We start from the raw sequence: 55,417 nt of genomic DNA, 5'->3' as shown, positions 1-55,417 counted from the left end.
ATAGACAGCAATCATGAACGCCCCCACGCGCCCGTCCGCACCGCGCCGCGTCCAGTCCGGCAGCCCTCTCCTGGCCCGTCTGGGGCGGCTGGCGGCCCTCGGCTCTGTCCTGCTGCTGGGCGTGACCGGCGCGCAGACGGCGTCGTCCCCGGCGCAGCTGGTTTTTAATCAGGTCAACGCCCTGCTGGTCAACAACTACGGCGGCCTGTCCACGGTGGACCGCGCGGCGCTGACCGCCGAGTACCAGAAGCGGCTGGACGCGGTGTGCGGCCCGGCCCCCACCACCTGTGCCGAGAGCAAGGCGTACCCGGTGATTCAGGCCGAGGTCACCGCGCTGGGGGACGAGCACACCTTTTTCCAGACCCCCGAGGATTTCAAGGAGTTCGTGGCCAGCGCCAGCGGCGGCAACCGGCTGCAATTCGGGGTCAAGATGGCCCGGCTGGACGGCGAGAACCGTGTGGTGACCGAAGTCGTCCCCGGCAGTGCCGCCGAGGCGGGAGGCCTGCGGCGCGGCGACCTGCTGCTGACCCTCAACGGCGCTCCCTACACCTTCGAGGGCCTCCGGAAGGCCAAGGAGGGCGGGCGGCCCACGGTGCTGGGGCTGACCCGGCAGGGCACCGCCCTGACCGTGACCCTGACCTCCAGCGAGAGCAGCACGCGTGACCTGCCGCGCATCAGCTACGTGCCGGCCAGCCTCCCGGCGGGGGCGGCGGCCACGGCCACCACGGCGGGGGGTGAGGTGGCCGTGCTGCGAATTCCCACCTTCCTGTCGGGCGGCGGGGTGGCGCAGGCGGTGCACGATCTGGTGGGGCAGGCCCAGCGGCGCGGCGCGGCGGGCCTGATCGTGGACCTGCGCGGCAACGGGGGCGGTAGCCTGTTCGAGTGCGACAGCGGCGTGAGCGCCTTTGTGCCCAGCCTGACCCGCGTGGCCCGCAGCGTCAGCGGCAACGCCCGCACCCTGGTCCAAAGTGGCACGCGCCTGGAAGACGGCCGCATTGCTGGGAGCGTCCGCAATCCAAAACTGTGGACCGGGCCGCTGGCGGTGCTGGTCGACGGCGGCAGTGCCTCGTGCAGTGAATTCTTTGCCTACGAGATCCAGTACGCCGGGCGCGGCCCGGTGATCGGGGAAACCACCGCCGGGGTGGGCAACACCGCCACCCGCGTATTCGAGGTGGGCGAGGGCGCGCTGCAACTGACCGTCCTGAATTACGCCAAGGCTGACGGCACGCCGTACCCCACCCGCATCACCCCTGATCAGGCGTTTGTCCAGGGCGAGGAACAGATCCGCGCCCTCACCCAGGGCCGCGACGACCTGCTTGAAGGCGGCGTCAGGGCGCTGGCCGTGGCCCCGGTGCTGACCGTGGATCCCATGCGCGCCCAGCCCTGACGAGACCTCTCCAGAGCATCTGTCCGAATGGAAGCGCCAGAAAAAGAGACTTCTGACGCTTCCATTCTCTGCTCCGCAGCTTTACAAGTCTCAAATCCCCCATCCAATTCGCTCACGCCGTTCAGGTAGAACTGAACCGCTCATTGGACAAATGCTCCGGGACTGCCAACACTGCGGCCACCCCCCGATCAGGCGGTGGCCGCAGTGTTTGAACGACATCTCAAGTTCCAAACCGGGGGCACTCAACCCCACGCACCCCTGATGGGTCAGACCACGGTGGTTTGCGGCTCCTCCTGCTCCTGTGCCGCCAACCGCAGCCCCTCGGCCCGGTCCATCTGTTCCCAGGGAAATTCCGGGCGCCCAAAGTGGCCGTAGGCGGCGGTCTGGGCGTAGATCGGGCGCTGCAGGCCCAGTTGCGCGATGATCGACTGCGGACGGGCGTCGAAGTGGGCGTCAATCAGCTCGGCCAGCCGCTCGTCGCTCAGGGTACCGGTGCCGTAGGTGTCCACCCGCAGGCTGACCGGATGGGCGCGGCCAATGGCGTAGGCCACCTCCACCAGCGCGCGGCGGGCCAGCCCGGCGGCCACCAGATTCTTGGCGATGTAGCGGGCGTAGTACGCCGCCGAACGGTCCACCTTCGTGGGGTCCTTGCCCGAGAACGCCCCGCCGCCGTGCGGCACCGCCCCGCCGTAGGTGTCCACGATGATCTTGCGCCCGGTCAGGCCAGTGTCGCCATGTGGCCCGCCGATCACAAAGCGTCCACTTGGATTGATGAAGTACTTGGTGTCGGCGTTCAGCAGTTCCGCCGGAATCACCGCCCGGATCACGTGCTCGAGCATGTCGGCCCGGATCTGCGCCTGGGTGGCGTCCTCGTCGTGCTGGGTGCTGATCACCACGGTGTCCACGGCCACCGCGCCGCCCTCATGCGGCTCGCCGTCGCGCACCACCGTCACCTGCGCCTTGGCGTCGGGGCGCAGATACGTCAGCGTGCCGTCCTTGCGCAGCTGGGCGATGCGGCGCGTCAGCGCGTGCGCCAGCGAGATCGGCAGCGGCATCAGCTCCGGCGTCTCGTCGGTGGCGTAGCCGAACATCAGCCCCTGATCGCCCGCGCCGATGCGGCTGTGGGCGTTGGCGGGGTCCGCCTGCTGCTCGGGGGTCATCTCGCGCCACTCTTCAGAGGTATCGACGCCCGCGCCGATTTCCGGCGACTGCTCGTGAATGGAGACCAGCACCGCGCTGTACTCGGCATCAAAGCCGTAGTTGGCGCGGGTGTAGCCCACGGTCTTGACCGCCTCGCGCACGGTTTTCTGGATGTCGACGTGGGCGGTCTCGGCGCGGACCTCGCCGGCCACCACGGCCATGCCGGTGGTAAGCAGCGTTTCCACCGCCACCCGGCTGCCCGGCTCCTGGCGCAGAAACTCGTCCAGAATGCTGTCCGAGATGAAATCCGCAAGCTTGTCCGGGTGACCTTCCGAAACCGATTCTGAGGTGTAGAACTTTTGCATAGCTGGCTCCTGTACGTGCCGGGAAGGCGTCTCACAGAACGGCCTGGAGAGGGATGGCGCTGTGTGCCCGGACCACGGCCGCGCCCCATGCCCGGCGCGCAGCCCATGCAGGGTAACGCACAGGGAGGGGGGCAAAAAAGGAAGCTCCGACCCCATTCGGCCCCGGCCCTGCCACGGGACCGCCTGACATCGCCCTGACCTGACCCGTCAGAATGGAGGCAATGAGCCACGTCGTTGTGATCGAGGACGAGCAAACCGTGCGGGATGTGCTGCGCTTTCACCTGGAGCGTGCCGGGCTGCGGGTCACGGCGCTTGATTCCACGGCGGGCGGCCTGGACGCCCTGGCCGGTGCCGACGCGCTGGTGCTGGACTGGATGCTGCCCGGCGAGAGCGGGCTGGGCTTCCTGCGCCGCCTGCGGGCCGACGCGGACCTGCGCCGCCTGCCGGTGCTGATGCTCACCGCCCGCGCCGCTGAGGCCGAGCGGGTCGAGGGCCTGGAAACCGGGGCGGACGACTACCTGACCAAGCCGTTCAGTGCCGCCGAACTGGTGGCCCGCGTGCGCGCCCTGCTGCGGCGCAGCCAGCCGGACACCGCTCAGACACTCACCAACGGGCCGCTGACGGTGGATCTGGGCGGCGCGGAGGCCAGCCATGCGGGGCAGCGCCTCAACCTGACCCGCCGGGAGTTTGATCTGCTGGCCTTTCTGACCCAGAACATCGGACGCGTGTACTCGCGCACCGAGCTGCTGGACCGGGTCTGGGGCGCGGATTTCCTGGGCGGCGAGCGCACGGTGGACCAGCACGTCACGCAGTTGCGCTCGCACCTGGGCGAGACGGTGGGCCAGCCCGCCTTTCTGGAAACGGTGCGCGGCAAGGGTTACCGCATGCGGCCCTGGAGCGCGGCGAAATGACGCCTGGAGACCGTGGTGGCCTGGTCCCTGACTTTTGGATGGACACGCTGCTGCAGGCGGTGCTACTGAGCGAACAGGGGCGGATCACCCGGATCAATGCAGCGGCGTCACGACTGTGGGGTGTGACCCAGGCGCGGGCCGCGGGCCGCCCCGTGCTGGAAGTGGTGCGGCGGCACACCCTGGAGGCCCTGACCGAGCGCGGCGGCGAGCTGGAGCTGGAGGTGGGCGGACGCACCCTGCGATGCGCGGCCACCCGTGACGGCGCGGCGGCGGCCCTGATCGTCGAGGACATCACCGAACACCGCCGCCGCGAGGCGGAACTGCGCGAGGCCACCGCCGTTCTCTCGCACGAGTTCCGCACGCCGGTCACGGCCCTCAGGGGCGTGCTGGAGGCACTGGAATACGACATGCCGCGCGAGCTGTCGCAGAATTTCGTGCGCCAGGGCCTTCAGGAAACCGGACGGCTGGCCCGGCTGGTGGAGGACCTGGCCGTGGGGTTCCGGCCCACCCGCGCCCGCACCCTGCCGCTGGCCGAGGCCTTTGCGCGGGCCGAGCGGCTGCTGGACAGTGAACTGATCGCGCGCGGCGCCCGCCTGAGCTTCGGCCCGGACCATCTGGTACGGGCCGACCCCGACAAATTGCTGCAGGTGCTGCTCAACCTGATCGAGAATGCCCTGAAATACGGCCCGCCGGGCCAGGAGATTGAGGTTCAAACCGCCGCCCGCGGCACCTGGGCCGAGGTCTGCGTGCTGGACCACGGCCCGCCCATTCCCGACACCGACAGCCTGTTTCAGGCCCACACGCGCGGCGCGGGGGCCACGGGGCAGGGCAGCGGCATGGGCCTGTACATCGTCCGCAGCGTCGTGCACGGCTGGGGCGGCCAGGCGTGGGCAGCGCGCATTGACGGGCGCAACGCCTTTTGCTTCACGCTACCGGGGGTCGGGGGAATGGGATAGAACGGTGACCGACACGCTGCCGCCCGCCCGGCCCCTGCCAGGAGCCGCCGCCCCGCCCCACCCGAGCGCCCAGAACCACCCCAGGAGTCTCCATGCGCGAAGTGCTTGAAACCGAACTGAGGAGCGTCCTGAACGACGCGCTGAACATGCTGGGCACCGTCGAGCAGATGCTGCCGGTGGCTGCCGACGTGCTGCTGCGCGAGCAGACCGAGCGCCTGGACGAGGTGCGGGCCCTGGACCGCGAGGTCGACGCCCAGGAGGCCCGGATTGAGGCCGAGTGCCTGCGGATCATTGCGCTGCACCAGCCGGTGGCCCGTGACCTGCGGCTGGTGGCGCTGATTCTCAAGAGCCTCTCGGACATCGAGCGCATGGGCGACTACGTGGTGCACGTCGCCGAGGACGGCGCGGAACTGGCGCAGGCCCCGGCCCTCAAGAAGTACGTGAATCTGGCGCGCATGCTCGACCGTCTGGGCGAGATGAGCCAGAACCTGCGCACCGCCATTGCGGACCGCGACGTGGGCCGTGCCGAGACCACCATCACCATGGACGACGAGGTCGACGACCTGTACGAGCAGATTCAGCGCGAGCTGGTCACCTACATGCTTGAAGACCCGCGCAACATCAGCAAGGCGCTGATGCTGATGCGGGTGGGGCGCAGTCTGGAACGCGTCGGCGACCACATGGAAAACGTCGCCGAGCGCGTGCGCTACTGGGTCACGGGCGTGCGCGAGGCGTGAGCGCAAGTGGGATTCAGCTGCGGGTGACGCGGCAACTGCCGCCGTACACCGTGCTGAGCTTGGCAAACAGGCCGTCGATCTCCTCCCGCGTGCCGGCCAGCGCGATGCCCGCGTAGGTGTCCTGGGTTTCGCTGTAGGACTGGCGAACGTAACACAACACCAGCCGCCTGGAATCCGAGACGTCCCAGACCTCAAAATTTGTGCCCCGTTCCACCTCGAACAGGTTGATATAGCCGTTGTCACCGTCGTAATACCAGCCGTCGCCACGGCGGTACTTCGGCGCGGCGGCCGTCAGGGTGATTGTGCTCCGGAACGTGTTCCTGTTCTGATCCAGGCCGCTGATGGTCCAGACCTGTCCAGGCTTGAAGGCGTAGCGCGGGGCCGGGGCGCCGGCAGTTCCGGTGCTGGTGCTACGAGACCCCGGCTCGGTCGCGGCGGGCGCGCAGGACGCCAGAGAGGTGGCAATCAGCAGGGCAACGGGGATCAACATGGGGTTCAGGCGGGCTGTTTTCACAAGCACAGAGTGTAGGCGGCGGCCACAGCCGGGCGAGGAAGATTTGCGTACTCTCCAAGCGGGAGCGCCGGGCTGACCGGAGCGCCCTCCCCGCCTACTTCCCGAACCGCCGGTCCCGGCCCTGAAAGTCGCGCAGCGCCCGCAGAAAATCCACCCGGCGGAAGCCCGGCCAGTACACGTCGCAGAAGTAATACTCGGAATACACGCTCTGCCACAGCATGAAACCCGACAGCCGGATCTCGCCGCTGGTGCGGATGATGAAATCGGGGTCCGGGGTGTCGGCGGTGTACAGGTGCGCGCTGATGTGGTCCGGGGCCAGTTCGGCGGTGGCCTGCTCCAGCGTGACCCCGGCGGCGGCCTGCGCCGACAGGTGCAGTTTCACCGCGTCCACGATCTCCTCACGCCCGCCGTAGCCCACGGCGATGTTCAGGCGCATGCCGTCGTAGTGGGCGGTTCTGGATTCCAGCTCACGCAGGGCGTCCAGCACATGTCCCGGAAAGTTGCTGTGCTGCCCGATGGCCCGCACCCGCACCCGGTTGGCGTGGATGCGGGGGTCGGTGGACAGGTTCAGCGCCTCACGTTCCAGCAGGCTCAGGATGTGCGCGATTTCCTCGGGGTCACGGCTGCTGTTGTCAGTGGACAGCACCCAGATGGTCACGGCGGGAATGCCCAGTTCCAGACACCACTGCAAAACCTCGTGGGCCTTGTCCGCCCCGAAGGAATGCCCCATCTCGCGGCCCATGCCGCCGGCCCGCGCGTAGCGGCGGTTGCCGTCCAGAATCAGGCCCAGATGGCGCGGCAGCTTGCCGCCCGCCCCCACCTCGCGGGCCAGCCGCTGCTCGTAGCCCCACAGCAGCGCGCCGCGCGCCGCACTTCGCGTTTTCTGGAGGGTGCGGGCGGCGGCGGCGGCGGCGAGCTTGGACTTCATAAACGCCGCAGTGTAGCGCGTCGTCCGGCAGCGGGAGTCCCTCAAACAGATGAGCCCTCCGGCGGCGGCGCGGCAAACAGCCCCTCCTGCCGCGCCCGCAGCAGTTCCAGCGCCTTGTGATCCAGCCGGGACAGCGCCGCGCCCGCCACCCGCTGCTGGGGCAAAGGGGCGGCGGCGGCGTAGACGTGCAGGGTGATCTGGCGGTGGGTCATGCTGTGCGATACCTGGCCCAGCAGCTCGCCGGGACGCGCACCCAGGCGGGCACACAGCGTTGCCAGCGCTGCCTGTAGGGTCTCGTCCTGACCGATCTCACGCATAGGCAGGCCCATCAGGCCGCCCAGCAGGGTACCCTCCCGCCGCTCCAGCACCGCCTCCTGCCCATCGCCGATCAGGACGGCCACCGCCTGCACCCCACGCACCGCCGTCCTGACCTTGGGGGCAGGGAAAGCCGTGGGCGTGCCGCCCGCCCGCGCCGCGCAGTGGGCCGCCAGCGGACACTCCGGACAGCGCGGCGCCCTGGGGGTGCAGACGGTGGCCCCCAGGTCCATCACCGCCTCGTTCCACGCGCCGGGGCGCTGCGGCGCCAGCAGGGCGTCGGCCCGCGCCTGAATCCACGCATCGGTGGGGCGGGCCTCGCCGTACAGCCGGGCCAGCACGCGGCGCACATTGCCGTCGTTGACGGCACGGGCCTCGCCGCACGCCAGACTCGACACAGCGGCGGCAGTGTACGGCCCCACCCCCGGCAGCGCCAGCCAGCCGCCGTAAGTGGTGGGGAAGCCCTGCTGGGCCACCAGTGTCGCCGCCCGGTGCAGGTTGCGGGCGCGGGCGTAGTAGCCGCAGCCCTCCCAGGCCTTCAGCACGTCCTCAAGGGGGGCGTCGGCCAGCGCCTGCACGGTGGGAAAGGCCGTCAGGAACCGGGCGTAATAATGCAGGCCACGCGCCACCTGGGTCTGTTGCAGCAGGATCTCGGCCACCCACACGCGGTAGGGATCACGCTGGCCCTCCGGCCCCAGCCGCCACGGCAGCGCCCGGCCCGAGGCGTCAAACCACGCCAGCAGCGCTGCGCGGAGGTCGGGAACAGAGGCCGGAACAGCAGTCACCGCGCCAGTGTAGGGGCGCGGTGACGGGTCAACAGTGGGGGCTGACAGGCTGCCGGCTCAGGCGCGGACGCCCTCGCGCCGGGCCGCGCCGGACGCCGCCGGGGTGCGAATGCGGCGGCGCACGCCCTCGGAGTACTGGGCCAGATCGGCCAGAATATCGGCCACATCGGTTCGCAGCAGGAATTGACCGCCCGACAGCGGGGTCAGGGCCAGGAAGGGGGCGCGGGTCAGGGTTTCCAGAATGCTGCCCAGTTCGGCGTAGTTGACGCCGCTGCCCAGCTTCTCGGCCAGACGCGGCACGCTGACCACGCTATGGGCCGGCTGCTGCGCCAGGGTCAGCAGCACGAAGCTGAAGATGCCGCGCTGCCCCAGATGCGCGCTGACCAGTTCGGCGACGCTGGCGGCGGATTCCAGGTCCACATGCCCGGCCTTCCAGTAGCCGCGCAGGTCCACCGGGGACAGCGGGGCCAGCCGGGCGTGCTCGATCAGGGCCGCCAGGGCCTCGTGGGTCAGTCGGGCCACCCCCTGCGGGGTTTCTCCCTCGCTGCACAGCATGACGCGGTAACCGGTTTCCTCCTTCCAGGCGGGCGCAGACCGGGCGTGCTCGTCCAGGGCCACCAGCACCGCGTAGCCGTGCGCGCCCAGGTCAGCCCTCAGGCGCAGGACGCCGCCGCCCAGATCATCCAGCCGGTAGCCGGTCAGGTGGGCCAGCTCGGCCAGCTCGGCGTCCGCACCGCCCATCACGGCGCCGCCCACCACGACATCGCTGACCACAGGCGCAGACGCCGGACGCACCGCCGTCTCACTTGCCACGAGGGCCGCCCCGGACGCCGAACGGCTGCCCGCCCCGGCCGGTTCGGCACTGGCGCGTGAAGGTGTGGTGGGCTCGGCAGGTGGGGCACTGGGCGTGGCCGCCGCACCCCATCCGGCCCTGGCCCGCTCGACGGGCTTCTCAGTCTGGGGCCGCTCGGTTCTGTCCGCTCTGTCCGCGCCGCGCACCTCGGTCACCCGGACGTCCTGGGCGCCGCTGTCGGCCACGCTCGGCTCGGGGGCCTGCACCGGACGTGGCTGTGCCTCACGTGGCTGTGCCTCGGCGGGCTGCTGGGCTGGCGCCACCTCCTGCATCCGCACCTCGCGGACGTGGGCGGTGGAGGACACCACCACGCGCCGCGTCTCGGGGGGCCGGTCCTGTTCGCGTCTGGGCAGGGGCGGCGGAGCATGCGGCTTGACAATGGCCTCTACCTGGTAGCGCGCCGGGGCCAGAGTGGTCATCACCAGCACATCGTTCACGCCCAGGTGCTGCGCGTGGTACAGCCCGCCCAGGCCCCACACCCGCGCCCGTTCGGTGTCCACCTGCACGCTGTGTTCCTCTCCCTTGTCGTCGACAAAGGTGGCCGGCCCACTCTGGGGAAAGGTGGACTGGAGGTACTTAAGAATGCTCAGGCTGCCTTCTTGCAGGCAGGGACGGGTCACGATGTAACGCATTGATTTCATGCGGGAAACCTCCATTTTGGAACGCACGCACCTGACCGGACAGGCCAACGGCGCGTGATGCTGCGGTCTGAATTGTTTCTAAAGTAGCAGAACACGGCGTCCTAGTGGGCTCAGGCCTCTCCCGTCTCCCCTGATGCTGGCCACAGCATGAAGGCCTGTGGGCTCCCCGCCACGGATGCGTCTCATGATTGGCCCTATTCTGACCCACATGACCTCACGGACCCCTGCCGCCCGCCCGGCCTCTGACACGGCGCCCAGCCCGCAGTCGAGCACCCACGACCTGGTTACGCGCTACTACGCCGCCTTCAACGCTGCGGACCCGGCAGGCATGCTGGAACTGCTGAGCGACGACGTGCAGCATGACATCAACCAGGGCGGCACCGAGCTGGGCAAGGACGCCTTCGGTGCGTTTCTGGCTCACATGGACACCCACTACCGTGAGCAGGCCCGTGATCTGACCGTGATGGCCAGTGTGGACGGCCTGCGCGCCGCCGCCGAATTCGTGATTCACGGCGAGTACCTGCACACTGACACTGGCCTGCCCCCTGCCAGGGGCCAGACGTACCGCCTGCCGGTGGGGGCCTTTTTCGAGGTTCACGGCGGCAAGATTGCCCGCGTGACCAACTACTACAACCTTCAGGACTGGACCCGGCAGGTGGGGGGCTGAACGTCTCGGTCACGGCCCTGAGCGGCCCGGAAGCGCGGCCCTTCGTCACGGATCTGGCGCGGCTCAGAATCGGCGTGTTTCGCGCCTTCCCCTACCTGTACGACGGTACGGTGCCCTACGAGGAAGCGTACCTGCGGACCTATCTGGACACCGAGGACGCCGTGGTCCTCCTGGCCCGCGACGGAGACGCCGTGGTGGGGGCCAGCACCGCCGTACCCCTTATCCACGAGACCTCGGCCGTTCAGGCTCCCTTTGAACACTCCGGAGTCGGGGTGGAGGACGTGCTGTACCTGGGCGAGAGCGTGCTGCTGCCGCAGTACCGGGGACGCGGCCTGGGCCACGCCTTTTTTGACGGACGCGAGGCTCACGCGCGGCGGCTGGGACTGGGCGTGACTGCCTTCTGCGCCGTGCAGCGTCCGGAAGACCATCCGGCGCGGCCCGCCGGGTACCGTCCCCTGAACGCCTTCTGGTCGGCGCGGGGCTACATGGAGCGACCTGACCTTCAGACCACCATGGACTGGCAGGACGTGGGCGAGACAGCGGAAACGCCCAAGCCGATGCGCTTCTGGCTCAGGCGCGAGGAAGGGTAGCTCAGCGGGCGGCGCCCTGTTTCTCGGCGGCCAGACGCTTCCTGTTCTCGTTCCAGCCGTAAGAGCGCACCGCGTCCACCACGAACCACACGGCCAGCGCCAGCGCCAGCGCGGCCCACAGCCAGCTTTCCGAACGGACGGCGAAAAAGGCCCACACTCCACACAACGCGCCCAGCAGCACGCTGAAGGTCAGGACGATATGGGGGGGCACGCGGCGGTTGCCAAACATGGGACCAGTGTAGGGGCTGCCGTCTTACGCTTCTCTCTCACCCCCCGTGTGCCGGAGCTGCATGCCCCGCAACGTGTCTCCCGCAGCTCTCGTAGAAGAGTGGCCAGCAGGGCGCGGGCGCTTCGGCGCTGGGCGGCAGGCTGAGGCTCTCGCCCTTGAAGTCGCTTTCATCGTGGGCGAGGGCAGTGGGGCAACCTCATGGCCAGGGTCCAGACAACGGACGGTAAAGGCTGCGCCGGCAGGAGCGGGTCCGCCCATTGGCGGATTCCCAACCCTCTGTGCTGCCTGCCGCGTGCCAGACTTGATCCACATGCCGGATTTTGACGTGATCGTGATGGGGGCGGGCCACAACGCGCTGGTGACGGCGGCCTACGCGGCCAAAGCTGGACTGAAGGTGGGCGTGTTCGAGCGGCGGCACATCGTCGGCGGGGCCGTCAGCACCGAGGAACTGGTGCCGGGCTACCGCTTCGACTACGGTGGCAGCGCGCACATCCTGATCCGTATGACCCCGGTGGTGCGGGAGCTGGAGCTGACCCGCCACGGCCTGCACTACCTGGAAGTCGATCCGATGTTCCACGCCTACGACGGCGAAACCCCGTGGTTCATCCACCGGGATGCGGGGCGCACGGCGCGGGAGCTCGAAGCCCTGTTCCCCGGCCAGGGTGAGGCGTACACCCGCTTTCTGGACGACTGGACGCCGTTTGCCCGCAGCGTGGCCGACCTGTTCAACTCCGCGCCCGGCCCCCTGGACATGGGCAAGATGGTGGTCAGTTCCGGCAAGGGCCGCGACTGGATGGAGCAACTGCCGCGCATCCTCAAGCCCTACGGCGAGGTGGCCAAGGAATACTTCAGCGACGAGCGTGTGCGTGCGCCGCTGACGTGGATGGCGGCCCAGAGCGGGCCGCCGCCAACGGACCCCCTCAGCGCGCCGTTTTTGCTGTGGCACCCGCTGTACCACGAGGGCGGCGTGGCCCGGCCCAAGGGCGGCAGCGGCGGGCTGACCCAGGCCCTCAAGCGGGCGATTGAGGCCGACGGCGGCGAGGTCTTCGTCAACGCGCCGGTCAAGGACATCTTGGTCAAAGATGGCAAGGCGCAGGGCATCCGGCTGGAGAACGGCGAGACCTACACCGCCCGCGCCGTGGTGTCCGGGGCGCATGTGCTGACCACCGCCGGGGCGCTGCCAGACGAATTCGTGCCTGCCTCTGCCCGCAACGTGCGCGTGGGCAACGGCTTCGGCATGGTGCTGCGCCTCGCCCTGTCCGAGCAAGTCAAGTACCGTCACCACACCGAACCTGACAGCCGCGTGGGCCTGGGCCTGCTGATCAAGAACGAGCAGCAACTGATGAAGGGCTACGGGCAGTATCTGGCCGGAGAACCGACGAGTGAGCCGCCCCTGATCGCCATGAGCTTCAGTGCTGTGGACGACTCGCTGGCTCCTCCCGGCGGCGAGGCGCTGTGGCTGTGGGCGCAGTATTACCCGTATGAGCTGTCCTCTGGAACCTGGGAAACCCGCACTGCCGAGGCCCGCGAGAACATCCTGAACGCCTTCGAGCATTACGCCCCCGGCACGCGCGACACCATTGTGGGCGAGCTGGTGCAGACGCCGCAGTGGCTGGAAACCAACCTGGGCCTGCACCGGGGCAACGTGATGCACCTGGAAATGAGCTTTGACCAGATGTTCTCCTTCCGCCCGTGGATGCGCGCCAGCCAGTACAAATGGCCGGGCCTGAAGGGCATGTACCTGACTGGCGCCAGCACCCATCCCGGCGGCGGCATCATGGGCGCGAGTGGCCGCAATGCCGCGCAGGTGCTGGTCAAGGATCTGACGCGGCGGGGCTGGAAGTGAGGCGCGTGGGGGCAGGCGTGGCCGTCCTGAAGGAAGGACAGGTGCTGCGGATCCGGCGAGGGGACAATGGTCTATGGGACGTACTGAGCGGAGATTCAGAATCTGGTGAAACCCTGCAGGACACGGCGCGGCGCGAACTGGCCGAGGAAACCGGCCTGAGCGTCGGCGTCCTGCGTTCGCTGGCCGTGTTCCAGCATCCCCACACCTACCCAGATGGCCACGTGGTGGAGTGGGAAGAGCGCGTTTTTACCGCCGAACACCCAGGCGGCGAAGTGCGGGCAGGCGACGACGCGCTGGAGGCAGGTTGGGCGCCGTTAAACGCCCTGCCGTGCATCGTTTCAAATGCGACAGCCAGCGACTTCGCGGCGTTGCGACAGAGCCCACCCCTGCGCCAGCACGCTGGAGCCTGACTTTGCCCCGCCTCTCCCCCACCCTTATTCGTTCTGGCCTCGCCTTTGCCGCCCTGGGCGTGGCTTTCTTGGGTGCGCTGCTGGTGCTGGCCGATCAGAGCGCAGGGTGGGCGCTGATCGCCGCTGGCGTGCCGCTCTCCGGCCTGCTGGCACTGGCAGGCGACGCGCTGGGCGGCGGGTTCTCCAGAACACTTCAAGACCGGACACACCAACTGATTTCGGAGACGTGCCCGTGGATGTGGCTGATTGCCCTGTATGCCGTGTTGCACGTCCCCGTACCGCTGTGGCCGGAGGGCTTCGGCGTGCTGGGGTTGGCAAGCACGGCGGCGCTGTTCGTGGGCGCCCTCCTCTACGCCGCCGAGCGTGTGGGCTGGGGCCGCTCGTGGCTGATGGCCGGGCTGGCCTGCGGCCTGGGCCTGAGCGCCGAGGTGATCGGCACCCGCACCGGCGTTCCCTTCGGCCTCTATTCCTACGCCACTGCCCCGGATCCCCTGGTCCTCGGCGTGCCGCTGATGGTACCCCTGGGCTGGTTCGCTCTGACCCTGTCCGGCCTGCTGCTGTCCGGCGGGCGGGCGTGGCTGGCCGGGCTGCTGCTCGCACTCTGGGACGTGGGACTGGAGCCGCTGATGACCGCCCAGCGCTACTGGCTGTGGAGCGACCCGAATCCGCTGTGGGCGGGCGCACCGTTGCAGAACTTCCTGGGGTGGTGGGCGGTGGGCGCCGGGATTTCATGGGTCATCACGCGCATCGGCCCGGAAGTGCTGCGGGCGCGAAGGGGGGAAACCCAGATTAGCTTTGCCGTGGCCTACCCCATCGAGGCCTTTTTCCTCCCCGGCGGTCTGGTGCTGGTGGGCCGGTATCTGGAAGCCGCCGTCACCCTGCTGGCGATGGGGCTGGGGCTGGGGCTGGCCCGCGTGGTGAGGGCAAGGCGTGCCTGACCGCGCCCCGTGGGCCACGCCGGTGCTGAGGCACAGCATTCGCCGCAGCCTGCGGACCGGGCTGGGCGGCGTGTGGCTGCGCGGTTCGCTGCCGCCCGGCGGCGCGGTGCTGGCCCCCAACCACCAGTCGTGGTGGGACGGCTACGTGATGCGCGAGGTCGCGTGGTTCGCGGGTGCGGACTTCTGCATTCTGACGGTGGCGCGACAACTGGAACGCTTTCCCTTTCTGAGACGCGTGGGCGCGCTGGAGCCGGGGCGGGTACGGGAGGCGGCGCGAAGGGCGCGCAGCGGCGCGTGGGTCACGGTCTTTCCCGAAGGCGCGGTGCAGCCTCCCGGCGGACTGAATACACTGCACCCCGGCGCGGCCTGGATCGCCAGGACGGCGGGCGTGCCCCTGGTTCCGGTGGCCCTGAGGGTGACCCTGCGCGGCGGGCAATGGCCGGAGGCGTACCTGAGAATCGGGGCCGCCACCACCGATCTGGCCGGGGCACTGGCCCATGAGCTGAGCCTGCTGGATGCCGAACTCGCCGCCAGCGATCCGGAACAGCCGCTGGCCGGCTACCTGCGCGTCATGGCTGGGCGGGCGGGCGTCAGCGACACGGTGGGCTGGCCCGCCCGCCTGCTGACGCAGGTCACGGGGGACCGGTGAAGCCCGCCGCCCGCGCCTACCACACCTTCGCCTTTGCGTGGCTGGCGGGCAAGGCGGCGGTGCTGCTGATCAACGCCGTGCATTTTCCGCGCCTGCATCCCCAGCCCACCCCGGAGGGTGGCCCCCGTGTGTCCATCCTGATTCCGGCCCGCGATGAGGCCCCCAATCTGCCGCACACCCTGCCCGGCGTGCTGGCACAGGGGGCCGCCGAGGTGATCGTGCTGGACGACGGCAGCCGCGACGGCACGGGGGACATCGCGGCTGCCCTGGGCGCGCGGGTGGTGCGGGGCCAGCCGCTGCCGCCCGGCTGGTTCGGCAAGCCCTGGGCCTGTCAGCAGCTGTCCGTGCTGGCCTCCGGCGACATCCTGATCTTCACCGATGCGGACGTGACGTGGCACGCGGGCGCGCTGGGGGCCGTGCTGCACGAGCTGACAGCCAGCGGCGCCGACCTGCTAAGTGTGCAGCCCCGCCAGGACAACCGCACCCCCGGTGAGCGGCTGCTGACGCCGCTGGTGGACGCCGCCGTGCTGTCGTACTTTCCGTACCCGGTGATCACGCTGCCGCAGGCCGCCGCCACCATCGCCAACGGACAGGTGATGGCCTTTCGCCGGGCGGCGCTGGAGCGGGCCGGGGGCTACGCGCTGGTGCGCCGAGATCTGCTGGAAGATACCCAGCTTGCCCGCCGCCTGAAGGCCCGTGGGGGCCGGGTGGCCTCGGCGCTGGGACGGGAGGCCATCGGCGTGCGGATGTACCGCTCGTACCCCGAATCGGTGCGCGGGTTTTCCAAGAACGTGCTGCCCATCCACCTGCACTCGCGCCCACTGCTGCTGCTGAGCGCAGCGGCCCATCTGGCGGTGTACATGCTGCCGTGGCTGCTGCCTGTGTTGGGGCGGCCGGTGCCGGGGGCGCGGGCGCTGCGCGTCCTGGGGGTGCTGGAACGCACCGCCGTGGCCCTGATCGCGGGGCGGCGCACCCCCGCCGATCTGCTGGAAGGGCTGCTGGGGCCAATCACGCCGCTGCTGGCGCTGCCGGTGTACCTGCGGGCGGCGCGGCGGCGGGTGACGTGGAAGGGACGCACGTACCCGCAGGCGGGAGCGGAGGATTAACCCTCGATGACCCTGCCGGTCAGCTGCGCCTCAGCCAGCAGGCCGACGCTGGGCGCATGACACGTACCGTCGTTCTCCTCACGCTGACACTCACCGGAGGCGCCCAGGCCCAGACCCACTGGCAGGCAACGTCCTACGCCGACATCGGCGGCTGGCAGCGGGTCCAGTCCTGGTGCGATACGCCGGGGCGGGTGCTGGCGGTCACGCTTCCGGACCAGTCGGGCAACGCCGTAAAACTGGCGCAGTGGGTGGGCGGGAAGATCAACGTCCAGCACTGGCATCTGGGCCGTCCCGATCCCGGCGCGGGTCAGATCTACACGCCGCTGGTTCCCGCCGGACAGAGGCAGGGCCAGCCTCCCGATTACTTCATCCACAGCAGCAACATTGAGAACACCCGCGATCCTCACTACCGCATGACCCACATCAACGCCTACGTCGTTCCAGCGGGCCGTTTTCAGTGCCGCTACGTCCCGCAGGCGGCCGTGCTGGCGGCCACCGCCAGACACACGGTCATCGTCTGGGAGGAAGGCACAAAGTTCACCTACGCCAGCCGCAACCGCGACGGCACGCCCGGCCTCCGGCTGACGGGCGGCACGCACACCCGCACGGACGCGGGCCACGAGCAGTACCGCTGGACCATAGCGGACCTTCAGTACGTGCTGGACATCGGGCGCTCCGCTCGGGCAGGCGGCAGCCTGAGCGTGCTGAAAGGTGGCCGTCGCCTGAGCCGCGAGGAAATCCTGGCCTGTACCATCAGCGTGCCAAAGTGACGGCCGCGTCCCGCCGGCCGCATTATCCTCTGGGCATGAGCAGCAGGAACATGTGGCCTTGAGGCACCCTCCCAGACACGTCGCGGTGATCGGCGCGGGCTTCGCGGGGCTGGCGGCGGCGCTGCGGCTGGCCCAGGCCGGGGCGCAGGTGACCGTGCTGGACGCGCTGGAGCGGCCCGGCGGCAAGGCCGCGCTGGGCTACGGGGACTTTTCCAGCGGGCCCACGGTGGTCACCATGCCCCAGATTTTCCGCACCCTGCACCAGCGGCTCTCGCTGCCCGCGCCCGAACTGGAAGCCGCGCGGCCCACCACCACCTACCACGCGCACGCCTCCAGACCCAGCGGGGGCCGCACCTTTGCCCCGGAAGCCCTGCATGTGGCGGGCAGCCTGGAGCCGACGCTCTCGCAGCTCTCGGTGGCCGAGGGCAGACGCTACGCAGCGCTGCTGGCCACCTCGCGCCGGATGTATCTGGACGCCGCGCCCACGTTTCTGTTTGCGCCGCCGCCTGGCCGTGCGCGGCTGGCCCGTTACGCCCTGACGCGCGGCATGCGGGCCGCGCCGGGAACGACGCTGGCCCGCCACGTGCGTTCGGGGCCGTTCATGACGCCGTTCTGGCTGCGTTTTGCCACGTACCTGGGGGCCGACCCCTACCGCGCCCCGGCTGTGCTGCACAACATCGCGTGGGTGGAACTGGGCTACGGCGTGTGGCACCTGCAGGGCGGGCTGCTGGCGCTGGCCGAGCGGCTGCACGACAGGGCGGTGGCCCTGGGGGTGCGGTTCGAGTACGACACGCGCGTGCGGCACCTAATGGTCCACGGCGGGCGCGTGCTGGGCGCGCACACGGACCGGGGCGCCCTGGCCGCCGACGCCTGGGTCAGTGCGGCGGACCGCGCCCTGACGCTGGGCTGGCTGGGCATGCAGGAAAAACCCACGCCGCGCGGCGTCAGCGGCTTTGCGCTGCAACTGCGCCTCAAAGAAGACCGGGGGCGCGCCCACCACATCTTCTGGCCAGAGCACTACGCCCGCGAGTGGCAGGACATTCGCGCTGGACGCCTGCCCACCTCGCCCACGCTGTACCTGCATCTGGACGGCAGGCGTGCCTTCCTGCTGGTCAACGCGCCCGCAAGGCCGGAGCTGGAGAACGATCCGCATGAGTACGGGGCCTTCCTGCTGGGCCTGCTTCAGCAGCGCTTTCCGCTGGAGATCGAGGACTGGCTGCCGCTGGGCCCCGCCGACTATGCCCGCGTCTCGCAGGACGGCGCGCTGTACGGACGCGCCCCGCATGGCCTGACTGGCAGCCTGCGCCCCGGCTGGACGGTGCCCCAGATTCGCAATCTGGCGCAGGTGGGCGGCACAGTCCACCCCGGCGGCGGCGTGCCGCTGTCCATGCTGAGCGGCTGGAATGGAGCGGGCGGGCTGCTGGGCCTGCCCTACGATGCGCTGGGCGGTCTGGACGTGCCAGGGGTGGGGGAAGTGTGGGACTGAACTTGTGGGCAGTGGGTGGTGTCGGTTGGGACCGGCAGGGAAGTGGCCCGTGGTAAGAGGGCAGTGGGAAGGCAGGGAAAGCAGAGCAAGGCGGCTCCACCCCCCCATCAACCGTCGACCATCGGGCATCGACCAGTTGCCTCAGCCCCCCACCCGCCCCGGCAACGGCCACCTTCAGGACTGGGCGCTGTCCCCCTTGCCCCTGATCGAGGACGGTGCGCGGCGGGCGCGGGCGGCGGGCACGGACCTGTTTCGTTTGAGACTGGGCATCCCGTCTGTGGTGGGGTTCAGCCCGGCGTGGAACAAACGGCTTTTGAGCGATCTGGACACCTTCCGCAGTGCGGGGGGGTTCTCGGCGGTGGTGCCGTATCTGGCGGGTGGCGTGATTCTCACCGACGCGCCGATGCACCGCAGGCGGCGGCAGACCATCAATCCGGGCTTTGGCAAGCAGCACCTGGAAACCTTGCGCGGACGCACCCAGGCCGCCCTGTCTTCCATCCCGGACGGCGAATTTGACGCGCTGGCCTGGGCCGACGGCGCGGTGCTGCGGCTGCTGAACGCGGCGTACTTTGGCGGCAGCTTCGACCCGCAGCTGCTGCACTCCTTCCTGGCCCCACTCCGGCAACCTTTCCCGGTTCCGGCCCTGCCACGCCCGCTGCTGTTCCTGCGGGTGGACGCCGAATTGCGCCGCCTCGCCACGCAGCGCCTGACGGCAGGCGGAGACGACCTGCTGGCGGTCCTCGCGCCCATTCCCGGTGGACTGGAAGAGGCGCGGGTCAGCCTGGCCGCCGCGCACGACACCACCACGCACGCGCTGGCCTACGCGCTGTGGCATCTGGCGAGGCACCCGCAGTGGCAGGCGCCCGAACACCACCCGGCGATCCTCAAGGAAACCCTGCGCCTGTACCCACCCGGCTGGATGGGCAGCCGCCGCCTGAAATGCGAGCTGAACTGGAACGGCGTGACGCTGCCGCGCGGCACCCTGGCGCTGTACGCCCCGTACCTGTCCGCCCGTGACCCAGGGCTGTGGGACGCGCCTGATCAGTTTCTGCCGGAACGCTGGACCCGCAAGCCGCCCGCCTGGGCCTACCTGCCCTTCGGCGGCGGCGAACGCCTGTGCCTGGGGATGCATCTGGCCCAGATGCTGATTCTGGATGTGCTGGCGGAGCTGCCGCCGTTACAGGCGGTGGGGGGCGACGACACCCCGGTGCCGGGCATCACGCTGGGGCCGAGGGGGCCGCTGGTAATCCGGCGAACAGGCAAATCTGCATGATGGGTCTGAGTCTAAGTGCTATATGAGTACAGGAGGATTAACATGAAGAAAATTGTCTTGCTGACCATCACTGCGGCCCTCGCCCTTTCCGCCTGCGCCCCGAGCTACAACCCCAATGCCCAGAAGCCCGATAGCGAGCTGTCCTGCACAGAAGTCAAGAGCGAGCTCACCCGCGCCCAGTCTGCCCGCGTGGAAGCTGGCAAGAATCGTGGCTTAAGCGGACAGAACGTCGCCTGGGCCATATTCTTCCTGCCGGGCGTTCTCGCCAATGAGTACACCAACGATCAGGTGCAGAAGGCCGCCGACGAGCGGATTGCCAAGCTGAACCAGTTATACGTCGCCAAGGGTTGTAGCTGATTCAACGCTCCAAGGTAAGAAAAACCCGCCCCACTCGGCGGGTTTTTTCATGCTGAGTCCGCGAACCGGGCCGGGCCTTCTGGGCCGGCCAGCGGGTCTGTTGTCGCTGCCGTCCAGCCCGACGTGCCCCCGCAGGCGCAGCCCGGCAGCAGGCCGCCCACCCGCTCCACGCGCCCGCAGTCCAGGCACGCCACCAGCCCCTGCTGCGGCAGATCCGGGTCCAGCACGCTGGGAGGTTCCAGATCCCAGGGCGGCACCACCGCCAGGCCGGGCGGCACGTCGCCGCTATGGCGGAAGATGGTCAGGTTGCCGTCCTGCTCGAAGTAGGCGCGGCGGATCTCGCCCAGCTGCGCGACGCCCTCGACACGCAGGCGCTCGAACAGGTCGTCGCGGCTGAGGTTGGAGCGGTGCAGCGCGGACAGATCGAACACGCCGTCACGCACCAGTTCCACCGGCACCCCCTCCACAAACGTCTCCACCCGTTCAGAACGCACCACCAGCCGCGTCAGAATCCGCTGAAAGGCCACCACCAACGCCAGGGCCAGCATGGCGTGCAGCAGCGGGACCTCCGGATAGAACAGCGGGTCGCCCGCCGCTGACCCCAGCGCGATGACAATCACCAGTTCCAGCGCACTCAGCTGGGTCAGCCCGCGTTTGCCGGTCATCCGCAGCAGCAGCAGCAGCCACAGGAAGATCACGGCGGTGCGGAACACGATTTCCAGCATGAACAGCGGCGGCGCGTCGCCCAGCCAGATGCGCTGCCAGTCGAAGGGAATGATCTCCGGGCCGCTCATGGGCGGTCCGGCGGCGTGGGGCCGGCCCCCAGGCCCAGCCCGGCCAGCACCCGCAGGCGGTCCCAGCCGATCAGGTCAGACAGTTCCAGAAGCGCTGCCTCAAATTCCGGGGAGTCGGGGGGCGCCTCCTGGGCCGACAGGGCACGCAGCCGCTGCCACAGCGCGTTGCGCCGCCTGAGAAATTTGGAAGGAGGCATAGTCTCAGAGTGTAGGCGGCGCGTCAGTCAGCGCCTTGAGACGATCTTGAGACAGTCCCAGACCCCGGCGCTGTCCTGACCGCCGAGCTGTTAGCGGTGCTGCGCGTTGTCCCGCAGATGCTCGGCGTAGGTGTGGTTCACGTAGATCTTGCCGTCCGGCGCGTGCAGGAAGTACAGCGCGTCGCGGCCATCGGCCAGCTTGCGGTTGGCGTTCAGGACACTTTGCAGCGCCGCCTGGCCGGGGTTGTTGATGGGTCCGGCGGGCAGGCCCATGCGGGTATAGGTGCTGTAGGGCGTGTCGGTGGTGAAGTCCCCGGCCGAGCGGTCCAGTTCCGGCAGATCCTTGCCCAGCCCGTAGGCCACGGTGGGATCGCTGCCCAGCGCAATGCCGTCTCTCAGCCGGTTGAGGAACACGCCCGCCACGATGGGCATTTCCAGATCATTGGCGGCCTCGGCCTGCACCATGCTGGCCAGAATCACCCAGTCGCGCACCGAGAGGTCCAGGGCTTTGGCCTTCGCCACGCGCTCCGGGGTGAATTCCTCGTTCATGCGCGCCACCATCTTTTCCACGATTCTGCGCGGCGTTTCCTTGGGGCGGAACTCGTAGGTGGCTGGGAACACGAAGCCCTCGAGGTTCTTCTGTGTGCTGGCGGTGTACTGGCTGAGGCTGGGGTCTTTCAGGGCCGCCAGAATGGCCGCGCCGTCGAAGCCCGCCTTCTTGAAGATGGCCGGAATGTCCTGGATGCGCCGGCCCTCGGGAATGGTCACGTTGACCACCGGAATGCGCGCCGGACCCGCCAGCTTCTCGGCCACGCCCTGCACGCTCAGTGAGCCGTCCAGGTCGTACATCCCCTCTTTCAGGCTGCCCGCCGTGCCGTTCTGGCGCATCACGAAGCGCAGGGCGTCGGCGCTCTTGACGATTCCCTTCTCCTGCAGCTCACGTGCCACCGCCCCCAGCGTGTCGCCGGGTTTGACCTCCAGGGTGTACGGCCCCCCGCCCGCCGGCGCAGTCAGGTTCCGCACGTACAGGAACGCGCCCAGCGCCGCCAGCAGCAGCAGTGCCAGCAGGATCAGCAGAACCTTGGCCCACAGTGGGGGGCCGCTCCCACGCAGCCGGGTCACAGGCCCGCCCCGGTCAGCTCCGTCCCGGTCCACGCGGCGTCCAGCGGATGACGCGCCAGCCGCGCGGCCAGTTCCGCGTCGGCCGGAGGTCTGGCCCCGAAACGCGACACGACCCAGCCGCCGACCTCGACCGCCAGCTGCGCCGCCCGCGCCGCGTCGCGGTGGGTCAGCCAGCCGGCCAGGAACGCGCCGCCAAAGGCGTCTCCGGCCCCGGTGGCGTCGGTCAGGACGTCGGGGGTGGCGGCCACCGCCACGCGGGGCTGGTCCGGCCCCTCGATCAGCGCGCCGTCGGCGTCCATCTTCAGGACCACCAGCGCGTGCGGGTAGCGCCCACGCAGCCAGCTCAGGGCGTCGCCTGAATCGGGGCAGCCGCTCATGGCGCGGGCCTCGTCGTCGTTGGGAAACAGCAGATCGAAGGGCACGTGGTCCACGATGTCCAGAAAGTTCTCGCGGCCCATCTGCTGAATCATCTGAAAGCTGCCAGGGTCCAGGCTGAGGGTGGCGTTGCCCTCCCCCGTCACCGAGGACTTGGCCAGCCGGGCTGCCGCCAGCGCCGCCGAACGCGGCGGGTCACGGAACAGGCTCCAGGCAGTCAGGTGCAGGTGTCCGGCCGAGCGCAACACGCCTTCCGGCAGTTCATCCGGCAGCAGCTCCCAGTCGGCGCCCTGCCCGGTCAGCATGGCGCGCTGGCCCCGGCGGTCGATCAGGGCCAGCACCACCCCGGTGGGATGCTCGCTGCTGAGAATCAACTCGGTTTCCACGCCCTCGGCCTGAAGCTCGGCGGTGGCCAGCTCGCCGAAGCGGTCGCGACCAATCTTGCCTACAAAGACGCTGGGGCAGCCGCAGCGCCGCGCCCACACTGCCAGGTTGGCCGCGCTGCCGCCGCCCGACAGCTCCAGCCGCCCGGTGGTGTCGCCGCCCGAGAGCAGCATGGTGTCGGGCTTGGCCAGCACATCCCAGTTCAGGTCGCCCAGCGACACCAGCGGCTTACGTTCAGTCATGACTGCGGCGCAGCATAGCGCGGGCGGGTGGGGCGGGGGGCGCCGCGCGGGGCAGGCCGGGGGCGGCAGCAGTGGCCGCCTTTCTCCTCGGCACGCCCGGGACCAAAAAGAGAAGCGCCACCAGAGCAATACAGCTGCGGCAGCGCACCTCGAACAAGAACTGGCAGAGCAGGAAGGACCGTTCGCGGGCTAGCGGCGGCCCACCAGCGCCCAGGCTCCCGGCAGCAGCGTCGCCGCCAGCCCCAGCTTCAGCGCGTCGCCGGGCAGGAAGGGCAGGAGGCCCGCACCCAGCAGCGGCTGACCGCTCAGGCCGGTCACGGCCCCCAGCCACAGCAGGCCCAGCGCGTAGATCACGGCGCTGCCCGCCAGCATGGCCAGCACGGTGCCCAGCGGGCGGCGGTCCAGCGCGAAGCGTTCCACCAGGAAGCCCACCAGCGCGGCGGCGAGGGGAAAGGCCAGCAGGAAGCCGCCGGTGGGGCCGGCGAATTTGGCAACGCTGCCCACGCCCCCCGCGAACACCGGCAGACCCACCGCGCCCGCGGCCAGATACAGCGCCAGCGCCGCGAAGGCCCGTTTCCAGCCCAGCGCCGCGCCGACCAGCAGCACGCCCAGGGTTTGCAGGGTGACTGGCACCGGCTTGAGTGGCAGTTCAGCCTGCGCCAGCAGCGCGATCAGGGCCGCGCCGCCTGCAATGAGCAGCAGGTCACGGGTCAGGCCGGAGGCGGGGGCCAGGGTGCGGGCCAGGGTGGGATGGGTGAGCTGGGTCATGGATTCTCCTTGGGGATGGGGGGACGAGTGGAATACGGACGGGGGAAAAGAAGTTCACGGGGCGGGGCCACCGTCCAGTGCACCAATCAGTTCCACGTCCCCGGCACTGACGGTGTGCGGACCCTCCGCAGTCTGGACGATCAGGCTGCCGCCCCCGTCCAGCCGTTCGGCCACACCTTCCAGCGGGCCGCGTGGGGTCTGCACACGCACCGGGCGGCCCAGGGTCACGCTGACCTGTGCCCACGCCTCCAGAATCTCAGCAGGCGGGGCGCGCAGCCAGCGCTCCAGCTGCGTGAGAATGTCCCCCAGCACCTGTGCGCGGCCCACGCCGGGGCGCAGTTCGTTCAGGTGGGCTGCCCCCACCGGGGCACCCGACACGTTCAGGCCGATGCCCAGAACCGCGCGACGGGCTTCCTCGCCGCGCAGATCGGCCTCCAGCAGGATGCCCGCCAGTTTGCGGCCATCGGGGGCCAGCAGGTCGTTGGGCCATTTCAGGCCGCCGACGCCGCAGGCCGCCTGCACCGCCACGCCCGCCGCCAGCGGCATCAGGGCCAGTTCTGGCAGGGTCAGCGGGGCCGCGCCCCCCTCCTCTGCGCCGCGCAGCAGCACGCTGAAGGTCAGGGCGCCGGGGGTGGGGGTCCAGGCCCGCCCCCGGCGCCCGCGCCCCCCGGTCTGCCGCTCGGCCACCACCACCGCGCCGTGCGGGGCCGGGTCCGCTGGGTCGTCGGCCCAGGCCCGCGCCGCGTCCTGCGTGCTGCCCACCGTGCCCAGATAACGCAGGGCCGCGCCCAGCACGCCGTCCCGGCGCACCAGTTCCGGCGCGGGGGTGCCGGGGGCCAGGGCGTAGCCGGCGCGGGTGATGTGCAGCGGCAGGCCGTCTTCCAGCAGCCGGTGGGCCAGGGTGTTGACCGTGACGCGCCCCAGGCCCAGCCGCGCCGCCAGCACCTCCCCGGACTGGGGGATGTCAGTCAGGAGGGGCAGCAGGCGGTCAGGATTGGACGGGGACGGCATCTCGTTCAGTGTTCTACGGGTTGGGGTGAACGAAAAGCAAGGGGCCGCGTCCGGGGCGGCAGCCCAGGCCGCAGCGATCAGGCAACCTCGCCCACCTCCCATTCGTGTCCGAGGTGCCTTTGCTAGACTGGGTTCATGACGATGGTGCGGCAGACCAAGCAGCGGGCAGCAGTGATCGAGGTGCTGCGGGCGGCGCGGTCTCACCCGGACGCGGCCTGGATCCACACCCAGGTGCGCCAGAACCTGCCCAGCGTAAGTCTGGGCACGGTGTACCGCACGCTGGATACCCTGGTCCGCGACGGCGTGGTGGTCACGCTGGAGCGGGCCGGGCAGGCCACCCGCTACGACTACAAACGCGCCGGCGAGGACCACCACCACGCGGTGTGCCGGGGCTGCGGCGCGATTTTCGACGTGGACGCGGGCGGGTTGCCCCAGCTGTCCGCCGCCGGCCTGCCTGCCGGGTTTCAGGTCACGGACGTGCGGCTGGAATTTATCGGCATCTGCCCGCAGTGCCAGCCCGAACACACCCCTTGATCCGCCCAACATCGCCGGGGGAGCGGCTGCTGTAGTCCCGCCTCCCACTGCCCCGGTTCGTTCTGGACCGGCGTGTAAGAGCATGCTCAAACTGTTCGCGCGGCGTGGGCTCGGGCCAACGTGGCGACGCTGGGCGTGCGCGGTCTGGTGCCGCGCCTGCCCGTCCCGGCCCCTTCAGGCGCCTGGAATGTGGGCAGCCCTGGCCTCCACACCCGCCGATGCTCTAGCCTGAGGGCATGACTGCTGCCAACATGAAAACCCTGAACGTCACGTGGCTGGGCGAGCAGCGCTACCTGGGCGTCAGCGAGAGCGGCCACCAGCTGCTGATCGACAACAGCGCCACCAAGGTCGGCGTCTCCCCGATGGAGGCGTTGCTGGGCGCACTGGCCACCTGCACCGCCTACGACGTGGTGGAAGTGATGAAAAAACGCCGCACGCCGCTGGCAAGTTACCGCATTGAGGTCGAGGGCCAGCGGGCCGACACGGACCCCAAGCGCTACACCCACATCACCGTGCGGCACATCGTCACCGGCGAGGGCATCACCGCCGAGGCGCTGGACCGCGCCGCGCACCTCAGTCATGAGAAGTACTGCTCGGTGGCCGCCAGCCTGAACAGCGAGATCACGGTGGAAACGCGGGTGGAAGCGAACTGAGCGGCGAGGCTGCCTGGCTCTCTTTTTCTTTCACCAACCGCCGCAGCTGCCCCAGATGTGCGGCGTGCCATTCGGTCTTGTCCCCCACGGCGGGCTGAATGCCGTCCACGTAGCCCAGCGCCCGGAACAGTTCGCTCACCATCAGGGCGTCACCAGACACGGCGCGGAGCTCAGCAAGCGGCGCGAAGGAGGCTGTGGTCGCCAGCCTTCCACGCCGCCGCGTGGCCGCGCATCCGCCGACTGGCCCGGACACATGTCTCAGCACAGGCATAAGCACAGGCACGGCAGAATGGGAGGCATGAGCGATCCCGAACGTGAACTGAACTTCGCCCGCGAGATCATCGGCCAGCGCAACTACCGCGACGTGCCCGCGGGCGAGGTGCTGCGCGAGGCCGAGCGACTGCTGAACGGCTGGATGGCAGGCGAGTTCCGCATGGAACGCCCCAAACTGTATGACCATTACGCCCTGCTGCTGCTGGCACTGCTCCAGAGGAACCGTGAACTGGAAGCCCGGCTGGAGGCGCTGGAGGCCCGCGATGTCTGACCCCACCCCCCGGATCAAGATCTGCGGCACCACTTCCATTCAGGACGCCGTGCACGCGGCGCAGGCGGGCGCGGACGCCCTGGGCTTTATCTTCGCTCCCATCAGCAAGCGGCGGGTATCTGCCGCTGTGGCGCGCGAGGCGGGTCTGGGCGTGGGGCCGACAGTGGCGCGGGTGGGCGTCTTTCTGGACCAGAATCTGGATGAGGTGCTGCGGCTGTCGGAAGCGGCGCGGGTGTCGGCGGTGCAACTTCACGGCCCCCTCTCCGGGGGCTTTGTGCGCGCGGTGGCCGACTTCTACCCGGTCCTGCGCGTGTTGCGCCCAGCCGATCTGGCGGCCGAAGGCCCCCTGTGGCAGGCTGTGCCGGGCGTGACCCTGATGCTGGACGCGCCGCAGCCGGGGGGCGGTGTACCGCTGGACTGGGACCGCCTGCAAGACACCTTTCCCCCCGGCACGTGGCTGGCCGGGGGTCTGGGGCCGTGGAACGTGGCCGGGGCGATCCGGGTGCTGCGGCCTGCCGGGGTGGACGCGGTGAGCCACCTGGAAGCCCGTCCTGGCGTGAAGGATCCGGCGAAAGTAGCCGACTTCATTGCAGCCGTGCGGGGGGCCAGCGCCTGAGTTATCCACAGTGAAACGGGGGGCTGTGGATAACTCTGCGTGCCGTGAAACATTGGCCCAGAGACCCTGCACCGCGCACAGGACAGCGAAAGCGCGTATTTCCGACTGGCACGCCCCCCTGGTTATCCACAGTCTGTCCACAAGTCCTGTGGATAAAATTGTGGATAACTTTCAGGTCAGGGGAGGGCTGGGCCGGAGGACACGTCGTCCACGGGGGTCAACCCGAACCACCCGGCCATGATCCGTCCGGCCTCGGCCACCGTGGTGGCCGCGCCCAGCTCCACCCCCTCGCCCGCGAAGGGCACGCGGGCGACGGTGTGCGATTTGGTGGTCAGATCCTCCAGGTTGCCGTGATCGCTGCTGAGCACCACCCGCGCCCCCGCGTCCAGCAGGCCCTGCAGCAGCGCGTCCACGCGGGCCAGGTAGGCAAAGGCCGCCGCGTGGGCCTCGGCCGCCGCGCCATCCGCACGTCCCAGGTGGCCCAGTAAGTCGCCAAACCACAGATCGGCCACAATCAGGTCGTGCCCGTGGGCCGCCCCCGCCAGCGTCTGCCCCAGCCGTGAGACCTCGGCCAGCGCCTGGACGGCGGTAAAGGGTTCACGGTAACCCAGACCCAGTGTCGCCCCCAGCGCGGGCAGGCCGGGCGGATTGAGGGGCCAGCCCGCCGCCGTGAACGAGAAGGGAAAGCACCCCATGCGGGGTCGGCGGGCCTGGGCCTGCAGATACTGCGGGACATAGTGGTTGGCCAGCGCCGCCCGCCCCCCGGCCTGGGCCAGACGCACCGGCAGACTGGACTGCCGCAACAGCCGCTGCAGCGTCGGCCCCGGATGCGGCCCGAAATGCTCGCCCATGTACCGGACCGCGTCGGTGCCGGTCAGCCAGCAGCTTTGCCCGGTCCCGGACTGCGGCAGGCCCGGCACGCCCAGGGTGGCGTCCAGGGCGAGTCCAGCCTCGATCAGCGGGCGCAGCGCGGGCAACTCCTGCTCCCACACGCTGCCGGACGGCGCGTCCGCCGGATGCCCCACGCCGTCCAGGGCCAGCCAGACCACACCGCTCAACGGGACCTCATGCGGCTCAGCTTACGCGCCCGTGCGTCCTCCATTCCGGACGGGGCCGGAACAGTGCCCGCGCCGATGTGCCAACATCACGTCCTGAGCCGCCGCCCATGACCGAGCCCCTTCTTCTTTCCCTGCCCTCGCCCGCCGCCGTCGCCCTGATCGGCGCGCCCGGCGCCGGACGAAGCAGCTTTGCCGCCCGGCATTTTCAGGCCGCCGAGCTGGTGTCGGGCGATTTCGCGCCGGAGCTGGAGCGCCGGCTCTCGCAGGGCGAGCTGACCGTGATCGACGCCCCGCTGACCCGCCCGGACGAGCGGCGGCGCGTGCTGGAGACCGCCCGCGCCCACGACCTGCCCGCCGCCGCCATTGTCCTGGATCTGCCCCGGCAGGTGCTGGAGCAGCGGGCCGCGCGGCTGGGCCGCGACGTTTGCGCCGTCCTGCCCGGTTTCGGCGAGTTGCGCCGCACGCTGGGCGGCCTGCACAAGGAGGGGTTCCGCCACGTTCACGTGCTGCGTTCGCTGGCCGAAATCGACGCTGCCCAGGTGGTGCGCGTGCCGCTGCCCCCGGACCGCCGCGACCTGCCCGGCCCCTTCGACTTTATCGGCGACGTGCATGGCTGCCTGCCGGAGCTGCTGGAACTGCTGGAGAGCCTCGGTTACGCCGTTAACGGGCTGGAGGTCACCCCTCCGGCGGGCCGCACCGCCGTCTTTCTGGGTGACCTGACCGACCGGGGGCCGGACAGCGCAGGCGTATTGCGGCTGGTGATGGGCATGGCGGCGTCGGGCGCGGCGCTGTGCGTGCCGGGCAACCACGACGAGAAGCTGGTCCGCGCGCTGGACGGCAAGGCGGTGAAGGCCACCCACGGTCTGGACGTGACCCTGGCCGAAATCGACGCGGCGGGCGAGGCGTTTGGGAGCGAGGCCCGCGCTTTTATCGGCCGCCTGCCCAGCCATCTGGTGCTGGACGGCGGCCGGGTGGTGGCGGCGCACGCTGGCCTGCCGGCGCAGTACCACGGCCGCACGTCTGGCCGGGTGCGCAGCTTCGCGCTGTACGGCGATGTGGACGGCACCTACGACGCCCTGGGGCTGCCTGTGCGCCGCGACTGGGCCGCCGGGTACAGCGGTCCGGCGCTGGTGGTGTACGGCCATACCCCCGTCGCCGCCCCGGTCTGGATCAACCGCACGGTGGACATCGACACCGGCTGCGCCTTCGGCGGAGCACTCACCGCCCTGCGCTACCCGGAACTGGAGTTCGTGGGCGTGCCCGCACGGCGACAGTACGTGGCCCCGCCGCGCCCCCTGCCGCTGCTGGGGCCAGGAACGGGGACGCCGGAACTGCGCTAGATCACTCCAGGTACAAACCGTTTCGTCCGCCTGCGGTACGCGGCGTAGCCTGGAAAACGGGCCAGCAATGCCGATTCCTCGCGGGCAGATTTGAAGTGAAACAGTGCGGCCAGGGCCGCCGTCCAGCCCAGAGCGCTGGCACTGCCCCGCAGCAGCGCCCAGCCCAGTCCCAGCGCCAGAATGCCGCTGTAGATCGGGTGGCGCACCTGACCGTACAGCCCGGACGTGACCAGCTGCGCCGTGTCAGGCGGCTCCGGCAGGGCACTGAGGTTGCGGCCCAGCGTGCGTCCGCTGCCCACCATGACCGCGCCGCCCAGGCCCAGCAGGACCAGCCCCGCCGCCCTCTGGACGGCGCCCACGCGGTTGTGCCGCCGCCCGCCCCCGGCCACCAGCGCCATCAGAACGAACTGCGCGGCGACGAAAGCGCCGCCCCGTCGGCGGAAGCGCTGAAGGCGGCTGGAAAAGGTCATGCCGCCATCCTAACCTGCGGTCACCACGCCGTCGCGCACGCTCAGGCGGTGCTGGGCCAGGGCTGCCACGTCCAGGTCATGCGTGATCAGCACCACGCGGCGGCCCTGGACAGCAAGACCGGTCAGCAGGGAGAGCACCAGCTCACCGGTCTTGCTGTCCAGGTTTCCCGTCGGCTCGTCGGCCAGCAGGATGCCGGGGTCACGTGCCAGGGCGCGGGCGATGGCGACGCGCTGGGCCTCGCCGCCCGACAGCTGGTTGGGCAGGTGCCCGGCGCGGCCCTCCAGCCCGACCAGCGCCAGCAGCTCCCGCGCCCGCGCCCGGCGTTCCTTCGGTGGCAGGCCCGCCAGCGTCAGCGGAAACTCCACGTTCTCCTGCGCGCTGAGGATGCTGACCAGATTGTGGTTCTGGAACACGAAGCCGTAGTGCGCCAGCCGGAAGTCAGCCCGCGCCGGCTCCGACAGGGTGGTCAGGTTCACGTCACCCACCGCAACGTGCCCGGTGCTGGGCGTGTCGAAGCCCGCCAGCAGATTTAGCAGCGTGCTCTTGCCGCTGCCCGACGGCCCCACCACCGCCGTCATCCCGGGGGGAAAGGTGTGCGTGAAGGGGGCCAGCGCCTGCACCTGCCCCTCGCCGCTGGAGTACACCCGCGACAGGTTCTCGACGTGCAGGGGCGGCGTGCCGGCCCTCTGACCCCCGGCTTCTTCTCTGGGAACAACAGTCATTACACCCTCCCCAGCGCTTCGGTGATGTTCAGGCGGCTGGCGGTGCGGGCAGGCAGCAGGCCCGACACCAGACCCAGAAACAGGCTGATGCCCAGCGCCAGCAGCACCAGCCGGGGCGTCAGCGCGGCGGCGTCGATGCCCGCCAGCCGCTGGGTATACAGGTTGACACCCCAGATGCCCACCAGCCCCACCAGGACGCCGCCCACGCCGCCCACCAGTGACAGCAGCAGCGACTCGCTCAGGACCAGCGCCCGCACGAAGCCGGGCCGCGCCCCGATGGCCCGCAGCGTGCCGAACTCGCGGGTGCGCTCGAAGACGCCCATCATCACCGTGTTCGCCACCGCCAGCCCGCCCACGATCAGCGAGATCAGCGAGATGCCAAATCTGACCGCGTCGCTGATCTTCAGCGCCCGCTCCACGAAGCTCAGGAAGTCCGACTGGGTGGACGCTTCCAGATCCAGGCGCTCCGAGAGCGTGGTGGCCACCTCACGCGCCTGACGGGGATTGTCCAGCTTGACCGCCACCAGCGACACCCGGCCCTCGGCCCCCTCGGACCTTTGCAGGGTGGACAGCGGCAGGAAGATGAAATTGTCCACCAGCCCGGATTCGGGGGCCAGCACGCCCACCACCTCGGCCCGGTTGCGGCGGTTGAGGTTGAGGGTACTGCCCACCCCCAGGTTCAGATTCTGCGCGGCCTTGGCCCCCAGCACCGCCACCCCCTGGCCCTCGTCGGCAGGCGTGAAGGCGCGGCCCTGCGCCGCACTGGAGTTGGGAAACACCGCCCCGATGCCCTGCGCGGCAGGCAGACCGTAGAGTACGACGCTCTGCGTTACGTCCAGGCTGCCGCGAATGGTCATGACCACCGGGGTCACGGTCTTGATGCCCAGTTCCGGGGCCAGCGCCTGAATGTCGGTCACCGCCTTGTCGGGCAGGTTGGGCTGCGGCGCAAACCCCTGCGTGAAGCCGCTGAGGCTCACCTGAATGTCCGGCCCGATGCCGCCGAGCTGCTCCACGAACACCTTGCGGATGCCCTCGCCCAGCGACAGGAAAATCACCATGCTGGCCACCGCCACCGTGATGCCCAGCGCGGTCAGGCCGGTCCGCACCCGCCGCCGCGTCAGCCCGCGCCACGCCAGTCCCCACAAATCCGTCCAGTTCATCGCCCGCAGGCTACCGCCCGGATGCCGGGGGAGATGGTACGCGCGGCGGAGGTGTGGGAGACGGGAGGCCGCCGGCCAGGAGGCAGGGCCGCACGTACCATCCTTCTGACCCCTGCCGCCCCTCTCATCCCGCGCCCTTACCCTGGCCTCCATGTTGCGCCCTGCCCTCCTGCTGTCCCTGCTCATCAGCGCCCACGCTGGGGCGCAGATTCTGCTGCCGCTGGATTCACGGCCCGCGACGCGGGTGCTGCCGGCCCTGATCGCGGGCCTGGGCGGCGGCACGCCCCACGTTCCGCCCGCGCTGCTGCTGGGCACCGCGGCGCAGGAGGCCAACCCGGCGCTGCTGGCCGCGTGGCTGGGCAGTCAACCCACCGACGGTCCGCTGATCGCCTCGCTGGACGCCCTGGCCTACGGCGGGCTGGTGCAGTCGCGCCGCAGTCCGCTGACGGCAGAGCAGGCGCTGGCCCGGCTGAAGCCGCTGCGCGAATGGCACGCCCGCACCCGTCAGCCTGTGTACGCCTTCATCACGCTGCCGCGCGAGCCGGACGCCACGGACCGGACGCGCAATCTGGCGGTGGTGCGGGCCATGCTGGACTGGGCGGAGGCCGGCGTCTTTGCCGAGCTGCACGTGACCTGGGACGACGCCCTGCCCGGCAGCCCGGCCCCGGCGGAGGGCACGGCACTGGCCAGGGAGGCGGCCGATCGGGGCCTGACGAACGTGCGCGTCTACCCCGGCGCGGACGAGGTCCTGTCCATGCTGGTGGCCCGCGCGCTGGCCCCGCAGCCCAGAACCGTGCGGGTGGAATACAGCGACGCGGTGGCCGCCACCAAGGTCATCCGCTACGAGGGCATTCCGCTGACCCAGAGCGCGGCCAACCACGCGGCGGGCAGCGGCTTTACCGTCACGCAAGACGCCGCCGACCTGACCCTTTACGTGTTCAACGGCGGCGATCCCCGCACAGCCGCCCTGCGCGTCAGTGCCCTGCTGCGGCGCGGGCCGGTGGCGGTGGCGGACGTTGAGAAGGTCAACCTGGGCAACTCGCGGCTGTGGGCCGATCTGGCCACGCTGCGCCAGCACGCCAACCTGCGGGCGCTGGCCGCGTGGGGCACGCCCGGCAACAACCTCGGCGCGGCGCTGGCCCACGCCAAGCTGGGCCTGAACGGGGCCGATCCGCGGCGCCAGGACGCCCTGCTGGCCCGCGAGTACGCCAACGACGTGATCTACAGCACCGAACTGCGCGCCGCCCTTCGCCGGGCCGTGCCCGAACAAGACCTGGACACGCCGCAGGGCCAGGCCGCACTGCTGAGGCTGGCGCAGGGTTACTTTCCGCTGCGGCTCGGCAACGAGTACGTGCTGAAGGACGCTGCTCTGCCCTGGGGCCGCTCCTTCGAGTGGGACTTCGACCTGAAGGCACGGTAGCGGCCAGGAATCGGCACTCAAAGGTCAGTCCCGCACCCCTGGCAGGCTCAGCCGTAGGGTCCGGCCAGCGCGCCGCAGTCGGCCTGCAGCAGCGCCAGCGTGTCGGCGCGTTCCAGTGGCCGGGAGAACAGGTAGCCCTGGCCCCAGCGGCAGCCCATACGGGTCAGGTGATCGCGCTGCATCCGCGTCTCGATGCCCTCGGCGATCACCTCCACCTCCAGGGTGCGGGCCAGCAGCAGGACCGTCTCCACCAGCTTGACACTGACCTGGTCCTCGCCCAGCCGGGCGATAAAGGCGCGGTCGATCTTCAGGCCGTCCACCGGAAAGCGGTGCAGGAACGCCAGGCTGGAGTGCCCGGTGCCGAAGTCGTCGATGTGAATCCGGACCCCCAGGGCGCGCAGTTCGGTCAGGGTGCGGGCGGCCTCGTCGAGATCCAGAATCAGGGCACTCTCGGTGATTTCCAGGTGCAGGCGTGAGGCAGGAAAGCCGGTCGCATCCAGAATCCGGCACACCACCTGGGCGAAGCCGGGGCGCAGAAACTGCCGGGTGGACACGTTGACCTGCAGCGCCGGGGCCGCAGGGGCATCCGGCCCGGCCGTGACGCCCCCGGACACCGACTGGAAGGTGCGGCAGGCCTCTTCCAGCACGAAGCTGCCCAGGTCCGAGATCATCTCCAGCTCCTCGGCCAGCGGCACGAACTCGCCCGGCGAGACTGTTCCCAGCTGCGGGTGTTGCCAGCGTAGCAGCGCCTCGTAGCCGCCGACCACGCCGCTCTGGAGATCCACGATAGGCTGGTACACTAGCCGCATCTGGCCGCGCCGGGCCGCCTGCGGCAGGTCAGCCTCGATCTGTAACTGACGCAGCGCCGCAACGTGCATCTCGGGCCGGAACACCATCACCGGGCGGGACGGGTCACGCTTGGCGCGGTACATGCTCAGGTCCGCGTCGCGCAGGATGTCGGCGGGCGCCCGGTGGTGCAGCTCGCCCGGCGCGACGCCGATGCTGACGCTGACCTGGACCGAACGGCCCTGCACCGTGAACGGCGCGATCAGCCGGGCCTGAAGGCGGGCGGCGGCGGCCTCCACCCGTGACAGGTCACCCGGCGGCAGCCCGCACATCAGCACGGCGAACTCGTCGCCGCCCAGCCGGGCCACCAGTGCGCCGTCCATGCAGGCCTTCAGGCGCCGGGCAAAGGCCTGCAGCAGCTCGTCGCCGGCAGTGTGTCCCAGGCTGTCGTTGATGACCTTGAAGCGGTCCATGTCCAGGTACAGCACCGCGTAGTCCGGCTGTCCGCTGCGGCGGGCCAGCGCCATCTGCTCTTCCAGCGCGCTGTACAGGCGGTCGCGGTTGGACAGCCGGGTCAGCGAGTCGTGGGTGGCGGCCCACTGCAGCCGCGCCTCGGCCTGCTGCCGGGCCGTGACGTCCCGCGACGAGGACAGGTACTGGTAGCGGCCCGGCCCGTCGGCGGCCTCGCGGGTCAGGCCCGTACCCTCGATGCGGCTGACGCTGACCTCCATGTGCAGGTAGTGGCCCGCCTGGTGACGCAGCCTGAGCAGCGTGGGCGGCCCCGGATTCTGACCGAGAAGTTGCAGGTTGCCCCGGTCGTCCGGATGCAGCAGGTCGTCGGGCGAGGTGCCTATCAGCTGCGCTGCCGTATACCCCAGCAGCGCGTGGACGCTGGGGCTGACGTAGCTGAAGTTGCCGCCGGGGCGGTGCAGGCAGACCAGATCATTGGTGTACTCGGCCAGCATCCGGTAGCGGGCCTCGCGTTCCTTGACCTGCGCGTGCAGCCAGGCGCGTTCCAGCAGCTGTTGCAGGTAACCGCCCACCGAGCTGATCAGGTGTGTGTCCCAGTGGCCCAGCACCGGTGAATCGCCAAAGGTCTCCACGTTCAGCACGCCCACCACCTGCTGATCGCGCAGCAGCGGTACGCACACCTCCGAGGTGATGCCGTGCAGGGCCAGCACCGCGTCGGGGTCCTGGCGCAGGTCCGGGCTCCACTGCACCTGCGCGGTGCGGCAGGCTCGGCCCATCACGCCACGGTCCACCGGCAGCTGCTCGATCACGGCTTCGTAGCCCACCTGGCCCTGCAGCGTCAGCGTGTTTCCGTCCAGCAGGTATACGCTGACGTGCGAGTACCCGAACGTCTCCCGCAGGCCCCGCGTCACGGCCTGGATGCCCTGGGCGGTGTCCAGCCCACCGCCCAGCGAGCTGCGCAGGCGGTGCAGCAGGTCCAGCGCCCGGCGCTGCCGCTCGGTATCGGCGTGCAGGCGCTCGCGCTCCATGGCCTGCCCCAGCCAGTTGCCCAGCGTCTGCAGCGGCCGGAGGTCCTGCGCTCCCAGCACACGCGATTCGCACTCCACGTCCAGCACCCCCACCACCCGCGTGCCATCCAGCAATGGAACGCAGATCTCACTCACCGCGCCGCACACGACGGTGACGTAATCGGGGTCCTGGGTCACGTCCGGCACCAGCGCGGCCTGCCCGCTGCGGGCCACCCGGCCAGCCACGCCCATGTTGATCGGATGGCGGGTGTTGCGGTGGCCATGCCCGGCGCCTTCCCGCAACACCAGCACATCGCCCTCTAGCACGCCGATGGCGACATGCTCCACCCCCATCATCTCCTGGACCACCCGCGTGATCCTCTCGAACAGCTCGCTCTGGGTGCCTGAGTGTGCCATCGCCTGCCACGCCCGTTCCAGCAGGTTCACCTCGCGCTGTGCGGCGTTCAGGTCACTTTGCAGGTCCAGCCGCTGCACCGCTGCCGCCAGCAGGGCCGCCTGGGCGTGGGCCAGTGCCAGCAGCGGCGCGGGCACCGGCGAACCGGCGGGCGCGGCCGGGAGATGCTGCGGCAGCACGTCCAGATGCAGCGTGCCGTAGGTCACGCCCTGCGCTGCCACCGCCACGGCCAGACAGGCCGACGCCTGCGGATGAACCGCCTGGATCAGCGCCTGCGCGGCCCCCGGCTCCGGCTCCTGCGCATACCAGTTGCGGGCGTCAAACGGGGCGTCCGCCGGGGCGGGCCGCTGTGCCAGCAGGTCGGCGGCGCGTCGGCACAGGTCCAGCGGCACGGCCAGACCGGACCCGGCGCCGCTCAGCGCGAACGCCCCCTTCTGACCCGTCAGGAACAGCCGCGCCGACGCCACCGGCCCCAGCACCATCCCAGCCAGTGCGGCCAGCAGGCTGGGCGGCGCCCCGGCCTCTGACCCCGCTGTGACCACGCCTGGACTGGCCTGTGGGCACTGGGGGGAAGGGGGGATATGAGAGGTCATAAGGGTCTTTGCTCATGTTAGCGCGGCGCTCTTGCGTAACCATCACTGCCCCGCCGGGACAGACGCCCTGACGCCGGGAACGACTGGGCTCCCCTGGGCGGTCAGGCGGTCCGCCCAGGGCCAGAGACAGAAACAGTGGCGGGCACGTCCAGCCCACCAGTGGGTTCAGTTCACCGCGAACGGCCTATGAACAGCGGCGCTAGCGGCCTCGGGCCGGCGTCTTTTTCTCCACGCTCAGCAGCAGGGCCGCGCCAATGACCAGCGCCGCGCCCAGCAGTGCCAGGGCCGCCAGCCGCTCACCGAACAGCAGGGCCGCCAGACCCGCCGCCACCACCGGCTCCACGCTGGCGATCACGCTGGCGCGGGTGGCGTCCAGCCGGCGCAGGCCCGCGCTGTACAGCAGATACGCCAGATAGGTGGACAGCACCGCTATGCCTCCCAGCCCGCCCCACGCCGCCGCCGACTTGGTCGCAAAGCCCGCCGGGGCCACGAAGGGCAGCAGGCCCAGCGCCCCCACCGGCAGCGCCACGCCCAGCAGCGCCGGGGTGCTGTAGCGGCTGAAGAACGCCTTGCCGTACAGGTAATACAGGCTGTAGGTAAAGCCCGCCGTCAGTCCGAAGGCCAGCGCGGGCGGCGTGACGCTCACGCCCTGCCCGCCGCCCAGGCTGATCAGGGTGATGCCCAGCAGCGTTCCGGCAATCGCCAGCCACTCGCGCCCGCCGGGTTTCTCGCGCAGAAAGGCCCAGCCCAGCAGCGCCACAAAGGCCGGAGCGGTGTACAGCAGCACCGAGGCCAGGCTGGCCCCACCCGCCATCACGGCCAGCTGATAGGAGCCGTAAAAGATGCTGACCCCGGCAATCCCGAATCCCGCCGTGACCCACAGGTCCCGCCCACGCGGCAGCCGGCTGCGGGTGACCAGCGCGTGCAGGGCGTACAGCGCGCCGCCCAGCAGCGCCCGCCAGAAGGCCACCTCCAGCGGGGCCACCCCCGCGGCCTGCACGTCCTTGCCGAAAATTCCCAGCAGTCCCCACAGACACGCGGCGGCCAGAATCAGCAGCGGGGCCGGGACGGCGGGGCGCGCCGGCAAGGCGGCGTTCACGCTCATGAGCGCCGCCAGATGGCCATCGTGGCCAGCACCGTCAGCAACAGACCCAGCCCGCCCAGTCCGGCCAGAATCAGGCTGGCGCGGTCCCGGGTCTGCCCCACCGGGGCCAGCGTGCCGTCGGTAAACGCGCGGGGGTCCCCGTCCGGGGCCAGTACGTCGACGGGGGTGGCGGCGCCGGCCCGCCCGGTCTGCAGGCTGCCGGGACCGCTCTCGCCGGTGGGTTTCAGCACCCCACCCGCCGACAGCGGGGTGTAGACGCTGCTGGTGACCCAGTACGCGTGGGTGCCGGGGGGAACCGCCGCGTCGATCACCAGCCCCGTGCCCTCGATGCGCACGCTGGGCGCAGCCAGGGACTGCGTGACGCCCTCCTCATCCGTGGCCTGCACCAGCGTGCTGCCGAAGCCGGTCACCCGCAGGTGGTACTGCCAGCCGCCGCCGCGCGCCCGCAGGCCGGTGTCGGCCAGGGCGGTCTGTCCACCGGGACCAGTCTTGACGAAGATATCGGTGACGCCCGCCGAGAAGCCCGACGGCGCATTCCACGGGTTGCTGATCTGCCCGAGGCTGACCGTGAAGCGCATGCCGCCCGCCTGCGGCGCGGCGCTGAACGACCGCAGGTCCAGTGCGTCCGCAGTCAGGGCAGGCTGGCGCGGCAGGATGTAACCGCCGTCCCCACGCGCGTCCCCCGCCGGATCGGGTACGGTCAGCAGGGTGGTGGTGAGCAGCAGCCAGAGCACAGGGGGGAGTATAGAGGGGAGCGCGAGCTGCTGGCCGAGGCAGCCCTGTCCGGCCCCACCCGTCCCCTATCCGTGACGCGGGGTCACAGCCGCACCAGATCGTCGCGGTGTACTGCTTCCGGGCCGTAGGTGAAGCCCAGCAGCGCCTCGATCTCGCGCGAGTGATGCCCGGCGATGCGGCCCAGATCGCCCGAGGCGTAGCGCGTCAGTCCGCGCGCCACCTCGGCGCCGCCAGGAGCGATCAGGCGGATGGTCTGGCCGCGCACGAACTCGCCCTCCACGCGCCGGATGCCGGCAGGCAGCAGGCTGGAGCCGCGCTCCGTCACGGCCCGCGCCGCGCCGTCGTCCAGATGCACGCGGGCCGGGGCCACCTCCGCCAGAATCCAGCGCTTGCGGGCTTCCAGGCGCGAGCCGGCGGCCAGAAAACGCGTGCCCAGCGCCTCGCCGCCCACGATGCGGGCCAGCGCGTCGGGCGCGTCGCCGGGGGCAACCACCACCGGCGTGCCGGCGCGGGTGGCGATTTCGGCGGCCTGGATCTTGGTGTGCATCCCGCCAGTCCCGCGGTGGGATCCCGCACCCCCGGCCCGCGCCCAGACCTCCGGGGTCACCCGCTCGACCACCGGAATCAGGGTGGCATCGGGGTCCGTGCGCGGGTCCGCCGTGTACAGGCCCGGCGCGTCGGTCAGGATCACCAGCAGGTCCGCGTCCACCAGATTCGCCACAAAGGCCGACAGCGTGTCGTTGTCGCCCACCCGGATCTGCTCCAGGGCCACGGCGTCGTTCTCGTTGATGATCGGCAGGACGCCCCGGCTGAGACAGGCCTCCAGGGTGGTGCGGGCGTTCAGGTAGCGGGTGCGGTCCCGGAAGTCGTCGGCGGTCAGCAGCACCTGCGCCACATTCACGCCGTACAGCTCGGCCAGTGTGGCGTACAGGTGCATCAGGCGGCTCTGGCCCACCGCCGCCAGCAGCTGTTTCTCGGCCAGCGTGCGGTCACGCGGCGGAAAGGCCAGCGCCTCCCAGCCGGCCAGCACCGCCCCGCTGCTCACCAGAACCACCTGATGTCCGGCGGCCCGCGCCGCCACCATGCCGCGCATCAGGTCCACCAGCCGAGGGCGGCTCAGGCGGTCCCCCCCCGCCGTCAGGACGCTGGTGCCAAGTTTCAGGACGACGCGCATGAACAGCACAATAGTGCGCGTGGGGGGGCCGGGGGTGCGCTGCATTGTCCTGGGTGGCCACGGGGCCGCACAATGAAACGGACCCTGTGTGCAGGCCCCTGTTGACAGGTCCCTTCTGACAGGCTCCACCCGACAAGTCTGTGCTGAAAATGCTGACTAGTCCTGTCCACCTGGAGGCCGCCCCATGCCCAGTTCCCCGCCGCACGGACGCCCGCTCCCCACCCGCCTGGCCCCGCTTCTGCTTCTTGTGGGCTGCGCCGCCCTGTTCGGCAGGGCCCACGCGGGAGGCCACGCCGCCCTGCAGCCCCTGGCCCCGCCCCCCGCCGAGGCCGCGCGCCCGCTGCGTGAACTGCAACTGGCCGCCGCACCCGACGGCTCGCTGCTGCTGGCCCTGCTGAACGACGCGGGACAGGCCGACAGCGGCAAGGGCCTGTACGAATCGCGCAAGGTGCGGGTGTGGCGCAGCGCGGGGGGCGGCTGGGAGCTGCTGCGCGGCGGCCTGCCCGGCGGCGTGCTGAATTACGACGTGCCGCGCCCGGCCTCCAACATCGATCTGGCGCTGGACGCCGGGGGCACGCCGGTCATGGTCTGGAACGAGAATTACGGCGACAACGACGTGGTGGTGTTCCGGGCGTACCAGGAGGGCCGCTGGACCGACTGGTTTGCGCGCTACCTGGGCGACGATCTCCCGTATGCGGCCCGCACGCGCTCGGTGGCAGCGCGGAACGGCGAGCCCGTGCTGGCGTGGGGCGAGACGCTGCGCACCCCCTACGGCAGCCGCCTGACCGTGCGCCGCTGGGACGCGGTGACGAAAACGTGGACCCGCAGTCCGGCCTTCAACGAGATCAGCGTCTTCTCGCGCACGCCCGCGCTGGGGCTGGACGCGGCGGGGCAGCCGACCGTGGCGTGGCTGCAGGGCGAGGTGCTGGCCAGCAACGTCCTCGTGAAGCGCTGGACCGGGACTGCCTGGGAGGCGCTGGGCGGCAGCCTCAACCGCACGCCGGACCGTTATCTGGCCTCCACCCGCCTCAAACTGGACCGGCAGGGACAGCCCACCGTGGCGTGGCTGGAAGACCTGAGCGGCAGGGACGCGCTGTACGCCTCGCGCTGGGACGGGCAGGCGTGGCAGGCGCTGGGCGGGCCCCTGAGCCCCCACTCGGCCAGCGCTCCGGCCCTGGCGCTGGACCGGGCCGGACAGCCCGTGCTGGCCTGGGTGGAGGAACGCTCCGGAATCGGGCAGATTCATCTGGCCCGCTGGACGGGCAGGGCCTGGCAGATCCACGGCGCGCTGAACCTGGACCCCCGACGCGACGCCCGCTCGCCCGGTCTGGCGGTGCGGCCTGGCGGTGACATCGTCCTGGCGTGGCGCGAGGACGTCCGTGGGGTGTACGGGGTGCAGTTGCGGAACCTCGGGCCGGTGCCCTGAGCCCAGCCAGCGTCCCGATCCCAGCCTCCAGCCCCGACGCCTACTGCGTGTGCAGGAAATCCAGAATGGCCCGCGCCAGCCCCTGCGCGATCTTCTCGCGGTAGGCGGGGGTGGCCAGCCGGGCACCCTCGCCAGGGTTGCTGCCGAAGCCGATCTCGGTGAGGATGGCGGGGGTGGTGGGGTTGCGGATCACGTAGAAAGCGTCGGTCTGCACGCCCCGGTTGACGGCCCCGGTGTACTGCAGCAGCCGCGCCTGCACCGTCTGAGCCAGCTGACGTGAGAACGACAGCTTGGCCTGCGCCACGATGTCGCCCAGCAGGCCCTGGGCGCTGTTGGCGGCCTTGCGGGTCAGCTCCTGTCCCACGCTGCCGCCGCCGTTTTCCTGCACGGCGCGGCTGCGGTCACTGCCCGCCAGCGGCTGCCCAAAGTAATACGTCTCGATGCCCTGCGCCGACGGTCCGCCCGCGTTGACGTGAATGCTGATGTATGCGCTGACCTGACCGGTGGTTGCCAGCCGTGAGCGGGCGTCCAGATCCGTGCGCTTGTCGGCGCTGAGGGCTGTATCAGAGGTACGGACCATCACCACGTCCACGCCGTGTTTGACCAGTTCGGCGCGGGTCCGCAGCGCCACGTCCAGCGTCACGGCCTTCTCCATGACCCACTGGCTGGTCATGCCCGGATCGCCGCCGCCATGCCCGGCGTCCAGCACCACGCGCGGGCGGGTCACGGCGGCGGACACCGACGCAGGGCGAATTGGGGTGGCTGCCGGCCTGATCGACGCCTGCGCGGAGGCCGAGGTCGGCACGTCGATCACCAGCCGGGCCGCCGCTGCCCCGCTGCTGGGCAGCACGCTGACTCTGGTCTTCCCGGCGCTGCTGGTCCCCGCCAGCGTGACCGTGACCGTTCCCCCCGATACCGCGTAGGCCGTGACGCCCGCCGCCTTCAAGGCACCCTGCTCGGTTTTGAGCTTGACATTCAGCCTAACGGTCACGCTGCGGCCCGCCGCCGTGACTTTGGAACTGGAGTTGCCCGGCAGGTCAAACACCAGCCGCGTGAAGCCGTCGTGCGCCCCCACACGCGGGGCGGCGGCGGCGTGGGAGAGGAGCGCCAGCGTCCACAGCAGGGCCACGACACGAAGCAGAAAACGGAGGGGACGCGCGTCGCGGAGGCGCAGCACAGAAAGGACAGAGCGTAGAGATGAGGAAATCACTGCCCCGGAGTGTAACGCCCCCATCCTTACGCGCGGTTGAGAGGGCATGAGAGTCGGGACGCCGGGCGGACGGCACCTGAAGCGGGTCTGACTGGCCCACTCACGCCGCTCAGGCGCGGGCCGTTACGGTGAGAGGATGAAACTCCCCTCCTCTTCCTTTCTGGCAGCCGCGACGCTGGGTCTGCTGACCCTGAGTCCGTTTAACGGCGGCCAGGCGGTCACCTTCGGCGGCCTGAACGTCACGCCGCGCGGCCCGCAGAACCTGAACCTGGAAACGGGCGTCACCGAACTGCCCGGCGGCGGCACCGCCACCGACAGCAAGGGCGGCCTGAAACTGGTGGCCAGCGCCATGACCCTCAATCCCGGCAAGACCCTGACGGCCCAGAACGCTGTGCTGACCACCAAGCAGGGCGGCACGCTGCGGGCCGCGCAGGTGACCTACGATCTCAAGTCCTCCACCGTGACGGCCACCGGCAACGTGACCTACAACGACGCCCGCTTCAAGAACCTCAGCGCCCCGCGCGTCACGCTGAATGTCGGAACGGCCTTTGTCAGCGCCTCCGGCGGCGTCCGGGCCGAAGGTCCTGCCCTGAGCGGCGCGGCGCTGGCCTTCGATCTCAACACCATGCAGGCGGTGCTGACCGGGCCGTACACCGCCCGCCAGGGCACCCTGAACGCTTCTGCAGACGCGGAGGGCCGCCTGCTGCTGGTCTTCGGCGGCCATCAGGTTGTGCGCTCATCGGCCAGCCCGGACGCGGCGACGCTGGGCCGATTCGCCCCCTATCTGAAGTAGGCAGCCACAGTCAGTCCCAGGCTTGAAGCGGAGCTACGCGCCGGGCTTGAGCAGATGCCCCAGGCAGTGGCCGTAGCTCACGCCCTGGCGTGCGTCGGTCACCAGATCGGCCACGCTGAACTCCTGCAACACGCCCAGCATGGCGTCACGCATGCGGGTGTAGATGGTGGCGCGGGCATGACAGCGGCCCTCCTCGGGGCAGGGCTCGTGCCAGTTCAGGCTGATGCACGACAGAGGTGCCACCGGGCCGTCGACGGCGCGCACGACCTCGCACAGGCTGATCAGCCCCGGCTTGCGGGCCAGCGCGTAGCCGCCGCCGATGCCCTTCTTGCTCTTCACCACCCCCTTGTTGCCCAGCACCGCCAGAATCCGGACCAGATACGGGCGGTGAACGCCGGTGGCCTCGCTGATCTCCTCGCTGGACACCCAGCGTCCGGCGTCCTGCGTCCCCAGGAAACCCAGGGCCTGAAAGGCGTACACATCGGTGGCCGAAAGGCGCATGCGGGGAGTCTAGAGCAGATGGGGCCGGGGCGGCGGTGCGGCGGGCCGGCGCCGGCCCGGTGTGCTCACGCTCAATGTCCGGGGTGATCTCCGAAGTGGCCCCGCAGGTACGCCAGCGCCGCCGGATCGAAGTGGCCGCCACCCACCCACCGTTCTTCCAGATTCTCGGTGCCGTACAGCGCCCACGCGGCGGCCTCGGTGTCGGCGTCCCAGGGGCCAGCGGGCAGCGAAGCGGCGTGGCCCTGGCGGATCAGCAGGGCGCGCAGCCACTTCAGCTCGCCCTCGTTCAGCTCACGCGTCTCCGTGGGCCTGCCGAACAGCAGATCGAAGGTGTCCAGCAGCCGCTCCAGCTCGGTGCAGGGATCAGCGTGATCGTCGGCGCGCAGGTTGACCCAGTCGTCGGTCAGGCCCCCATAGCCCCGGCCCGGCCCGGCACACAGCAGCGTGGCGGACTGGCGGCCCCGCCTGTCGCCGCCCGCGTCGTCCCCGGCCCGCAATGCGGCCAGCAGGCGGCGCGGCAGCGGCTGACCCGCCGTCGACTGCCAGATCTCGTGCATGGCCTCCACCACCTCCGGTCCGGTCAGGATGTTGCCCTGAATTGCCACGTCGGCCGCCGCGATTCCGCCCGCCCAGGCGTGGCAGCCGGAGCCGCTGAAGATCACGCTTCTGCCGTCCGCCGCCACGATGCCGAACTGGCGCTGGGCGATGTCGGCGTCCTCGGCCTGAAAGCGGGCGCCCACCTCCTGCGGCGACAGGCCCTCTGCGAGCAGACGCAGCCCGTCGGGGCCGAAGCTGGGATTCACGTAGCTCTGGGTGGCGACCGCGCCCACGCCCGCACGCACGAAGGGCACCAGCGCCCCCACCGCCAGAAACTTGCTGGCCACCGCCACCCCGATGTCCCCTGTTGCCGCGTCGCGCCCCACGATGGAAAAGGTCATGCCGCCAGGATAAACGGGCAGGCTTTACAGTGGGGGCGTGTTGAAAGCGGCCCTGAACGGCAACCGAAGCCCCGACGAGCATCCAGGCGTGCCTGTCACGCCCGAGCAACTGGCCCAGGCGGCGCGTGGGGCGGTGGAAGCGGGCGCGGACGCCCTGCACCTTCACCCAAGAAATGCGGCGGGAGCCGAGAGCCTGGACGCCGGGGACGTGGCGCGGGCGCTGGAGGCGGTGCGCGAGGCATGTCCCGGCGTCCCCGTGGGCCTGTCCAGCGGCTGGTGGATTCTGCCGGACGCGGAAGCGAGACTGGCCGCCGTGCGCGCCTGGATGGCGGTGCCCGATTTCGTGTCGGTCAACTGGCACGAGGACGGGGCACCTGACCTGGCTGAACTGTTGCTGGAACGCGGCATCGGCGTGGAGGCCGGGCTGTGGACGGCGGACGCGGTGCGGGCCTTCCTGAGGTGGCGGCGCCATGAGGAGGTGCTGCGCGTGCTGGTCGAGATGCCCGATCAGCCGATCCGAACGTACAAGGCCGAGTTGAAGGAAATGTTCGCCCTGCTGGACGCGGCCGGACTGGACCGGCCAGTGGTGCTGCACGGCCTGGGCGAGAGCGCGTGGCCGCTGCTGCGCGAGGCGGCGCGGCGCGGCCTGGGGGCCCGCATCGGCCTGGAAGACACCCTGCTGCTGCCCGGCGACTTTGACGGGGCCACCGACAACGCCGAACTGGTGCGGGTGGCGCGGGAGATGCTGGAGTGAGACGTTCAGGCCCCCACAAGTGTTAGCCTCGCCCACGATGCCCACCTCTGCCCAGCCCAGCTTCGCCCAGGCCGTGACCGAGCGCACCCGCCGCCTGAACACCCGCCTGTGCGTGGGCCTCGATCCGCGCCGGGACGCCTACCGCGACGCCGCGCACCTGAAAAGCCACACGCTGGCGGTGCTGGAGGCGTGCGCCCCCTACGCCGCCTGCGTCAAGCCGCAACTGGCCTTTTACGAGGCGCTGGGCCTGGAGGGCTTCGCCATTCTGGAAGAGGTGTGTGCCGCCGCCCGCACGCTGGGTCTGCCGGTACTGCTGGATGCCAAACGCGGCGACATCGGCAGCACCGCGCAGGCCTACGCGGGGGCGTGGCTGAGCGGGCGGCACGCGGGCGCAGCGCTAACGGTCAATCCGTTTCTGGGCTTCGAGACGCTCACCCCCTTCGTGGACACGGCGCGCGAGAACGGCGGCGCGGTGTTCGTGCTGGTGAAAACCAGCAACCCCGGTCAGGCCGACCTGCAGGGCAGCGGCGTCAGTGAGCGGGTGGCCGTGGAGATCAACCGCCTGAACGCCGGAACACCCGAGGGCCAGTACGGCACGGTGGGCGCGGTGGTGGGCGCGACGCACGCTTCAGACCTCGCCACCTTCCGGGCGCTGATGCCACGGGCGCTGCTACTGCTGCCGGGTCTGGGCGCGCAGGGTGGGGCCGCCGCCGACTTGCAGGGCGCCTTCCACGCGGACGGCACGGGTGCCCTGGCCAGCGCCAGCCGGGGCGTGCAGTACGCGGACGGGCTGGGCGTGGCGGCGAGTGTGGAGGCGGCGAAGGGATTTAGAGATGAGCTGAACGGGATGCTGGGAGCCTGAGCGTCAGACGGTTTAACCGTCAGACTGCCAGGAAACCCAGCCGTTTGACGGTTAAACTTTCAGGGCGCTAGACCTGCCCAATCCCAGCCAGCAACCGCTCCACATCCTCCATGCTCGTGTAGTGCGCGATGCTGACGCGCACGATGCCTTCGGGGTACAGCCCCAGATCCTTGAGGGGTTGCACGGCGTAAAAGTGGCCTGCCCCCGCGTCCACCCCGGCGGCGGTCAGGCGGGCGGCGGTCTGCTCAGGGGTCTCGCCGTCCACGCGGAACGCCGCCGTGCCCACCCGGCCAGTCATGTCCTGCGGGCCGTACAGAGTAACGTTGTCCATCCCGGCCAGCCCAGAAACTAGCCGTTCGGCCACCGGGCCTTCCAGTTCGGCAATGCGGGCGTAGGCGGCCACCAGCGCGGCCCGCGTCAGTTCCGCCGAGCCGCCCAGTTCGCGCAGGTAGTCCAGCGTGCCCAGCCAGCCGGCCAGCAGCTCGAACTGCGGCGTGCCGTGCTCGATGCCGGTGATGTCGCCGTCCGGCACAAAACTCAGTTTGGGCCAGGGCAGGTTGGGGCGATGTTCGGGCCTGACCCATATGGCCCCCAGGTGCGGCCCGAAGACCTTGTAGGGGCTGAACATCACGAAGTCCGCGCCCCACGCTTCCACGTCCGGCAGGGTGTGCGGCGCGGCGTGAACGGCGTCCACCACGGTCCACGCCCCTGCCGCCCGCACCTGGGCGGTCACGGCGGGAATGTCCACGGTGACCCCCAGCGCGTTGCTGGCCGCCGTGACCGACACCAGCCGCGTCCTGTCCGAGAGCAGTTCGGCCAGATCGTCGGCGTGCAGGCGCATCTCCGGCGCTCGGGCGTGCCAGACCTTGACGGTCACGCCCACGCGCTCCAGCTCGCGCCAGGGGCTGGCGTTGGCCTCGTGTTCCAGGCCCGACACGATCACCTCGTCGCCCGGCCCCCACAGGCGGGCAAAGGCGGCGGACAGGCGGAAGGCCAGCGCGGTGGCACTCTGCGCCAGCGCCACGTCTTCCGGCTGGGCGTTCAGAAACAAGGCAGTGGCCGCGCGGGCACGCTGCTTGAGGGCCAGAATGTCGGCTCCCGGCTGGTGTCCCGGCATGGCGTTCGTCGCGCCGTAGCGCATCAGGTGGGCAGTGATGGCCTCAATGGCGCGAAGGGGCAGCAATCCGCCAGCCGCGTTGTCCAGGTAGGCCCGGCCCGCCGAGAGCGGGGGAAACTGTTCACGGAGACGGGGGGCCAGGGCCGGTGTCGCAGTGGTCATCTCCAGAGTGTAGGCCGATCTGCGGCCCCCGGTGCCTGCATGCGCCGCTTTAACCTCTAATTGTTCACTCTTTGGTGTGATGCGCCCTCTCATGCACCCCCCCTATCCTTTACTGGTGAGTTTCGTCCGCAAACCCCGGCCCTACTCCTCTGGCCTGCCGTCGGTGGGGCTGCCCCAGGCGGCGCGTGAGACGGCGCGGCCAGAGCAGAAAACAGGCACCAGACTGCGCCGCGTGCGTGGCCCCCGTCCGGCCATGAGCTGGGCCGGGGCAGTCACCGGACTGGCGGTGCTGGGCACAGCGCTGGTGATTCTGGTGGGCGCGTCGGGGCTGTGGAACAGCGTGGCCCGCGACTGGCAGTTCCGCTCGGCGGCGGCGGGCGTGACCGACGTGGCCCGCTGAGGTCCGGCGCTATGAAGCAGAGGCTGAATTTCTGGCGTAACCCCTGGCCGCGTACCCCCTTCGTGCGGCGTCCAAAGTCGCGCTGGACACTACGGCGCATCCTGCGGGCAGGACTCGCCGCCGTGGGTGTCCTGACGCTGGGCCTGATGGGGCTGGGGATGGCGGGCGCGTGGAGCAGCGGGGCCTTTGCGCGCGTGTGGAACCTGCGCTCGGAACTGCGGCCCATCGAGGTACAGGACCGCCGGGGGGAGCCGCTGGGCGTGATTGACCACTGCCGCGAGGGCCAGACGGTCAACGCCGTGCCCTGCCGCGAGTCGCTGAGCGTGCCGCTGACCGGCGTTTCGCCGGCGTTCTTACTGGCCTACGTGGCCAAGGAGGACGTGCGCTTCTTCTCGCACGTCGGGGTGGATCTGGGTCGCCTGCCACGCGCCCTCCTGAGCGGGGCGGGCGGCAGTACCCTGACCATGCAACTGCTGAAGAACAATGTGCTGGCCGGGCATTTTGATTACGACACCAACCGGCGCGGGCTGGGGCTGGTGATGGCCCGCAAGGCCACCGAATTTGTGCTGGCCCCCCTGGTCACGCTGCGCTACGGACGGCCCGAGGTGCTGGCGATGAGTGTGAACAGCCTGCCGTGGATCGGCATCGGCCAGCGCAAGGGCGTGTACGACGCGGCGCGGGCGGTGTTCGGCGTCGATCCGGCAGACCTCACCCTCGCCCAGAGCGCCTTTCTGGTGGGCCTGCTGCCTGCGCCGGGACGGTATCTGGTGGCGGCGGACACCCCGCCCGAGACCGCCACCGCCCGCTTTCGCTGGATGCGAAGCCAGCAACTGCTGACGCTGCGAATCCTGCGTTCCAACGGTCTGATTTCCGAGAATGACTACCTGGCGGCAGCCTCCACGCCGCTGCAACCCCGGCTGTGGCGCGCCGAGTACGCGGGCAGTGGCGGCGACTTGCGGATCGTGAGTGCCGCGCGCAATCCGGATTACCGCAACGAGCCCGAACCCGTATGGGCCATGCAGGAACTGGTGCGGCGCGAGCTGCGGGCGGCGGGCCTGAACCCCAGCAAAGTCAGCCGTGTGGTGCTGACGGTTGACGCGCGGGCGCAGGCCGAACTGTCGCGGCGCGTCGTGGGTGAGGGCGCGACTGGCCCCCGCCCCCCTGGCATTGCCGAGGGCGCGGCGGTGGTGGACGTGCGCGGCGGCGGCATCATCGCGCTGGCCAGCAGCACCGGCGGCAACCAGAGCAGCGACGCCGGGCGTCAGTGGGCGGCCTATGCCCAGAGACCTGTTGCCAGCACGGTCAAGCCGCTCCTCTACGCCACAGCCTTCGGCACCGGAGACGGGGACCTCAACCAGTTCAGCACCTTCACGGACACGGCCACCCGCTATGGCTCGCAGGCCATCCGCAACAGTTCCGGCACCTTCCTGGGCCGCGCCGTCACTGTGCGCGAGGCCAATGCCCGCAGCCTGAACACCGTGGCCGTGCAGGTGGGCACCGGGCGCGAGGCGGCGCTGCGCCGGGTGCTGGAAGGCGTGAATTACAACGAGGACAGCGCCAACCGCTCCAGCCCGGCGCTGGGGACGTACCGGGCCTCGCCGCTGACGGTGGCGGCGGCGTACGGCAGCTTCGCCAATGGCGGAACGCTGTGCCCGCCGCACCTACTGGCCGAGGTGTACGGAGATGGTGACAAACCGCTGCCCCTGCGCCGCCGCGAGTGCCAGCCGCTGTGGGACCCGGTGGTGGCCTATCAGACCTTCGACATGCTGACCGGCGCGGTGAACGATTCTGCCGGACACGTCCCGTTTCTGCGCCCCACCCTGTTCCAGCGCCTGAGCGGCCGGGCCATGCCGCTGGGCGCGAAGTCCGGCACCACCGACGACATCAACGACACGTGGTGCGCGGGCGTGACACCGCAGTACGCGATGGCGGTGTGGATCGGTGACCCGGATGGCCGTCAGAGCGTGCCGGTGGGCCTGTACCGCGATCAGGCCGCCTGCCGCGAGATTGGAATATTGCGCGACCTGCCGCACGACATTCGAACCCTGGACGTTCCGCCTGGAATTACCCGGGTGGGCGGCGTGGCGGTGCCGATTCCAGGGCTGAATCCCAGAAATCCGGTGCCGCCAGGGTGAGCAAGGTGACGTGTTCGCCAGCCATAGCCCACCACCGGCCCTCAAATCCGCACGCCTTTAAACGCTATCCATCCCTCCGAAGGAGTTCCCCATGTCCCCCCTCCCCTTTCTGTCTCTGTTGCCCCTGCTGACCCCCGTTCCCATGAGTGCGGGCACGGTGCTGGGGCTGAGTACGCCGCCGCTGCATTTCGTGATTGCTGCCGACATGACCGGCAGCAGCAAGAATCCTGCCTACAGGTACGCCGAGCAGGCCAGGGTGCTGTCGCAGAGCATCATGCTCAATCAGTTGCGTTCGGGCGACACGCTGACCCTGCTGCGCATCTGCGAGGGCGTGCAGACGGTGGCCGACTTCAAATTCATGTCCAAGAACGGCGCGCGGATGGGCAAGGCCGACATCCTGCGCTACACCGGCGCGCTGACGCAGCCGTGCACGGGCCGGGGCAGCGCGATCACCGCCGGGCTGAGCAAGGCCAATGCGCTGCTGGCGCGGACGACGGGCGTGGGGGGCGTGGTGGTGCTGTTCAGCGACGGCGCGCTGCTGGACGATCCGGAGCGGGCCAAGCTGCCCACCATTTTTGACAAGCTGCTGGGCCGTAAAGACACCCGGCAACTGTTCTTCGCAGGCCTGAGTCCCGAAAAAGACAAGAATGGCGACTCCATCCGCGACGGCTTCGTAAAGGCGCTGGGCAAGGCGGGCGATGACGCGCGGGTGCTGATGGCCGGTGCCTTTGACCTGAACAACGTCTACCCCACCTTCGCCGACGCCGTGAAGAAAGCCCGGAGGTAAACCCATGTCCACCGACAGAACGGTTGAGATCCACCTGGCCAGGCGGGAACCAGAGCCGAACACGCCTGAGCCGTCCGATGGTCAGATCCTGAGACCCCTGGACGAGGCAGACGGACCCACAGACCCCGGAGCCTTCGACCTGTCCAGCTACGCGCCCGCCCTGCCCCGCCCGGAGCCGCTGAGCGCCGAGCAATTCCTGCCGGTGCTGACGCCCGCGCACTTCGCGGAGTTGCTGGACGATCTGCGCGGCGAGCTGCAACTGGTGCCCGACGCGGCTGCCCGCAGCGCACTGACCTCGCGGGCGCGCATCCTGCGGCTGAACGTGGAGCAGTACCGCATCAACTTCGAGACCGCCCGTACAACGGTCAACCGCGTGCTGGCCGAGACCGGGGTGGGCGTGCGCGGCTCGTGGGCACGGCAGCAGGATCACCTGAATTTTATGAACGCGGCCAGCGGCGACGTGGAACGCGAGTATCTGCGGGCCACCGAGGAGATCGAGGCCGCGCGGCAGGAGCGCTTTGAGGCGCTGACCGCCGCCGGGGTGCCGGTGGACGTGCACAGCGCCGAGGGCTTTTATCAGGCGCAGGCGCTGGCCGAACTGGCGCGCGAGGGCCACGCCCTGCGTCCGCCCGAGGGACGGTCAGGCAGCAAGAAGGTCTTCAACGCCTTTGCAGTGTTCAGCAAGTTCTTCGTGGGCATCATCAGCGGGGTCAGCATCAACCTGCTGTTCAACCCGGAAAGTCGGCTGTACATGACCATCATCGCCCTGACCGCCGGCATCATGTTCAGCGTGCTGCTGCTGTGGCTGGTGGACGAACTGGCGTACCGTGCCAAGCTGGCGACGCGCACCCCCGGCATGGCGCGGCCTGGCGCGTACATCGGCGGCATTCTGGCCGTAAGCGCGCTGTATCTGGGCGTGGAGGGCTACCTGAACTGGGACGGCATCCTGCGCGTGACCCAGCAGATTGCCGCCAACGCCGCGCAGCAGGGGCAGCTGACCGATCTGAGCGCCCTGCCCGACGACGCGCCACAAGCGCCGCAGCACTGGTCCCTGCTGGTGTTCACGCTGGCCCTCGTCAGCATGGCGGCGGGCGCGGCACTGATCCAGGGCCGCGAACGGGCCCGCGCCCTGCTGGAGCGTGAGCGGCTGGCCGCGAGGGTGGCCGAGCTGAAGGCGGACGGCAGATTTGCCGCCGTGGCCCGCGCCACCGATCATGTGGGTTACCTGGAACTGGCGCGTGATCGGCTGGCCCCCCCGCGCGACGTGACCAGCCCCGAACACGCCCGTCTGAACGAGCGCGTCCTGAACCACTGGGAACAGGAGCGCGAGGGGCAGATCCAGAGTGTGGCCGCCGATCTGGTGCGCGAGGCCCGCGCCGTGCAGGACGCCCTGGAAGCCTTCGCGCAGGAGTTGACCGGAGCGCGGCATCCGCAGGAGCGGCGGCGCTTCGGATTTTTATAGCGGGCAGGTGAGCCGCCCACTTCGTTCGATCAGCCAGCGCTTCCAGCCGCTCCGCTACCACCGACAGCGGTTGCGCGGCGTCGATTTCTATCGTCGCCGTCGCCCGCAGCAGCGGTTCCACCGTTTCCAGATGCTCCAGCACCAGCGCTCTCTCCTGCGGCGATTTGCCGTGGGGGTTGTTCGTGCGGGCGGCGAGGCACTCCAGCAGGATGGCGGCGGGGGCGCTGAGCAACACCACGGTGTCGAACTGACGATAGAACCGGCCCCGATTGAATTTACAGCCCGTCACGAAAAGAGTGCCATTGCTGTGGCCTGCCAGCAATTCACCGATGCGATCCTCGCGCCACACCCAGTCCGGCTCTCCCCGCCCATCCGTCACCCACTCGCACCATTCGTCCGAGTCGGTGTCCACGGTGCGGTGGCCCCGGCGTGCCAGCTCCTGCAGGACGCTGGATTTGCCGGTGCCGGACGTGCTGGTGACGCGGATTCTGGTCAGGCGAAGACTTTACCGGGGCGGCGAACGCCCACCCTCCCGCCCTTTTCACCCGCAGCCCCCGCGCTAAACTCCCCGCTATGACTGCTCCATCCCCCACGCTGTCCACTGCCGAGATTCGCGAGAAATTCCTGCACTTTTTTGAAAGCAAGGGCCACCTGCGCCTGCCCAGTTACAGCACGGTGGCCCCCGATCCCACCACGCTGTTTACCGTGGCGGGGATGCAGCCGTTCAAGGCGCAGTTCATGGGCGCCCCCGCCCGCTTCGAGCAGGGCGCGAACCGGCGCGTGACCACCGCCCAGAAGTGCCTGCGCATCGGCGACATCGAGAACGTGGGACGCACGCTGCGGCACTGCTCGCTGCTGGAAATGCTGGGCAATTTTTCATTTGGCGACTACTTCAAGCGCGAGTCGCTGACCTGGGCCTGGGAGTTCCTGACCAGCCCGGAGTGGATGGGCATGGACGGTTCCAAGCTGTACGCCACGATCTATCAGGACGACGACGAGGCCTTCGACATCTGGACCAAGGAAATTGGCCTGCCCGAGGACCACATCCTGCGCTTCGGGGCCGACGAGAACTTCTGGCCCGCCGACGCGCCCAAGGAAGGCCCCAACGGCCCCTGCGGCCCGTGCAGCGAGATTTTCTATGACCGGGGGCCGAAGTACGGTGACGACACCTGGGCCGACTACGCCGAGACCCGCGAGAGCGCCCGCTTTCTGGAAATCTGGAACAACGTGTTCCCGCAGTATGACCGCCAGGAACCGCAGCCCGACGGCACGCCGACGCTGGTGGATCTGCCGTTCAAGAACATCGACACCGGCATGGGCCTGGAACGGCTGGCCACCGTCGTGCAGGACGTGTACGACTTCTACAGCAACGACGTGTTTGGCCCGATCATCGCAAAGGTGGCCGAGCTGAGCGGCCACGCCTATGAGGGACCGCAGAACGTCTCGCACCGCGTGGTGGCCGAGCATGTCCGCAGCGTCAGCATGGTCATTGCCGACGGCAGCACGCCGAGCAACACCGGGCGCGGCTACGTGATCCGCAAGATTCTGCGCCGCGCTTCCCGCCACGCCTACCTGCTGGGCCTGAAGGAGCCGACGCTGTACCGGCTGGTGCCGCTGGTGGTGGACAGCATGGGCGACGCCTACCCCGAACTGCGCACCGAGCAGGCACGGGTGGAGGCGACGATCAGGAGCGAGGAAGAGCGCTTCCTGAAGACGCTGGAGGGCGGCATTCAGCGCCTCGGCGGCCTGCTGGAAGGCATGGAGAAGGGCGCGGTGCTGGGCGGCAACGAGGCCTTCATTCTGTACGACACCTACGGCTTTCCCGTCGATCTGACCAAGGAAATTGCCGAGGAATACGGCGTCAGTGTGGATGAGGCCGGGTACGCCGAGAGCCTGGAAAATGCCCAGAACATCGCGCGGGCAGGCAGCAAATACGGCAAGTCCGAACTGTTCGGGGCGCAGGAGGCGCTGGAAGACTTGCCCTCCACCGAGTTCGTCGGCTTCGACACCCTGGAGGCCGACGGCGAGGTGCTGGCCGTGCTGGTGGGCGGCGAACGCCTTGAACATCTGGGCGCGGGCGACGAGGCCACCGTGGTGCTGTCCCGCACGCCCTTCTACGCAGAAGGCGGCGGCGAGGTGGGCGACACCGGACGCCTGGAGTGGGACGGCGGCGCAGGCGTGGTGCGCGACACCCGCAAGACCCCCGGCGGCGTGTTCCTGCATGACGTGGCCATTGAGTCCGGCGAGCTGAGACCCGGCCAGCAGGTGCGCGGCGTGGTCTCCGGCGAGCGTCAGGCAACGCAGCGTCACCACACCGCCACGCACCTGCTGCACGCGGCATTGCGGGCGGTGCTGGGGTCCGGGGTGCGGCAGGCGGGTTCCCTGGTGGCCCCGGACCGCCTGAGGTTCGACTTCGCGCACGGCGCGGCCATGACCGCCGAGGAAATCGCGGGGGTGGAGCGGCTGGTGTCGCGCTGGGTCAGCGCCAACTTCCCGGTGACGTGGCAGGAGATGCCGATTGCCGAGGCGCGGGCGGCAGGCGCAACCGCACTGTTCGGTGAGAAATACGGCGACACGGTGCGCGTCGTGAAGGTAGGCGGCGAAGTGTCCCACGAGGGACAGGCCGTGGCGAGCATGGAACTGTGCGGCGGCGCACACGTGAGCCGCACTGGAGACATCGGCGCGTTCGTCATTCTGGGCGACGAGAACGTGGCTGCCGGGGTCCGCCGCATCGAGGCGCTGGCAGGCGAGGCCGCGACCGGCTGGCTGCGCGAGCGCCTGCAGCAGACGGCGCGGGCAGCGGCCATCCTCAACACCAGTCCCGATGGTCTGGAAGCCCGCGTATCCGGCCTGCAAGCTCAATTGAAGGCCGCCGAGAAGGAGATGGTGGCGGTGCGCCGCCAGCTGGCCGAGGCGCAGATGGGCGGCGGGGGCGGCGCGGCCTCGCCGGTGCGCGAGCTGGGCGGCTTCCGGGTGGCGGCCCTGAAACTGGCCGGTATCGAGGGCAACGAGCTGCGCGGCGCCGCCGACAAGCTGCTGGACCAGAGCGGGGCCGATCTCGTGGTCATCGCTGGGGACAAGGGGCTGGTGGTCAAGGCCACCAAGGACGCCGTGGCACGCGGGGCGCACGCCGGGCAACTGGTGGGCAAGCTGGCGGCGGCGGGCGGCGGCAAGGGCGGGGGCCGCCCGGACATGGCGCAGGCGGGCATTACGGACGCCGCGGCGGCGCTGGAGGCGCTGGACACCGCCTTCTGATACGGATTCCGTTTAAACAGGTATACTCGAGGCATCAGAAAAGTCATTTTTCAACACACTGCTGA

Annotated in this window: 55 protein-coding genes and 1 pseudogene; 30 read left to right on the top strand and 26 right to left on the bottom strand. The window is 70.1% G+C overall.

Annotated features, from left to right (window positions below; genetic code table 11):
* Positions 1–13 precede the first annotated feature (13 nt).
* Positions 14–1,387, top strand: a complete 1,374-nt coding sequence (locus tag IEY31_RS11365; RefSeq protein ID WP_188972026.1) for a S41 family peptidase — start codon at positions 14–16, stop codon at positions 1,385–1,387.
* A gap of 266 nt (positions 1,388–1,653) precedes the next feature.
* Here IEY31_RS11365 and metK read toward each other — a convergent pair whose 3' ends face one another.
* Positions 1,654–2,892, bottom strand: coding sequence for a methionine adenosyltransferase (gene metK / locus IEY31_RS11360; RefSeq protein ID WP_188972024.1), 1,239 nt, complete (start codon positions 2,890–2,892; stop codon positions 1,654–1,656).
* 221 nt (positions 2,893–3,113) lie between these two features.
* Here metK and IEY31_RS11355 point away from each other — a divergent pair, with 221 nt between their 5' ends.
* The 3 genes from IEY31_RS11355 (at position 3,114) to phoU (ending at position 5,496) form a co-directional block, all read left to right on the top strand.
* Positions 3,114–3,803, top strand: coding sequence for a response regulator transcription factor (locus IEY31_RS11355; protein ID WP_188972022.1), 690 nt, complete (start codon positions 3,114–3,116; stop codon positions 3,801–3,803).
* A 38-nt stretch (positions 3,804–3,841) separates the two neighbouring features.
* Positions 3,842–4,759 (top strand): sensor histidine kinase, encoded by a 918-nt coding sequence (locus IEY31_RS11350; RefSeq protein WP_229723521.1) that lies wholly within the window; start codon positions 3,842–3,844, stop codon positions 4,757–4,759.
* A gap of 92 nt (positions 4,760–4,851) precedes the next feature.
* Positions 4,852–5,496 carry a phosphate signaling complex protein PhoU gene (phoU, locus tag IEY31_RS11345; protein WP_188972018.1) on the top strand — a complete coding sequence of 215 codons (645 nt, stop codon included), beginning with the start codon at positions 4,852–4,854 and terminating at the stop codon, positions 5,494–5,496.
* A 13-nt stretch (positions 5,497–5,509) separates the two neighbouring features.
* Here phoU and IEY31_RS11340 read toward each other — a convergent pair whose 3' ends face one another.
* The 4 genes from IEY31_RS11340 to IEY31_RS11325 form a co-directional block, all read right to left on the bottom strand.
* Entirely contained in the window at positions 5,510–6,010 is a 501-nt protein-coding gene (locus IEY31_RS11340; RefSeq protein WP_188972016.1) for a hypothetical protein, read from the bottom strand.
* Positions 6,011–6,104: 94 nt separating this feature from the next.
* Entirely contained in the window at positions 6,105–6,938 is an 834-nt protein-coding gene (locus tag IEY31_RS11335; protein WP_188972014.1) for an isoprenyl transferase, read from the bottom strand.
* Positions 6,939–6,979: 41 nt separating this feature from the next.
* Entirely contained in the window at positions 6,980–8,038 is a 1,059-nt protein-coding gene (gene mutY / locus IEY31_RS11330; protein ID WP_188972012.1) for an A/G-specific adenine glycosylase, read from the bottom strand.
* A 57-nt stretch (positions 8,039–8,095) separates the two neighbouring features.
* On the bottom strand, positions 8,096–9,532 hold the full coding sequence (locus tag IEY31_RS11325) for a hypothetical protein (RefSeq protein ID WP_308424323.1): 1,437 nt from the start codon (positions 9,530–9,532) through the stop codon (positions 8,096–8,098).
* 208 nt (positions 9,533–9,740) lie between these two features.
* Between IEY31_RS11325 and IEY31_RS11320 the strand changes: the two genes are divergently transcribed.
* Both IEY31_RS11320 and IEY31_RS11315 read left to right on the top strand, forming a co-directional pair.
* Entirely contained in the window at positions 9,741–10,199 is a 459-nt protein-coding gene (locus tag IEY31_RS11320; RefSeq protein WP_229723519.1) for a ketosteroid isomerase-related protein, read from the top strand.
* A 74-nt stretch (positions 10,200–10,273) separates the two neighbouring features.
* Positions 10,274–10,789, top strand: coding sequence for a GNAT family N-acetyltransferase (locus IEY31_RS11315; RefSeq protein WP_308424322.1), 516 nt, complete (start codon positions 10,274–10,276; stop codon positions 10,787–10,789).
* Between the two features lies 1 nt (position 10,790).
* On the opposite strand, the gene IEY31_RS11310 is transcribed toward IEY31_RS11315, so the two are convergent.
* The gene (locus IEY31_RS11310) at positions 10,791–11,018 is read right to left on the bottom strand and encodes a hypothetical protein (RefSeq protein WP_188972008.1); all 228 of its coding nucleotides are present in this window, start codon (positions 11,016–11,018) and stop codon (positions 10,791–10,793) included.
* A gap of 310 nt (positions 11,019–11,328) precedes the next feature.
* Between IEY31_RS11310 and IEY31_RS11305 the strand changes: the two genes are divergently transcribed.
* The 9 genes from IEY31_RS11305 to IEY31_RS11265 all read left to right on the top strand — a co-directional run bounded on the left by IEY31_RS11305 (position 11,329) and on the right by IEY31_RS11265 (position 19,853).
* Positions 11,329–12,864, top strand: a complete 1,536-nt coding sequence (locus IEY31_RS11305; protein WP_188972006.1) for a phytoene desaturase family protein — start codon at positions 11,329–11,331, stop codon at positions 12,862–12,864.
* Positions 12,861–13,274 carry an NUDIX domain-containing protein gene (locus IEY31_RS11300; RefSeq protein WP_268238948.1) on the top strand — a complete coding sequence of 138 codons (414 nt, stop codon included), beginning with the start codon at positions 12,861–12,863 and terminating at the stop codon, positions 13,272–13,274. The genes IEY31_RS11305 and IEY31_RS11300 overlap by 4 nt, the downstream gene beginning before the upstream one ends.
* 2 nt (positions 13,275–13,276) lie before the next feature.
* Positions 13,277–14,212, top strand: coding sequence for a carotenoid biosynthesis protein (locus tag IEY31_RS11295; protein ID WP_188972004.1), 936 nt, complete (start codon positions 13,277–13,279; stop codon positions 14,210–14,212).
* Positions 14,205–14,861, top strand: coding sequence for a lysophospholipid acyltransferase family protein (locus IEY31_RS11290; protein ID WP_229723516.1), 657 nt, complete (start codon positions 14,205–14,207; stop codon positions 14,859–14,861). Before IEY31_RS11295 ends, IEY31_RS11290 begins: the two co-directional genes overlap by 8 nt.
* A complete protein-coding gene (locus tag IEY31_RS11285; RefSeq protein ID WP_229723514.1) occupies positions 14,858–15,967 on the top strand; it encodes a glycosyltransferase in 1,110 nt (369 codons plus the stop codon). Before IEY31_RS11290 ends, IEY31_RS11285 begins: the two co-directional genes overlap by 4 nt.
* Before the next feature lie 56 nt (positions 15,968–16,023).
* Entirely contained in the window at positions 16,024–16,737 is a 714-nt protein-coding gene (locus IEY31_RS11280) for a hypothetical protein (protein WP_188972002.1), read from the top strand.
* A gap of 58 nt (positions 16,738–16,795) precedes the next feature.
* Positions 16,796–18,223, top strand: a complete 1,428-nt coding sequence (locus tag IEY31_RS11275; protein WP_268238947.1) for a phytoene desaturase family protein — start codon at positions 16,796–16,798, stop codon at positions 18,221–18,223.
* Positions 18,224–18,359: 136 nt separating this feature from the next.
* Entirely contained in the window at positions 18,360–19,496 is a 1,137-nt protein-coding gene (locus IEY31_RS11270) for a cytochrome P450 (protein WP_308424321.1), read from the top strand.
* Between the two features lie 42 nt (positions 19,497–19,538).
* Complete coding sequence (locus IEY31_RS11265; RefSeq protein WP_188971996.1) at positions 19,539–19,853, top strand: lipoprotein; 315 nt, start codon at positions 19,539–19,541, stop codon at positions 19,851–19,853.
* A gap of 47 nt (positions 19,854–19,900) precedes the next feature.
* Here the strand turns inward: IEY31_RS11265 and IEY31_RS11260 are convergent, their stop codons facing one another.
* The 6 genes from IEY31_RS11260 to IEY31_RS11235 all read right to left on the bottom strand — a co-directional run bounded on the left by IEY31_RS11260 (position 19,901) and on the right by IEY31_RS11235 (position 24,746).
* A complete protein-coding gene (locus IEY31_RS11260) occupies positions 19,901–20,647 on the bottom strand; it encodes a DUF421 domain-containing protein (protein ID WP_188971994.1) in 747 nt (248 codons plus the stop codon).
* Positions 20,644–20,844 carry a hypothetical protein gene (locus IEY31_RS11255; protein ID WP_188971991.1) on the bottom strand — a complete coding sequence of 67 codons (201 nt, stop codon included), beginning with the start codon at positions 20,842–20,844 and terminating at the stop codon, positions 20,644–20,646. Before IEY31_RS11255 ends, IEY31_RS11260 begins: the two co-directional genes overlap by 4 nt.
* A gap of 90 nt (positions 20,845–20,934) precedes the next feature.
* Entirely contained in the window at positions 20,935–21,966 is a 1,032-nt protein-coding gene (gene mltG, locus IEY31_RS11250) for an endolytic transglycosylase MltG (protein WP_188971989.1), read from the bottom strand.
* Positions 21,963–22,967 carry a carbohydrate kinase family protein gene (locus tag IEY31_RS11245; RefSeq protein ID WP_188971987.1) on the bottom strand — a complete coding sequence of 335 codons (1,005 nt, stop codon included), beginning with the start codon at positions 22,965–22,967 and terminating at the stop codon, positions 21,963–21,965. Before IEY31_RS11245 ends, mltG begins: the two co-directional genes overlap by 4 nt.
* A 189-nt stretch (positions 22,968–23,156) precedes the next feature.
* A complete protein-coding gene (locus IEY31_RS11240; RefSeq protein WP_188971985.1) occupies positions 23,157–23,735 on the bottom strand; it encodes a biotin transporter BioY in 579 nt (192 codons plus the stop codon).
* Positions 23,736–23,789: 54 nt separating this feature from the next.
* On the bottom strand, positions 23,790–24,746 hold the full coding sequence (locus IEY31_RS11235; RefSeq protein ID WP_188971983.1) for a biotin--[acetyl-CoA-carboxylase] ligase: 957 nt from the start codon (positions 24,744–24,746) through the stop codon (positions 23,790–23,792).
* A gap of 135 nt (positions 24,747–24,881) precedes the next feature.
* Here IEY31_RS11235 and IEY31_RS11230 point away from each other — a divergent pair, with 135 nt between their 5' ends.
* Positions 24,882–25,280, top strand: a complete 399-nt coding sequence (locus IEY31_RS11230; protein WP_188971981.1) for a Fur family transcriptional regulator — start codon at positions 24,882–24,884, stop codon at positions 25,278–25,280.
* A 236-nt stretch (positions 25,281–25,516) separates the two neighbouring features.
* On the top strand, positions 25,517–25,933 hold the full coding sequence (locus IEY31_RS11225) for an OsmC family protein (RefSeq protein WP_229723512.1): 417 nt from the start codon (positions 25,517–25,519) through the stop codon (positions 25,931–25,933).
* On the opposite strand, the gene IEY31_RS11220 is transcribed toward IEY31_RS11225, so the two are convergent.
* A complete protein-coding gene (locus tag IEY31_RS11220; RefSeq protein WP_188971979.1) occupies positions 25,902–26,093 on the bottom strand; it encodes a hypothetical protein in 192 nt (63 codons plus the stop codon). The two genes, IEY31_RS11225 and IEY31_RS11220, sit on opposite strands and share 32 nt — an antisense overlap.
* A gap of 138 nt (positions 26,094–26,231) precedes the next feature.
* On the opposite strand from IEY31_RS11220, the gene IEY31_RS11215 reads away from it, so the two are divergent.
* Both IEY31_RS11215 and IEY31_RS11210 read left to right on the top strand, forming a co-directional pair.
* Positions 26,232–26,477, top strand: coding sequence for a hypothetical protein (locus IEY31_RS11215; RefSeq protein WP_188971977.1), 246 nt, complete (start codon positions 26,232–26,234; stop codon positions 26,475–26,477).
* The gene (locus IEY31_RS11210) at positions 26,470–27,093 is read left to right on the top strand and encodes a phosphoribosylanthranilate isomerase (protein ID WP_188971975.1); all 624 of its coding nucleotides are present in this window, start codon (positions 26,470–26,472) and stop codon (positions 27,091–27,093) included. Before IEY31_RS11215 ends, IEY31_RS11210 begins: the two co-directional genes overlap by 8 nt.
* Positions 27,094–27,269: 176 nt before the next feature.
* Here the strand turns inward: IEY31_RS11210 and IEY31_RS11205 are convergent, their stop codons facing one another.
* Positions 27,270–28,151 (bottom strand): metalloenzyme domain protein, encoded by an 882-nt coding sequence (locus tag IEY31_RS11205; protein WP_188971973.1) that lies wholly within the window; start codon positions 28,149–28,151, stop codon positions 27,270–27,272.
* Between the two features lie 107 nt (positions 28,152–28,258).
* Between IEY31_RS11205 and IEY31_RS11200 the strand changes: the two genes are divergently transcribed.
* The gene (locus IEY31_RS11200; protein ID WP_188971971.1) at positions 28,259–29,491 is read left to right on the top strand and encodes a metallophosphoesterase; all 1,233 of its coding nucleotides are present in this window, start codon (positions 28,259–28,261) and stop codon (positions 29,489–29,491) included.
* Here the strand turns inward: IEY31_RS11200 and IEY31_RS11195 are convergent.
* From IEY31_RS11195 to IEY31_RS11185, 3 genes are read right to left on the bottom strand one after another with little or no spacing between them, the layout of a single operon-like run.
* Positions 29,488–29,961: a methyltransferase family protein gene (locus tag IEY31_RS11195; protein WP_188971968.1), complete on the bottom strand. Its 474-nt coding sequence runs from the start codon at positions 29,959–29,961 to the stop codon at positions 29,488–29,490. The two genes, IEY31_RS11200 and IEY31_RS11195, sit on opposite strands and share 4 nt — an antisense overlap.
* A 9-nt stretch (positions 29,962–29,970) precedes the next feature.
* Complete coding sequence (locus IEY31_RS11190; protein ID WP_188971966.1) at positions 29,971–30,684, bottom strand: ABC transporter ATP-binding protein; 714 nt, start codon at positions 30,682–30,684, stop codon at positions 29,971–29,973.
* Entirely contained in the window at positions 30,684–31,844 is a 1,161-nt protein-coding gene (locus tag IEY31_RS11185; RefSeq protein WP_188971964.1) for an ABC transporter permease, read from the bottom strand. Before IEY31_RS11185 ends, IEY31_RS11190 begins: the two co-directional genes overlap by 1 nt.
* A gap of 151 nt (positions 31,845–31,995) precedes the next feature.
* On the opposite strand from IEY31_RS11185, the gene IEY31_RS11180 reads away from it, so the two are divergent.
* On the top strand, positions 31,996–33,264 hold the full coding sequence (locus IEY31_RS11180; RefSeq protein ID WP_188971962.1) for a DUF4127 family protein: 1,269 nt from the start codon (positions 31,996–31,998) through the stop codon (positions 33,262–33,264).
* 47 nt (positions 33,265–33,311) lie between these two features.
* Here IEY31_RS11180 and IEY31_RS11175 read toward each other — a convergent pair whose 3' ends face one another.
* The 4 genes from IEY31_RS11175 to proB all read right to left on the bottom strand — a co-directional run bounded on the left by IEY31_RS11175 (position 33,312) and on the right by proB (position 39,550).
* Positions 33,312–36,536, bottom strand: a complete 3,225-nt coding sequence (locus tag IEY31_RS11175) for an EAL domain-containing protein (RefSeq protein WP_188971960.1) — start codon at positions 36,534–36,536, stop codon at positions 33,312–33,314.
* Between the two features lie 199 nt (positions 36,537–36,735).
* Positions 36,736–37,641 (bottom strand): DMT family transporter, encoded by a 906-nt coding sequence (locus IEY31_RS11170; protein ID WP_188971958.1) that lies wholly within the window; start codon positions 37,639–37,641, stop codon positions 36,736–36,738.
* Positions 37,638–38,375 (bottom strand): glucodextranase DOMON-like domain-containing protein, encoded by a 738-nt coding sequence (locus IEY31_RS11165; protein WP_229723510.1) that lies wholly within the window; start codon positions 38,373–38,375, stop codon positions 37,638–37,640. Before IEY31_RS11165 ends, IEY31_RS11170 begins: the two co-directional genes overlap by 4 nt.
* Before the next feature lie 83 nt (positions 38,376–38,458).
* Entirely contained in the window at positions 38,459–39,550 is a 1,092-nt protein-coding gene (proB, locus tag IEY31_RS11160) for a glutamate 5-kinase (protein ID WP_188971956.1), read from the bottom strand.
* Between the two features lie 184 nt (positions 39,551–39,734).
* Between proB and IEY31_RS11155 the strand changes: the two genes are divergently transcribed.
* Positions 39,735–40,976: a hypothetical protein gene (locus IEY31_RS11155; RefSeq protein WP_188971954.1), complete on the top strand. Its 1,242-nt coding sequence runs from the start codon at positions 39,735–39,737 to the stop codon at positions 40,974–40,976.
* 40 nt (positions 40,977–41,016) lie between these two features.
* Here IEY31_RS11155 and IEY31_RS11150 read toward each other — a convergent pair whose 3' ends face one another.
* Positions 41,017–42,153 (bottom strand): N-acetylmuramoyl-L-alanine amidase family protein, encoded by a 1,137-nt coding sequence (locus tag IEY31_RS11150; RefSeq protein WP_229723508.1) that lies wholly within the window; start codon positions 42,151–42,153, stop codon positions 41,017–41,019.
* A gap of 169 nt (positions 42,154–42,322) precedes the next feature.
* Here IEY31_RS11150 and IEY31_RS11145 point away from each other — a divergent pair, with 169 nt between their 5' ends.
* Complete coding sequence (locus tag IEY31_RS11145; RefSeq protein ID WP_229723506.1) at positions 42,323–42,979, top strand: hypothetical protein; 657 nt, start codon at positions 42,323–42,325, stop codon at positions 42,977–42,979.
* 33 nt (positions 42,980–43,012) lie between these two features.
* On the opposite strand, the gene IEY31_RS11140 is transcribed toward IEY31_RS11145, so the two are convergent.
* Both IEY31_RS11140 and IEY31_RS11135 read right to left on the bottom strand, forming a co-directional pair.
* Positions 43,013–43,480: an Rrf2 family transcriptional regulator gene (locus tag IEY31_RS11140; RefSeq protein WP_188971949.1), complete on the bottom strand. Its 468-nt coding sequence runs from the start codon at positions 43,478–43,480 to the stop codon at positions 43,013–43,015.
* A 71-nt stretch (positions 43,481–43,551) separates the two neighbouring features.
* Complete coding sequence (locus tag IEY31_RS11135; protein ID WP_188971947.1) at positions 43,552–44,418, bottom strand: DUF1028 domain-containing protein; 867 nt, start codon at positions 44,416–44,418, stop codon at positions 43,552–43,554.
* 37 nt (positions 44,419–44,455) lie between these two features.
* On the opposite strand from IEY31_RS11135, the gene IEY31_RS11130 reads away from it, so the two are divergent.
* Together IEY31_RS11130 and pyrF are read left to right on the top strand one after the other, a co-directional pair.
* Positions 44,456–45,172, top strand: a complete 717-nt coding sequence (locus tag IEY31_RS11130) for a 3-keto-5-aminohexanoate cleavage protein (RefSeq protein WP_188971945.1) — start codon at positions 44,456–44,458, stop codon at positions 45,170–45,172.
* Positions 45,173–45,209: 37 nt separating this feature from the next.
* A complete protein-coding gene (pyrF, locus tag IEY31_RS11125) occupies positions 45,210–46,034 on the top strand; it encodes an orotidine-5'-phosphate decarboxylase (RefSeq protein ID WP_188971943.1) in 825 nt (274 codons plus the stop codon).
* A gap of 67 nt (positions 46,035–46,101) precedes the next feature.
* Here pyrF and IEY31_RS11120 read toward each other — a convergent pair whose 3' ends face one another.
* Entirely contained in the window at positions 46,102–47,313 is a 1,212-nt protein-coding gene (locus tag IEY31_RS11120; RefSeq protein WP_188971941.1) for a cysteine desulfurase-like protein, read from the bottom strand.
* 115 nt (positions 47,314–47,428) lie between these two features.
* On the opposite strand from IEY31_RS11120, the gene IEY31_RS11115 reads away from it, so the two are divergent.
* The 4 genes from IEY31_RS11115 to IEY31_RS11100 all read left to right on the top strand — a co-directional run bounded on the left by IEY31_RS11115 (position 47,429) and on the right by IEY31_RS11100 (position 52,097).
* Positions 47,429–47,713 carry a hypothetical protein gene (locus tag IEY31_RS11115; RefSeq protein WP_188971939.1) on the top strand — a complete coding sequence of 95 codons (285 nt, stop codon included), beginning with the start codon at positions 47,429–47,431 and terminating at the stop codon, positions 47,711–47,713.
* Positions 47,714–47,724: 11 nt separating this feature from the next.
* Positions 47,725–49,848, top strand: a complete 2,124-nt coding sequence (locus IEY31_RS11110; protein WP_188971937.1) for a transglycosylase domain-containing protein — start codon at positions 47,725–47,727, stop codon at positions 49,846–49,848.
* Between the two features lie 91 nt (positions 49,849–49,939).
* Positions 49,940–50,635, top strand: coding sequence for a VWA domain-containing protein (locus IEY31_RS11105; protein WP_188971935.1), 696 nt, complete (start codon positions 49,940–49,942; stop codon positions 50,633–50,635).
* A gap of 4 nt (positions 50,636–50,639) precedes the next feature.
* Entirely contained in the window at positions 50,640–52,097 is a 1,458-nt protein-coding gene (locus IEY31_RS11100) for a hypothetical protein (RefSeq protein ID WP_229723505.1), read from the top strand.
* Positions 52,098–52,257: 160 nt separating this feature from the next.
* On the opposite strand, the pseudogene IEY31_RS19035 reads toward IEY31_RS11100, so the two are convergent.
* Positions 52,258–52,584, bottom strand: a pseudogene (locus IEY31_RS19035) (AAA family ATPase); the annotation flags it as partial.
* Between the two features lie 86 nt (positions 52,585–52,670).
* Between IEY31_RS19035 and alaS the strand changes: the two are divergent.
* A complete protein-coding gene (gene alaS, locus IEY31_RS11095) occupies positions 52,671–55,352 on the top strand; it encodes an alanine--tRNA ligase (protein WP_188971933.1) in 2,682 nt (893 codons plus the stop codon).
* The last annotated feature ends 65 nt before the right edge of the window (positions 55,353–55,417 follow it).

The organism is Deinococcus aerolatus (assembly GCF_014647055.1).
Taxonomy (GTDB): domain Bacteria; phylum Deinococcota; class Deinococci; order Deinococcales; family Deinococcaceae; genus Deinococcus; species Deinococcus aerolatus.
This window is presented reverse-complemented; position numbering and strand designations above follow the sequence as displayed.

Coding starts and splice junctions, on each gene's coding strand:
- IEY31_RS11365 (WP_188972026.1), top strand. CDS start 14: ATGAACGCCCCCACGCGCCCGTCCGCACCGCGCCGCGTCCAGTCCGGC.
- metK (WP_188972024.1), bottom strand. CDS start 2,892: ATGCAAAAGTTCTACACCTCAGAATCGGTTTCGGAAGGTCACCCGGAC.
- IEY31_RS11355 (WP_188972022.1), top strand. CDS start 3,114: ATGAGCCACGTCGTTGTGATCGAGGACGAGCAAACCGTGCGGGATGTG.
- IEY31_RS11350 (WP_229723521.1), top strand. CDS start 3,842: ATGGACACGCTGCTGCAGGCGGTGCTACTGAGCGAACAGGGGCGGATC.
- phoU (WP_188972018.1), top strand. CDS start 4,852: ATGCGCGAAGTGCTTGAAACCGAACTGAGGAGCGTCCTGAACGACGCG.
- IEY31_RS11335 (WP_188972014.1), bottom strand. CDS start 6,938: ATGAAGTCCAAGCTCGCCGCCGCCGCCGCCGCCCGCACCCTCCAGAAA.
- IEY31_RS11325 (WP_308424323.1), bottom strand. CDS start 9,532: ATGAAATCAATGCGTTACATCGTGACCCGTCCCTGCCTGCAAGAAGGC.
- IEY31_RS11320 (WP_229723519.1), top strand. CDS start 9,741: ATGACCTCACGGACCCCTGCCGCCCGCCCGGCCTCTGACACGGCGCCC.
- IEY31_RS11310 (WP_188972008.1), bottom strand. CDS start 11,018: ATGTTTGGCAACCGCCGCGTGCCCCCCCATATCGTCCTGACCTTCAGC.
- IEY31_RS11305 (WP_188972006.1), top strand. CDS start 11,329: ATGCCGGATTTTGACGTGATCGTGATGGGGGCGGGCCACAACGCGCTG.
- IEY31_RS11280 (WP_188972002.1), top strand. CDS start 16,024: ATGACACGTACCGTCGTTCTCCTCACGCTGACACTCACCGGAGGCGCC.
- IEY31_RS11265 (WP_188971996.1), top strand. CDS start 19,539: ATGAAGAAAATTGTCTTGCTGACCATCACTGCGGCCCTCGCCCTTTCC.
- IEY31_RS11260 (WP_188971994.1), bottom strand. CDS start 20,647: ATGAGCGGCCCGGAGATCATTCCCTTCGACTGGCAGCGCATCTGGCTG.
- IEY31_RS11255 (WP_188971991.1), bottom strand. CDS start 20,844: ATGCCTCCTTCCAAATTTCTCAGGCGGCGCAACGCGCTGTGGCAGCGG.
- IEY31_RS11245 (WP_188971987.1), bottom strand. CDS start 22,967: ATGACTGAACGTAAGCCGCTGGTGTCGCTGGGCGACCTGAACTGGGAT.
- IEY31_RS11240 (WP_188971985.1), bottom strand. CDS start 23,735: ATGACCCAGCTCACCCATCCCACCCTGGCCCGCACCCTGGCCCCCGCC.
- IEY31_RS11235 (WP_188971983.1), bottom strand. CDS start 24,746: ATGCCGTCCCCGTCCAATCCTGACCGCCTGCTGCCCCTCCTGACTGAC.
- IEY31_RS11230 (WP_188971981.1), top strand. CDS start 24,882: ATGACGATGGTGCGGCAGACCAAGCAGCGGGCAGCAGTGATCGAGGTG.
- IEY31_RS11225 (WP_229723512.1), top strand. CDS start 25,517: ATGACTGCTGCCAACATGAAAACCCTGAACGTCACGTGGCTGGGCGAG.
- IEY31_RS11215 (WP_188971977.1), top strand. CDS start 26,232: ATGAGCGATCCCGAACGTGAACTGAACTTCGCCCGCGAGATCATCGGC.
- IEY31_RS11210 (WP_188971975.1), top strand. CDS start 26,470: ATGTCTGACCCCACCCCCCGGATCAAGATCTGCGGCACCACTTCCATT.
- IEY31_RS11200 (WP_188971971.1), top strand. CDS start 28,259: ATGACCGAGCCCCTTCTTCTTTCCCTGCCCTCGCCCGCCGCCGTCGCC.
- IEY31_RS11195 (WP_188971968.1), bottom strand. CDS start 29,961: ATGACCTTTTCCAGCCGCCTTCAGCGCTTCCGCCGACGGGGCGGCGCT.
- IEY31_RS11190 (WP_188971966.1), bottom strand. CDS start 30,684: ATGACTGTTGTTCCCAGAGAAGAAGCCGGGGGTCAGAGGGCCGGCACG.
- IEY31_RS11185 (WP_188971964.1), bottom strand. CDS start 31,844: ATGAACTGGACGGATTTGTGGGGACTGGCGTGGCGCGGGCTGACGCGG.
- IEY31_RS11180 (WP_188971962.1), top strand. CDS start 31,996: ATGTTGCGCCCTGCCCTCCTGCTGTCCCTGCTCATCAGCGCCCACGCT.
- IEY31_RS11175 (WP_188971960.1), bottom strand. CDS start 36,536: ATGACCTCTCATATCCCCCCTTCCCCCCAGTGCCCACAGGCCAGTCCA.
- IEY31_RS11170 (WP_188971958.1), bottom strand. CDS start 37,641: ATGAGCGTGAACGCCGCCTTGCCGGCGCGCCCCGCCGTCCCGGCCCCG.
- proB (WP_188971956.1), bottom strand. CDS start 39,550: ATGCGCGTCGTCCTGAAACTTGGCACCAGCGTCCTGACGGCGGGGGGG.
- IEY31_RS11155 (WP_188971954.1), top strand. CDS start 39,735: ATGCCCAGTTCCCCGCCGCACGGACGCCCGCTCCCCACCCGCCTGGCC.
- IEY31_RS11145 (WP_229723506.1), top strand. CDS start 42,323: ATGAAACTCCCCTCCTCTTCCTTTCTGGCAGCCGCGACGCTGGGTCTG.
- IEY31_RS11140 (WP_188971949.1), bottom strand. CDS start 43,480: ATGCGCCTTTCGGCCACCGATGTGTACGCCTTTCAGGCCCTGGGTTTC.
- IEY31_RS11135 (WP_188971947.1), bottom strand. CDS start 44,418: ATGACCTTTTCCATCGTGGGGCGCGACGCGGCAACAGGGGACATCGGG.
- pyrF (WP_188971943.1), top strand. CDS start 45,210: ATGCCCACCTCTGCCCAGCCCAGCTTCGCCCAGGCCGTGACCGAGCGC.
- IEY31_RS11120 (WP_188971941.1), bottom strand. CDS start 47,313: ATGACCACTGCGACACCGGCCCTGGCCCCCCGTCTCCGTGAACAGTTT.
- IEY31_RS11110 (WP_188971937.1), top strand. CDS start 47,725: ATGAAGCAGAGGCTGAATTTCTGGCGTAACCCCTGGCCGCGTACCCCC.
- IEY31_RS11105 (WP_188971935.1), top strand. CDS start 49,940: ATGTCCCCCCTCCCCTTTCTGTCTCTGTTGCCCCTGCTGACCCCCGTT.
- IEY31_RS11100 (WP_229723505.1), top strand. CDS start 50,640: ATGTCCACCGACAGAACGGTTGAGATCCACCTGGCCAGGCGGGAACCA.
- alaS (WP_188971933.1), top strand. CDS start 52,671: ATGACTGCTCCATCCCCCACGCTGTCCACTGCCGAGATTCGCGAGAAA.